The 57,671-nt window shown below is 67.0% G+C and carries 39 protein-coding genes and 1 pseudogene (1 of these 40 running past the window's edge); 16 read left to right on the top strand and 24 right to left on the bottom strand.

What is annotated here, in order from left to right; translation table 11 throughout:
- Window positions 1-356, top strand: the 3' portion of a protein-coding gene (locus WS95_RS22635) for an Lrp/AsnC family transcriptional regulator (RefSeq protein ID WP_059780181.1). Its footprint begins 121 nt before the window's first position; 356 of the gene's 477 nt are visible here — the last part of the coding sequence; the start codon falls outside the window, past its left edge; the stop codon is at window positions 354-356.
- 63 nt (window positions 357-419) lie between these two features.
- Here WS95_RS22635 and WS95_RS22630 read toward each other — a convergent pair whose 3' ends face one another.
- The 15 genes from WS95_RS22630 to WS95_RS22560 form a co-directional block, all read right to left on the bottom strand.
- Window positions 420-2,144, bottom strand: a complete 1,725-nt coding sequence (locus WS95_RS22630) for a tannase/feruloyl esterase family alpha/beta hydrolase (RefSeq protein ID WP_059826149.1) — start codon at window positions 2,142-2,144, stop codon at window positions 420-422.
- A 33-nt stretch (window positions 2,145-2,177) separates the two neighbouring features.
- Window positions 2,178-3,326, bottom strand: coding sequence for a porin (locus WS95_RS22625; RefSeq protein ID WP_034205865.1), 1,149 nt, complete (start codon window positions 3,324-3,326; stop codon window positions 2,178-2,180).
- 65 nt (window positions 3,327-3,391) lie between these two features.
- The gene (mhpT, locus tag WS95_RS22620) at window positions 3,392-4,597 is read right to left on the bottom strand and encodes a 3-(3-hydroxy-phenyl)propionate transporter MhpT (RefSeq protein WP_059826146.1); all 1,206 of its coding nucleotides are present in this window, start codon (window positions 4,595-4,597) and stop codon (window positions 3,392-3,394) included.
- Window positions 4,598-4,829: 232 nt separating this feature from the next.
- A complete protein-coding gene (locus WS95_RS22615) occupies window positions 4,830-6,749 on the bottom strand; it encodes a feruloyl-CoA synthase (protein WP_059826143.1) in 1,920 nt (639 codons plus the stop codon).
- Window positions 6,746-8,194 carry an aldehyde dehydrogenase gene (locus WS95_RS22610; RefSeq protein ID WP_059826140.1) on the bottom strand — a complete coding sequence of 483 codons (1,449 nt, stop codon included), beginning with the start codon at window positions 8,192-8,194 and terminating at the stop codon, window positions 6,746-6,748. Before WS95_RS22610 ends, WS95_RS22615 begins: the two co-directional genes overlap by 4 nt.
- Before the next feature lie 71 nt (window positions 8,195-8,265).
- A complete protein-coding gene (locus tag WS95_RS22605) occupies window positions 8,266-9,096 on the bottom strand; it encodes a p-hydroxycinnamoyl CoA hydratase/lyase (RefSeq protein WP_059826137.1) in 831 nt (276 codons plus the stop codon).
- A 232-nt stretch (window positions 9,097-9,328) separates the two neighbouring features.
- Complete coding sequence (locus WS95_RS22600; protein ID WP_059826134.1) at window positions 9,329-9,853, bottom strand: MarR family winged helix-turn-helix transcriptional regulator; 525 nt, start codon at window positions 9,851-9,853, stop codon at window positions 9,329-9,331.
- 178 nt (window positions 9,854-10,031) lie between these two features.
- A complete protein-coding gene (locus WS95_RS22595; protein ID WP_059826131.1) occupies window positions 10,032-10,934 on the bottom strand; it encodes an SMP-30/gluconolactonase/LRE family protein in 903 nt (300 codons plus the stop codon).
- Window positions 10,935-10,985: 51 nt separating this feature from the next.
- Entirely contained in the window at window positions 10,986-12,014 is a 1,029-nt protein-coding gene (gene araH / locus WS95_RS22590) for an L-arabinose ABC transporter permease AraH (RefSeq protein WP_034205857.1), read from the bottom strand.
- A gap of 30 nt (window positions 12,015-12,044) precedes the next feature.
- Window positions 12,045-13,592, bottom strand: a complete 1,548-nt coding sequence (gene araG / locus WS95_RS22585; protein WP_059826128.1) for an L-arabinose ABC transporter ATP-binding protein AraG — start codon at window positions 13,590-13,592, stop codon at window positions 12,045-12,047.
- 21 nt (window positions 13,593-13,613) lie between these two features.
- The gene (locus tag WS95_RS22580; protein WP_059826125.1) at window positions 13,614-14,618 is read right to left on the bottom strand and encodes an arabinose ABC transporter substrate-binding protein; all 1,005 of its coding nucleotides are present in this window, start codon (window positions 14,616-14,618) and stop codon (window positions 13,614-13,616) included.
- Window positions 14,619-14,707: 89 nt separating this feature from the next.
- Entirely contained in the window at window positions 14,708-15,637 is a 930-nt protein-coding gene (locus WS95_RS22575) for a Gfo/Idh/MocA family protein (RefSeq protein WP_059826372.1), read from the bottom strand.
- Window positions 15,638-15,662: 25 nt separating this feature from the next.
- Window positions 15,663-16,592: a dihydrodipicolinate synthase family protein gene (locus WS95_RS22570; RefSeq protein WP_059826122.1), complete on the bottom strand. Its 930-nt coding sequence runs from the start codon at window positions 16,590-16,592 to the stop codon at window positions 15,663-15,665.
- 49 nt (window positions 16,593-16,641) lie between these two features.
- Complete coding sequence (locus WS95_RS22565) at window positions 16,642-18,000, bottom strand: MFS transporter (protein ID WP_059826119.1); 1,359 nt, start codon at window positions 17,998-18,000, stop codon at window positions 16,642-16,644.
- Between the two features lie 180 nt (window positions 18,001-18,180).
- Window positions 18,181-19,932 carry an IlvD/Edd family dehydratase gene (locus tag WS95_RS22560; protein WP_059826116.1) on the bottom strand — a complete coding sequence of 584 codons (1,752 nt, stop codon included), beginning with the start codon at window positions 19,930-19,932 and terminating at the stop codon, window positions 18,181-18,183.
- Window positions 19,933-20,046: 114 nt separating this feature from the next.
- Between WS95_RS22560 and WS95_RS22555 the strand changes: the two genes are divergently transcribed.
- Entirely contained in the window at window positions 20,047-20,997 is a 951-nt protein-coding gene (locus WS95_RS22555) for a LysR family transcriptional regulator (RefSeq protein WP_059826114.1), read from the top strand.
- 50 nt (window positions 20,998-21,047) lie between these two features.
- Here WS95_RS22555 and WS95_RS22550 read toward each other — a convergent pair whose 3' ends face one another.
- The 4 genes from WS95_RS22550 to WS95_RS22540 all read right to left on the bottom strand — a co-directional run bounded on the left by WS95_RS22550 (window position 21,048) and on the right by WS95_RS22540 (window position 33,721).
- Window positions 21,048-22,787, bottom strand: a complete 1,740-nt coding sequence (locus WS95_RS22550) for a ShlB/FhaC/HecB family hemolysin secretion/activation protein (RefSeq protein ID WP_059826112.1) — start codon at window positions 22,785-22,787, stop codon at window positions 21,048-21,050.
- A 416-nt stretch (window positions 22,788-23,203) separates the two neighbouring features.
- Window positions 23,204-23,488, bottom strand: coding sequence for a hypothetical protein (locus WS95_RS35110; RefSeq protein WP_156441776.1), 285 nt, complete (start codon window positions 23,486-23,488; stop codon window positions 23,204-23,206).
- 9 nt (window positions 23,489-23,497) lie between these two features.
- Window positions 23,498-32,719 carry a hemagglutinin repeat-containing protein gene (locus tag WS95_RS22545; RefSeq protein ID WP_156444567.1) on the bottom strand — a complete coding sequence of 3,074 codons (9,222 nt, stop codon included), beginning with the start codon at window positions 32,717-32,719 and terminating at the stop codon, window positions 23,498-23,500.
- 525 nt (window positions 32,720-33,244) lie between these two features.
- Window positions 33,245-33,721 (bottom strand): OsmC family protein, encoded by a 477-nt coding sequence (locus tag WS95_RS22540; protein ID WP_059826109.1) that lies wholly within the window; start codon window positions 33,719-33,721, stop codon window positions 33,245-33,247.
- 131 nt (window positions 33,722-33,852) lie between these two features.
- Here WS95_RS22540 and WS95_RS22535 point away from each other — a divergent pair, with 131 nt between their 5' ends.
- Window positions 33,853-34,494 carry a GntR family transcriptional regulator gene (locus WS95_RS22535; protein ID WP_059826107.1) on the top strand — a complete coding sequence of 214 codons (642 nt, stop codon included), beginning with the start codon at window positions 33,853-33,855 and terminating at the stop codon, window positions 34,492-34,494.
- 35 nt (window positions 34,495-34,529) lie between these two features.
- On the opposite strand, the gene WS95_RS22530 is transcribed toward WS95_RS22535, so the two are convergent.
- A complete protein-coding gene (locus tag WS95_RS22530; protein ID WP_059826105.1) occupies window positions 34,530-35,555 on the bottom strand; it encodes a LacI family DNA-binding transcriptional regulator in 1,026 nt (341 codons plus the stop codon).
- A gap of 189 nt (window positions 35,556-35,744) precedes the next feature.
- Between WS95_RS22530 and WS95_RS22525 the strand changes: the two genes are divergently transcribed.
- The 5 genes from WS95_RS22525 (at window position 35,745) to WS95_RS22505 (ending at window position 42,102) form a co-directional block, all read left to right on the top strand.
- Complete coding sequence (locus WS95_RS22525) at window positions 35,745-36,902, top strand: ABC transporter ATP-binding protein (protein ID WP_059826104.1); 1,158 nt, start codon at window positions 35,745-35,747, stop codon at window positions 36,900-36,902.
- 8 nt (window positions 36,903-36,910) lie between these two features.
- Window positions 36,911-38,905 carry a beta-galactosidase gene (locus WS95_RS22520; protein ID WP_059826103.1) on the top strand — a complete coding sequence of 665 codons (1,995 nt, stop codon included), beginning with the start codon at window positions 36,911-36,913 and terminating at the stop codon, window positions 38,903-38,905.
- Between the two features lie 66 nt (window positions 38,906-38,971).
- Window positions 38,972-40,231, top strand: a complete 1,260-nt coding sequence (locus tag WS95_RS22515) for an ABC transporter substrate-binding protein (protein ID WP_059826101.1) — start codon at window positions 38,972-38,974, stop codon at window positions 40,229-40,231.
- A gap of 54 nt (window positions 40,232-40,285) precedes the next feature.
- Window positions 40,286-41,230 (top strand): carbohydrate ABC transporter permease, encoded by a 945-nt coding sequence (locus WS95_RS22510; RefSeq protein WP_059826099.1) that lies wholly within the window; start codon window positions 40,286-40,288, stop codon window positions 41,228-41,230.
- Window positions 41,231-41,250: 20 nt separating this feature from the next.
- Window positions 41,251-42,102: a carbohydrate ABC transporter permease gene (locus WS95_RS22505; RefSeq protein ID WP_059780222.1), complete on the top strand. Its 852-nt coding sequence runs from the start codon at window positions 41,251-41,253 to the stop codon at window positions 42,100-42,102.
- A gap of 217 nt (window positions 42,103-42,319) precedes the next feature.
- Here WS95_RS22505 and WS95_RS22500 read toward each other — a convergent pair whose 3' ends face one another.
- Window positions 42,320-42,718, bottom strand: a complete 399-nt coding sequence (locus tag WS95_RS22500) for a nuclear transport factor 2 family protein (RefSeq protein ID WP_179950224.1) — start codon at window positions 42,716-42,718, stop codon at window positions 42,320-42,322.
- A gap of 82 nt (window positions 42,719-42,800) precedes the next feature.
- Between WS95_RS22500 and WS95_RS22495 the strand changes: the two genes are divergently transcribed.
- Window positions 42,801-43,742, top strand: coding sequence for a LysR substrate-binding domain-containing protein (locus tag WS95_RS22495; RefSeq protein WP_034205837.1), 942 nt, complete (start codon window positions 42,801-42,803; stop codon window positions 43,740-43,742).
- Window positions 43,743-43,824: 82 nt separating this feature from the next.
- Here the strand turns inward: WS95_RS22495 and WS95_RS22490 are convergent, their stop codons facing one another.
- Window positions 43,825-44,208: a hypothetical protein gene (locus WS95_RS22490; RefSeq protein ID WP_034205836.1), complete on the bottom strand. Its 384-nt coding sequence runs from the start codon at window positions 44,206-44,208 to the stop codon at window positions 43,825-43,827.
- 160 nt (window positions 44,209-44,368) lie between these two features.
- The gene (locus WS95_RS22485; protein ID WP_059826093.1) at window positions 44,369-45,817 is read right to left on the bottom strand and encodes a DEAD/DEAH box helicase; all 1,449 of its coding nucleotides are present in this window, start codon (window positions 45,815-45,817) and stop codon (window positions 44,369-44,371) included.
- A 106-nt stretch (window positions 45,818-45,923) separates the two neighbouring features.
- Between WS95_RS22485 and WS95_RS22480 the strand changes: the two are divergent.
- The 5 genes and pseudogenes from WS95_RS22480 to WS95_RS22460 all read left to right on the top strand — a co-directional run.
- A pseudogene (locus WS95_RS22480) lies at window positions 45,924-46,166 on the top strand (heme-binding protein); the annotation flags it as partial.
- A gap of 44 nt (window positions 46,167-46,210) precedes the next feature.
- The gene (locus WS95_RS22475; RefSeq protein WP_034205834.1) at window positions 46,211-48,385 is read left to right on the top strand and encodes a malate synthase G; all 2,175 of its coding nucleotides are present in this window, start codon (window positions 46,211-46,213) and stop codon (window positions 48,383-48,385) included.
- A gap of 566 nt (window positions 48,386-48,951) precedes the next feature.
- Window positions 48,952-50,517, top strand: coding sequence for a sensor domain-containing diguanylate cyclase (locus WS95_RS22470; protein ID WP_059826090.1), 1,566 nt, complete (start codon window positions 48,952-48,954; stop codon window positions 50,515-50,517).
- Window positions 50,518-50,678: 161 nt separating this feature from the next.
- Entirely contained in the window at window positions 50,679-52,064 is a 1,386-nt protein-coding gene (locus tag WS95_RS22465) for a cache domain-containing protein (protein ID WP_034205832.1), read from the top strand.
- Between the two features lie 31 nt (window positions 52,065-52,095).
- On the top strand, window positions 52,096-52,740 hold the full coding sequence (locus tag WS95_RS22460; RefSeq protein WP_059826087.1) for a response regulator: 645 nt from the start codon (window positions 52,096-52,098) through the stop codon (window positions 52,738-52,740).
- 213 nt (window positions 52,741-52,953) lie between these two features.
- Here WS95_RS22460 and WS95_RS22455 read toward each other — a convergent pair whose 3' ends face one another.
- Complete coding sequence (locus WS95_RS22455) at window positions 52,954-53,550, bottom strand: MlaC/ttg2D family ABC transporter substrate-binding protein (protein ID WP_059826084.1); 597 nt, start codon at window positions 53,548-53,550, stop codon at window positions 52,954-52,956.
- Window positions 53,551-53,874: 324 nt separating this feature from the next.
- On the opposite strand from WS95_RS22455, the gene WS95_RS22450 reads away from it, so the two are divergent.
- Window positions 53,875-56,508 (top strand): MMPL family transporter, encoded by a 2,634-nt coding sequence (locus WS95_RS22450; protein WP_059826082.1) that lies wholly within the window; start codon window positions 53,875-53,877, stop codon window positions 56,506-56,508.
- Window positions 56,501-57,529: an MlaA family lipoprotein gene (locus WS95_RS22445; protein WP_059826078.1), complete on the top strand. Its 1,029-nt coding sequence runs from the start codon at window positions 56,501-56,503 to the stop codon at window positions 57,527-57,529. The genes WS95_RS22450 and WS95_RS22445 overlap by 8 nt, the downstream gene beginning before the upstream one ends.
- Window positions 57,530-57,671: the final 142 nt, after the last annotated feature.

Genomic DNA, 57,671 nt, shown 5'->3' with positions numbered 1-57,671 from the left:
GGCTGCGGCGCCTCGCGGAAGACGGCGTGATCGTGCGCTATACGGCCGTCGTCGCGCCGGACAAGGTCGATCATCCGCTGACGATCGTCGTGAACGTCGAGGTCGAAAGCGAGCAGATCGACCAGCTCGACGCGATGAAGCGCACGTTCGAGCGCTGCCCGCAGATCCAGCAGTGCTACTACGTGACGGGGGAATGGGATTTCGTGCTGATCCTCGCGGTGCGCAACATGGATCAGTACAACGCGCTCACGCGCGAGCTGTTCTTCGCGAACAACAACGTGAAGCGGTTCAAGACGCTGGTGAGCATGAGCCGCGTGAAGGTCGGGCTCGACGTGCCGGTCGACGCCGGCGAGTAAACGCTGCGATGAAACGGCCGGCGCACGACTGCCTGCGCCGGCCGCTTCCCATCGACGGCTACGTCAGCGACAACTGAAGCTCGCCGCCGAATTCAGGTCGCCCGAGCCGTTGTAGCGCGCGATCTGCGGATACGGGCACAGCGGCCGCGTGCGCCCCGCGCCCCACGATGCGGGCACGTCCGCGTTCGGCACCGCGTTCGTCGTGTCGCGCGCGGCGGCAACGATCGCCGTCGGCGCCTGCCCCTGTTCAACCCACGCGACGAGCGGCGTCAGCATGTCGAACTGGTCTGCGGCCGGCCCGCCCGAGCAGTGATTCATCCCCGGCACCGGATAGAAGCGTGCAAAGCTCGACGCATCGCCGCCGTTCGCCTGCGCGACCTGCGCGTACCAGTCGCGCGTGTCGTTGAACGAGAACACCGGGTCGCCCGTGCCGTGATAGACGAGCAGCTTCGCGCCGCGCGCCTTCAGCGCGGACAGGTTCGTCTCGTCGGGCGGCGTCATGAACGACCACGCCGATTGCGTGTACACGCCATTCGTCGCGAAGATCGCCGGCGCGTCGTTGTCCATGTCGAAGCCGAGCGCGAAACCGGGCAGGTTCGCGAGCGCCGCGGCGGTTTTCGGCGGCGTCATGAACGTGAATGCCATCGCGGCCGGATCGAGCGTGATCGACGCCGATTGCTTCCACGACGCCCAGCCGCCGGCAGCCACGCCCGGATCGTATGGAAAGCTCGCGTACAGCGCCGTGCCCGCGCCGTTGCGCGCCCCGGCGAACACGTTCTCCAGCGCGGTTTTCTGCGCGGGCGTCAGGCAGGCGCCGGTGCGCGTGCCGTTCGCGCAGGTCGGGATATCGGCATCGACGCTGAAATGCGCCTGGCACGCGGCGACGTCCTGCACCATCCCGTCGGCCGCGCCGTCGAGCGCATCGCATTTGTCGAGGATCTTCGCGCCGACGAACTGGCGCTCTGCATCGTTGAAACCGCTGCGGATATCCGGCAACCCGTTCGATCCGGTGGCCGACGCGATCTTCGCGAACTGCTGCGCGCCGTACATCTCGCCGATCGCCGCCTTCGGCAGATGGAAGCCCGGATCGCCCGCGATGATGCCGTCGTAGTCGGCCGGGTTGCGCACCGCCGTGACCATCGCGTGACGGCCGCCGTTCGAGCAGCCGCCGAAATAGCTGCGATCGGGCGCCTTGCCGTACGCGAGCCGGATCACCTGCTTCGCCATCGGCGTCAGCGCATCGACGGCGCCGTAGCCGTAGTCGATCCGCGCCTGCGGATCGAGGCCGAACAGCGGATTCTGCGCGGCGCTGTGCCCGGAATCCGAGCTGATCACCGCGAAACCCTGGTTCAGCGCGTTGGTCAGCGGCCCGCCGCCGCCGATCTCGCCGGTCGCGGTCACGACGTTGCCGTCGAGTCCGCCGTTCGCCTGGTAGAAGAAGCGGCCGTTCCACGTTTTCGGCAAGCGCATCTCGAAGCCGATCGCATAGGTCTTGCCGTCCACCGCGCTCACGCGCTCGTTCATCTTCCCTGCGATCACGCAGTGCTCGGCGACCGGCTTGCCGGCCACCGTCAGCGCGCCGGCCGCCGCGGTCGTCACCGACGTGAACGACGTGTTCGCATACGCGAGCTTCGCGGCGAGCGCGTCGCAGGTCTGCGCCATCGCGGCCGGCGTCGCGGCGCTCAGGTGCGTGGGCGCGGCACCGATCGAATCGTCGCCGCCGCAACCGGCGAGCATGGCGGCGGCCGACAGCGGCGCAATGCAGAGGATTGCAGATTTTCTGTTCAAGATAACTCCCGTTCGGTTCGTCACGCCGGTGAATCAGAACATGTGCCGCACGCCGACCATCGCGCCGAGCTGCCCCATCCCGGCGCCCGGCGTCGTGCCCGGCCCGCCGCCGCTAACCGAGTAGCGGGCATGCGCGCTGTTCCACAGATACGACGACTGCGCGTAGACGGCCGTGCGCTTGCTCAGCAGATAGGTCGCACGCAGCGTGGCCATCGTCGCGCGCGTGTCGTGCGCGCTGTTGACGATCCGGTAGCCTTCGCCATCGACGATGAAAGCGGGCCTCACCGCATACGACGCACCGACGAAGAACAGGTCCGAATGCGCGCCGGCCGCGGCCGGCGAACCGGTCGACACGCGCCGTCCGATCCAGCCCGCGCCGATCTTCGCGCCGCCCGCCTGCGCATACGCGCTCACGTGCGTGCGCGCGTCCTTGCCGCCGCTGCTCGTGAAGGGGACGGGCGCGACGCCGTCGAAGAAGTTGGCGGCCGCGCCGGTGCCGCCGCGCTGCTCCTCGTACGACGCCGCCGCGCCGAAATACGCGCTGTCGTACTTGAGCATCACCGACCAGTTGCGGCACTGCACCGCGTCGCCCGGCACCTGCCCCGCGCACGTGCCTTGCCCCGGCGAGTTGCCGGTGCCCGCGCCGTCGCGGCCGAACGAATACGCGGCGCCGAGCGTCACGCCGCGATACGTGCCGAGGTACGTCACCGCGTTGTCGGCGCGGCCGTTCGGCACGTAAGCGTCGAACGAGCCGAGCCCGTAGATGTCGGGGCCGATGATGTCCGCGCCCTGCAGCGCGAGATAGGTCATCGTGTACTGACGGCCGAACGCGAGCGTGCCGAAACCGCTCTTCAGCCCGACGAACGCCTGCCGCCCGAACAGCCGTCCGCCCTGCCCGAGATCGCCGCCGCGCACATTGAAGCCGCTTTCGAGCGTGAACACCGCCTGGTAGCCGCCGCCGAGATCCTCGGTGCCGCGCAGCCCCCAGCGCGACGGCAACTCGCCCGTCACGCCCGGCATCCGCACCACGTGGTCGCCGGCCGCGTTCGCGTGCGACACGAATTCGACGCCCGTATCGATGATCCCGTACAGCGTCACGCTCGACTGCGCGTGTGCAGCCGGTGCGACGAGCGCGCAGCACGCGCCCGCGGCCAGCAGGCCGTTCCTTGTCTTCGTTTTCATTTCGTTGCGTCTCCAGACCTTGTTGAATCGCGCGCTCTGACGGCGCGCATTGAAAAAACGAAACCTCAGTCGCCGGCTTGCGGCCGGCGAATCAGCACGAAGGCAGCGAAGGCCGCGACGAGCGTGACGGGAATGCTCGCGCCGATCACGACGGGCGCGCTGCGGCCGGCGGCCAGCAGCGTCGCGGCCGCGAGCGGCCCGACGACGGAGCCGAGCCGGCCGACGGCCACCGCCGCGCCGACGCCGGTGCCGCGCATCGCGGTCGGGTAGTAGATCGCCGCGAGCGCATACAGCACCGACTGCCCGCCGACCACGAACATCCCCGCCGCGAACGCGGCCGCCGCGAGCGACGCGAAACCGGGCGCGGCCGCGAGCGCGGCGAGCGACAGCACGATCCCGACATACATGCCGCCGACCACGCGGGACGCGCGCATCCGATCGAGCGCCGCGCCGATGCCGAGCGCGCCGAGCCCCGCGCCGACGTTGAACGCGATCTGCACGAGGCCGACGTGCGCGCGATCGAGCCCGCGCGAGGCCATCAACGACGGCAGCCAGTTCAGCAGGAAGTACAGGACGATCAGCGTGCAGAAGTAGCTGACCCACAACGCGACCGTCGATGTCGTGCGGCCGTCGCCGAACAGCGTGCGGGCGACGCTCGTGCGCGCGGCCGGCGTGCCCGCGACGTCGAGATACGCGCGCGATTCCGGCAGGAACCACACGAGCAGCGGCACGAGCAGCAGCGGCCCCACGCCGCCGACGTAGAAGATGTGCCGCCATTCGGTGTCGCCGGCGAGCAGCACGCCGATCAGCGACGCGATCACGCCGCCGAACGGGATCCCGCAGTACATCGTCGCGACCGCGCTGCTGCGCGAGCGTGGCTCGACCGCTTCGGACGACAGCGCGATCAGGTTCGGCATCGCGCCGCCGAGGCCGATGCCGGTCAGCACGCGCACGACGACGAGCATCGCGAAGCTCGAGACCTGCGCGGTCGCGATCGACAGCAGCCCGAACAGCACGGTCGACGCGATCAGCACGCGCTTGCGGCCGATCCGGTCGGCGAGCCGCCCGCCGAGCATCGCGCCCGGCAACAGCCCGAAGGTGCCCGCGCTGAACGCGATGCCCATCTGCGACACGGACAGCCCGAATTCGCGCGCCATGCGCGGCGCGGCGACGCCGACCGATTGCAGGTCGAGCCCTTCGAGGAGTGCGATCGCGAAACACAGCGCGAGCGTGGTCGCGACCGTGGGTTTTTCGGCAACGTAAGTGTTCATGCTGTCTCCAAATCCGATGTCTTGTAGTCGGTCGGCCTTGCAACGACCTTCGCGCGCCGCCGCCAGCCAATGGCGGTTCGGCGCGCGAGGTGTCGCGTGAACGGCCGCCCTTATCAGGCAACCTGGTTCACTGGCCGCAAAATTGCCTGCCGGTGTCGTGGCCGGCCGGTCGTTGTGCCTGCTTGTCGATGCTCGTTACTGCTTGCTGCTCGTTACCGCGCGTGCGTGCTGCTTACGCGTAAATCACGTCGGGATCGCGCCGCGCCGGATCGTACAGCGCATCGATCGTCGCCGCGCGATGCTTCTGCACGGCCGCCTGGTTCAGCGAACCCTTGTCGGTCACTTCGCCGAGATCGAGCGACGGCGGCGTGTCGATCAGCCGGATCCGCGCGACAAACGTCGAGCCGCCGCTCGCGTGCCGGTTCAGCTCGGCGAGCCACGCCGCGAACGCCGCCCGCACGGGCGGCGCGCGCAGCACGTCGGCCACCGACGCATCGGCGGCGAGCCCCGCGAGCGCACGGCACGCATCGACGCGCGGAAACACCAGCAAGCCGATGTCGTCGCGATCGATCCCGGTCACGACCACGTCCTGCACGTACGGAGCGCCCGTCGACACGGCATTCGCGCGCAACGGCCCGACGCTGACGAACGTGCCGCTGCTCAGCTTGAAGTCCTCGGTGAGCCGCCCGTCGAACAGCAGCCCGAGCTCCGGTCGCGCCGGATCGGCAAAGACCCCCGCGTCGCCGCTGCGGTAATAGCCTTCTTCGTCGAACACGTCGCGCGGATCGACGTCGGCATGCCAGTAGCCGCGCATCACGTTCGGCCCCTTGAAACGCAGTTCGTGCTTGCCGCCGCACGGCACGAGCTTCGCGTCGCAGCCGGGCGCGGGCAGCCCGATATAGCCGGCGCGCATCAGCGGCCCCGTCGTGAACAGGCACGACGGCGACGCCTCCGTCATCCCGAGGCCGGCCATGATCCGGATGCGCTCGCCGCAATGCGCTTCGGTCACGCGGTCGAGCCGATCCCACGCGGCTTGCGACAGCCCCGCGCCGCCGAAGAAATACAGCTTCACGCGCGAGAAGAACGTGTCGCGCAACGCGGCATCGCGTTCGAGCGCGGCGGTCAGCTCCTCCCAGCCCTTCGGCACGTTGAAGTAGATCGTCGGCGCGATCTCGCGCAGGTTGCGCACGGTTTCGTCGAAACGGCCGGGCATCGGGCGGCCGTCGTCGATATACAGCGTGCCGCCGTTGTACAGCGCGATGCCGAGGTTGTGACTGCCGCCGAACGTGTGGTTCCACGGCAACCAGTCCACCAGCACCGGCGGTTCGCGCGTGAGTTCGGGCATCGTCTGGCGCAGCATCTGCTGGTTGCTGCACAGCATCCGGTGCGTGGTCGGCACGGCCTTCGGCAGCTTCGTCGAACCGGACGTGAACAGGATCTTCGCGAGATGGTCGGGGCCGACCGCATCGTGAATCGCGTCGATCGTGCGCGGAGCGGTGGCGAGCAGGCGCGATAGCGGCACCGCGCGGCCCGCGCCGCGGGTGTCGGCATGCTCCTGTGCATCGGCATCGCGGGCGACGATCAGCGCCGCATCGGCCGGCAGCGTCGCGTCGAGCGCGCGCGCGAACGGTGCGCGCTCCGCGACGAACACCGCACCCGGCCGCAGCACGCCGAGCGTGTGACGCAGCTTGCCGTAGTCGGTCGACACCAGCGAATACGCGGGCGAGATCGGCGAGTACGGCACGCCGGCCAGCATCGCCGCGAACATCAGCTGCAGATGCTCGAGATCGTTGCCGGACAGCACCGCGAGCGGACGGTCGGCCGACAGCCCGAGATCGACGAGGCCCTGGCCGAGCGCGCGCGCGCGTTCGAGCATCCGCGCGTACGTGATCTCGATCCAGCGCCCGTCGGCGCCGCGCCGCGCGGCCAGCACGCGGTCGGGGTGCGCTTGCGCGCCGCGCACGAGGCAGTCGGTGATGCGCGTCGGATAGTCGCCGAGCGGCTCGCGCGAGCGCAGGTACCAGGTGCCGTCATCGTCACGGCGAATCTCGGCCGCGCCGACCGCGACGGCGGCCGCGCGATAGCGCACGCCGCCCGTGTCGGCCGCCGGCCCGCCGGCGGGGTGCGAGACGTTCATCGTGACCTCGCTCATATCGGGTAGTGCCGCGGCGCGGTCTGCACGGTGATCCAGCGCAGTTCGGTGAATTCGGCGATCGACGCACGGCTGCCGAAGCGGCCGTAGCCGCTCGCCTTCGTGCCGCCGAACGGCATCTGCGCTTCGTCGTGCACGGTCGGCCCGTTGACGTGGCAAATCCCCGATTCGATCCGCCGTGCGACCGCCATCGCACGTGCGACGTCGCGGCTGAACACGCTCGCCGACAGCCCGAACTCGCTGTCGTTCGCGAGCGCGACCGCGTCGTCGTCGCTATCCGCACGCAGGATGGCGACGACCGGCGCGAACGACTCCTCGCGATAGAGCCGCATGTCGCGCGTGACGCCGTCGACGATCGCGGGCTGCATCGTCGCGCCTTCCACACGGCAGCCGAGCGGCAGTTGCGCGCCGTGCGCACGCGCATCCTCGACCAGCGACGCCGCGCGCGCGGCGGCCCGCGCATCGACCATCGTGCCGAGCGGATGGCCGGCCAGCGGATCGCCCGCGACCAGCGTGTGCGCCTTCGCGGCGAGCCGTTCGACGAGCGCATCGGCGATCGGCCGCGCGGCGATCACGCGCTCGGTCGACATGCAGATCTGCCCCTGGTTGAAGAATGCGCCGAACGCGATCGCGTCGACGGCCGCGTCGAGATCCGCGTCGTCGAGCACCAGCACCGGCGCCTTGCCCCCGAGTTCGAGCAGCACGGGCTTCAGGTGCGCGGCCGCATGGCGCGCGACAATGCGGCCCACGTGCGTCGACCCGGTGAAGTTGATCCGCTTCACATGCGGATGCGCGATCATCCGCTCGACGAGTTCCGGTGCGTCGGCCGCCGCGTGCGTGATCACGTTCACCACGCCCGCACCGAGCCCCGCTTCGTCAAGCACCACGCCGATCAGCGCATGCACGCCCGGGCACGCCTCGGACGCCTTCAGCACGACCGTGTTGCCGCACGCGAGCGGCATCGCCAGCGCGCGCGTGCCGAGGATCACCGGCGCGTTCCACGGCGCGATGCCGAGCACCACGCCGCACGGCACGCGCATCGCGAGCGCGAGATTGCCCGGTACGTCGGACGGGATCACGTCGCCGGCGATCTGCGTCGTCATCGACGCGGCCTCGCGCAGCATGTTCGCCGCGAGCGTCACGTTGAAGCCGAGCCAGCCGGGCGTCGCGCCGGTTTCGGCGACGCCGGTTTCGACGAACGCGTCGATGCGCGCATCCATCAGGTCGGCCGCCTTCAGCAGCCGGCGGCGCCGCTCGGTCGGCGCGAGCGCCGCCCATGCGGGGAACGCGCGGTGCGCGGCGTCGATCGCCGCGTCGGCGTCGGCGATGCCGGCCGCCGGCGCGCGCGACGCGAGCGCGCCCGTCGCGGGGTTGAGGCGGTCGAAGGTCCGCCCGTCGCGGGCGGCGCACCACTCGCCGCCGATCAGCATCCGTCTGTCGGTCATGTCGTCTCCTGCCTTGCCTGTCTCTTGGGATTACACCGGCGGTGACGCCGGCGGCTGCGTCGGCGCTTGTCTCAGCGCTTGTATGCCTGCAGGCCCGGCTTGATCGTCTTGTCGTCGAGGAACTGCTTCAGCCCCTGCTCGCGGCCGCGCTCCGGGTCGCGCAGTTGCGCCTGGTCGAGCTTCGCATACAGGTAATCCTCGCACTGTTCCCACGTGAGCTCGCGCGACCGCTTGAAGCCGTGCTTCGCGGCGCGCAGCACGACCGGGTTCTTGTCCATCAGCCGCGCGGCGAGCGCGATCGTCGCATCGCGCAGCCCGGCGAGCGGCACGCTGCTGTTCACGAGGCCCATTTCAGCCGCTTCCGTGCCGGTGAACGTGTCGCCGGTCATGATGTAGTGCAGCGCGCGGCGATGCCCGACCGTGTCCGCCATCGCCTTGCTGACGAGGTTGCCCGGCGGGATGCCCCAGTTGATCTCCGACAGCCCGAACACCGCTTCGTCCGCCGCGATCGCGAGATCACACGCGACGAGCGGCGAGAACCCGCCGCCGAAGCACCAGCCGTTCACCATCGCGATCGTCGGCTTGTTGTACATCCGCAGGCGGCGCCACTGCCATTCCGATGCGTCGCGGCGCACCTTTTCCTGCAGCGCGTCGGGGCCGCCGTCGATCTCGCGGAAATATTCCTTCAGATCCATGCCGGCCGTCCACGCGGCGCCCGCGCCGGTCAGCACCAGTACCTTCGCCTCGTCGTCGAACTCGATCGCGTCGAGGACGTCCAGCATCTCCCGGTTCAGCGTCGGGCTCATCGCATTGCGCTTTTCGGGGCGGTTCAACGTGACCCACGCGATGCCGGCCTCCACCTTCACTTCAACGGTCTGCCAGCGATTGTCGTACTTGCTCATGTCTGTTCCTGTCGTTCGTTCCTGTGCGATTCGGTGCGCAGCATCCCTGCTGCGGACGACTTCATTTAATATCAGGCTACCTGATATTGCAAGCGGCACGAGCGCCGGTGTAAACCCGGAGCGGAAAGCGGGGAAAGCGTCGGGGAAATCGGGGAGCGGTCGGGCGAGCGCCGCGGGCGCGTACGAAGCGAGCGGGGCCGGCGGGCCCGCGTCGCGGCAATCGAGGAAGCGGTCAGCCGCGCAGGTTGCGCGAGAACAGTTCGAGCGCGCGCTGCACGTGCGCGGCGTCATCGGCCGAGATGTCGCCAAGCATGCGCGCCTCGAGCGGGCGCAGCACGGCTTCGCATTCGCGCAGCATCGCCGCGCCTGCATCAGTCAGCGTAAGCAGGATGATGCGGCCGTGCGACGGGTCGGCTTCGCGCGTGACGAAACCGCGCGCGGCCATCACGCTCATCACCTCGTTCGCCGATTGCGGCGTGATCCACGAGCGCTCGGCCAACTGCGCGTTCGACGATGCGCCGCGCGCCTCGAGCACCGACAGCGCCGTGTATTGCGCGAGCGTGATGCCGAGCGGCGCGAGCGCATCGGTCATGTGACGGCGCAGCAGCCGGTCGAGGCCGCCGATCACGTAGGTCAGGCGTTGTTGCACGCGCGCTTTCGGCTTGTCGCCCGTCGCGCGGGCGTTCTTCGCGGCGTCTGCCGTGGCGCGCGTGGCAGCGTTTTTCGGATTCGCGGGCTTGGTCGGTGCGGAACTCATGGCGCTGGCGGGATGGAATTGCGGGCCATCTTACCAGCAGGCGGGGAGAGGGACGGATGTTCGGAGATGACGGTCGGCCGCCGTGCGCTCGCGCATGTGCGGCGGATCGCGGGCCTGACCGCGAAGTCCGCCGCGTCGGCAGGATCCCACGGACGGGAACCCGTATGCGACGACGCGATCAACCGTGCGGCGTGCCCGCGAACCGTGCGGTCGGCAGCCCCGCATGCCGCGTCTGCGCGACGAACACGCCGCCCGCGTGCGCGTCGCCGGCCAGCGCGTCGTCGCTCAGCCCGACACGCGCACTCGTCACGTACAACCGGCCTTCACCATCGATCGCGACGCAACTCGGCTGCGCGGTCGGCACCTCGACGCGGTCCGTCTCGGTCCCGTCCAGCCCATAACGCACCACCCTTCGGCCGCCCCACTGCGCGTTCCACAGCCCACCGTCGCGATCGACGATCGAGCCGTCCGGATCGCCGTCCGCATCCGTCAGCCGCGCGAACGGCCGCACGTTCGCGACGTCGCCACCGGCACGGTAATCGCACACGAGAATCTCGCGCACCAGCGAATCGCAGAAATACAGCTTCGTGCCGTCCGGCGAGAACCCGATGCTGTTCGCGATCGCGGCCGGCGGCAACGCGAGCCGTTCGAGCGTGAGATCGGGATTGAGCCGGTAGAACCCGCCGATCGCGCGCGGCGGCTCGGCGCCCTCGTCCTTCATCCCGAACACGAATGCGCCGAACGGATCGCAGCGCCCGTCGTTCAGCCGCGTGGGCAGATCGGGCTCGACGTCGACGATCCGCGTGAATGCGCCACGGCGCAGGTCGAAGAACGCGAGATGGGTCGCGAGCCCGACGAGCAGCACGTCCGGGTCGTCGGTCAGCGCGAAGCACGCGAGCCGTTCGGGCATCGGCCATTGCGTGAGGTCCGAACCGTCCGCGCGGCAGCGCCACAGCTGCGCGCCCTCGATGTTCACCCAGTACAGCGCGTGCGTCCTGTCGCACCACGTCGCGCCTTCGCCGAGCGTGTTGCGGCTGTCGACCAGCAGCGCCGCCGCCGTGCCCGGTTGAGTCTGTTGCATGCCGTCTCCCGATATTCGTCGTAAGTACAGGCGGCCGCGCGTGAGTCGAAGTCAGATCTTCATCGCGCGCCGCTGGTTGCGACGATACTGGTCGAACAGCACCGCGAGCAACAGAATTCCGCCGCGTATCAGATATTGGTAAAAGGTCGGCACGTTCAGCAGGCTCATCGCGTCCTGCACGGAGCCCATGATCAGCACGCCCACCAGCACGCCCGAGATCGTCGCGACGCCGCCCGTCAGCGACACGCCGCCGAGCACGCACGCGGAGATCACGCCGAGCTCGAGGCCGACCGACGTCTTCGGATCGCCGAGGCTCATCCGCGACGCGAGCATCACGCCGGCAAAGCCGGTCACGAGCCCCTGCAGCACGAACACCGTGATCTTGATGCGCATCACCGGCAGCCCCGCAAGCAGCGCGGCCTCGCCGTTGCCGCCGACGGCCAGCACGTTCTTGCCGAACACCGTCTTGCGCAGCAGGAAACCGAACACGACGAAGCCGACGATGTTGCTCCAGATCGGGTACGAGATGCCGAGGAACGACCCGCCGCCGAGATCGAAGAAGCGCTCCTCGGAGATCATCACCGCGTCGCCGTTCGACGTGATGAACGCGAGCCCGCGCACGACTTCCATCATCGCGAGCGTGACGATCAGCGAGTTGATCCGGTAGCGCGCGATCAGCACGCCGTTCACGAGCCCGACCGCGCCGCCCGCGAGCACGCCGGCCGCGATGCCGAGCACGACGCTGTGCGTCGCGGTGATCAGCGTCGACGCGACGACGCCCGCGAACGCGACGATCGACGCGACCGATAGGTCGACCTCGCCGAGCGCGAGCACGAACATCATCGTCACCGCGATCGAGCCGATCAGCGTGACCGACAGCAGCAGGCCCTGGATGTTGCGCGGCGTGAGGAAGTCCGGCACCGTCAGCGACAGCGTCGCGAACAGCACGAGAAACACCATCACGATGCCGGAGCGGTTGATCAGCTGCCACACGCCGCCGCGCGGGCGCGCGGGCGTGGCCGCGGCGGCGGCCGCATCCGGGGACGGGGAGGTACGTTGAGGTTGCATTGCCTGGCTCATATCAGTTGCTTTCCGGTTGACTGCGGGCCGCTAGCGCGGCAGCGCGAGCTTGATCAGCGCGTCGGGCGTCGCGTGCGCCTTCGCGACCTCGCCCGCGATCCGCCCTTCCTTCATCACGACGATGCGGTCCGACACGCCGATCACCTCGGCCAGATCGCTCGACACGAGGATCACCGTGCGGCCCGCTTCCGCGAGTTCGTAGAACAGGTTGTAGATTTCCGCGCGCGCGCCGACGTCGATGCCGCGCGTCGGCTCGTCCATCAGGAACACGTCGATGCGCTCGGCCAGCCAGCGCGCGAGCACGACCTTCTGCTGGTTGCCGCCCGACAGCGCGCCGATCGGCGTTTCGCCGTCGCGCGTCTTGATCGCGAGCCGCTCGATGTATTGTTGCGCGAGCTCGCGTTCGCGCCGCCCGTCGAGCAGCACGCGCGCCGGGCTGAAATGACGCCGCGCGCTGATGTTCAGGTTGTCGGCCACCGACGCGATCGCGACGATGCCTTCCTGCTTGCGGTCTTCCGGGCACAGCGCGATGCCGGCGCGCACCGCGTCGCGCGGGCTGCCGAACGCCACTCGCTTGCCGTTCAGCTCGACGTACCCGGCGCTCGGCCGCACCGCGCCGTACAGCAACTTCATCAGTTCCGAGCGGCCCGCGCCGACGAGCCCGAAGAAGCCGACGATCTCGCCGCGCCGCGCGGTGAACGACACGGGCTCGGCCAACCCCGGCCCCGTCAGTCCCTTCGCTTCGATCAGCACGTCGCCGGCCGGGCGCGGCCGATAGCCGTACACGTCCTCGATCGAACGGCCGACCATGCAGCCAATCAGCCGGTCGCGGTCGAGATCGGCGACGGATTCGAACGTGTCGATGCGGCGGCCGTCGCGAAACACCGTGACGCGGTCGCACAGTTCGTAGACTTCCTCCATCCGGTGCGTGACGTAGATGATCGCGCGGCCTTCCGCGCGCAGCGCGCGGATGATCCGGAACAGTTGCGTGGTTTCGCGCGCGGACAGCGAACTCGTCGGTTCGTCGAACGCGATCACGCGCGCGTCGCGCATCAGCGCCTTGCCGATCTCGATCATCTGGCGCTGGCCGATCGACAGATACTTCACCGGGATGCCCGGATCGATGCGCTCGCCGAGCCGCTCCAGCGCATCGAGCGCGCGCGCGGCGAGCGCGCGCTCGTCGACCACGCCGAGCCGGCTCGGCAATTGCCCGAGCATCAGGTTTTCCGCGACCGTCAGCTCGGGCACCAGATGCAGCTCCTGGTAGATGATCGCGATGCCGGCCTCGAGCGCCGCGCGCGTCGACGCGAAGCGCTGCACGGTGCCGTTCAGCGTCAGCGTGCCGGCCTGCGGCTGGTTCACGCCGGACAGCACCTTCAGCAGCGTCGATTTCCCGGCGCCGTTTTCGCCCATCAGCCCGTGCACTTCGCCCGCACGCACCGACAGCGACACCGCGTCGAGCGCACGCACGCCCGGAAACGTCACGGTGATGCCGTCGAGCGCGAGCAGCGGGCCGTCAGGCGGCGTGGCCGCTTCGGCGTCGTGGCCGGACGCGGCCGTCATCGTCTGCATCGTCATCGCGTTCTCGCCTCGCCCCGCTCAGATACCGAGTTCGGCGCGCACGGCCTGCCAGTTCGCGCGCGTCATCAGCTTGCCGCTCGTCTGCGTGTCGGCCGGCGGCGTCTTGCCGGTGCGGATCCAGTCGACGAGGTTCTGCGTGCTGTCCTTGCCGTGGTTCGTCGAGCTAACCGCGATCGTCCCGTAGAAGCCGGTCGGCTCCTTCTTCTGGAACTCGGCGAACGCCTCGCCCGCGCCGTTGATGCCGACGCCGATCACGTCCGCCGCCGGGATGTGCAACTGCTCGGTCGCGCGTACCGCGCCGAGCACCGTTTCCTCGTTGAGCGCGTAGATCACCCATTTCTTCACGTTCGGATGGCGGGCCAGCACCGGCGCTGCCGCGCTGAAGCCGCCTTCGTCGTCGGTCGTCTTCTGCGGCGCGTCGAAGATGTTCTCCTTGCGGAAGCCGTTCGCGAGCAGCGCCTGCGTCGCGCCGTCGGTGCGCAGCTTCGCGGTCGGCAGCTCGTAGTTGGTGACGCGCAGCGCGCCGACTTCCTCGGGCTTCCAGCCGCGCCGCTTCATCTCGTCGGCGATCGCCTGGCCGACCTGGTTGCCGATCTTCGTCGCCGACATCCCGAGATGCGGCACGTTCGGCAGCGGCTTGCCGGTCGAATCGACGAGCTGATCGTCGACCGTCACGAACTTCATGTTGTAGCGCTTCGCGCGCGACGCGATCGCCGGCCCGAGGCGCACGTCCGGCGCGCAGATCACGAAGCCCTGCGCGCCCTGCGAGCCGAGGTTGTCGATCGCGGCCAGCACCTTCTCGCCGTCCGGCGTGCCGATCTTCACGACCGAGAAGTTCTCCTTCTGGCCGAGCGCGGACGCCGCGTTCTGCTCGTTGATGAACCACGCCTGCTCCGGCATCTTCACGAGGAAGCCGATCTTCAGCGGCGCATCGGCGCGCGCGGCGCCCTGCATGCCGAGCGGTGCGATGCAGAGCGCGGCCAGCAGCGCGCGCAGGGTATGTCGACGAATCGTGCGGTTCATGGGTGTCTCCTTTGTATCGGCCAATGCCGTGGATGTGTGTCGTAATCGATCACGCGTCGCGCGCTTCGCGCCGACGCGCGCACGCAGGTTCAGCGGCCGAACGCGTCGGTCTGCACGCGCCGGCCGAACAGGAAGGCATCGGCGACGAGCCGCAGCGGCCTCGCGTCGACGTCGCTTTCGCCACGCGCGATCAGCGCATGGAAGTGCGCATACAGCGCCGGATACTCGCGTTCGGGCCCGACCTCGACCGGCTCGCCCGCGATCGACAGTTGCGCGCCGCCTCGGCTGATCGCGAGCACGCCGTCGGCCGTGTCGACCGCGATCTCCCATTGCTCGACCGGCCCGTGCCGCCAGTCGAATTCCGCGTGCACCGGCACGCCGGCGGTATCCGCGCAATCGAGTTCGGCCGCGATCGGCATCTGTGCGTCGCTCGGCACGAACAGCGTCGCCTCGCGCAGCACGAGCTCGCGCGGCAGGATTCGCGTGACGATCGACAGCGCGTTGATGCCCGGATCGAACACGCCGAGGCCGCCCGGTTCCCAGATCCACTGCTGCCCCGGGTGCCAGCGCCGCACGTCTTCCTTCCAGCGCACCTGCACCGCGCGGATCGTGCGCGTCGCGAGCCACGCGCGCGCCGGCTCGACTGCGCTCGCACAACGCGAATGCCAGGTCGCGAACAGCGTGAGGCCGCGCTCGCGCGCCAGCGCTTCCAGCGCGGCTACTTCGCCCAGCGTCGCGCCCGGCGGCTTCTCGAGCATCACGTGCTTGCCGGCTTCGAGCGCGGCGCGCGCCTGCGCGTAGCGCACTTGCGGCGGCGCGCACAGCGAGACCGCGTCGAGCTCGCGCTCGGCGGCCAGCAGCGCGTTCAGATCCGGATAATTGCGCACGCCGTTGACTTCCGCGTGACGGCTCGCACAGGCGGTCAACGCGAAGCCCGGTTCGGCGGCGATCGCCGGCAAATGCTGGTCGCGCGCGATCTTGCCGATTCCGACGACGCCCAACGAAATCACATCGCTCATCGTGCTTTCCTCCTTCGCCACTCGCTCAGTGCGCCCAGCGCAGCACGAGCGGATCGAGCCGGCGCGCGATCGCGAGCAATTCCGCGCGCGTGTCCGGGTGCAGTTCCGGCATCGGATGCCGCGGCCGCTCGCACGCGATCACGCCGCCTTCGCGCATCAGCGCCTTCGCGGTCAAGATCCCGGACTGGCGGTTCTCGTGATTGATCAGCGGCAGCCACGTCTGGTAATGCGCGAACGCATCGTCGTGCCGCCCTTCGCGGAACGCTTCGAGGATCGGCCGGATGCCGTCCGGAAAACCGCCGCCCGTCATCGCGCCGGTCGCGCCCGCATGGAGATCGGCGAGCAGCGTGATCGCCTCCTCGCCGTCCCACGGCCCCTCGATCGCGTCGCCGCCGAGCCGGATCAGCTCGCGCAGCTTGTTCGCGGCGCCCGGCGTCTCGATCTTGAAGTACGCGACCTGCTCGATCTCGCGCGCCATCCGCGCGAGGAACGGCGCGGACAGCGCGGTGCCGCTCGCGGGCGCATCCTGGATCATGATCGGGATGTCGATCGCATCCGACACGCGCGCGAAGAAATCGAAGATCTGCGCTTCCGGCACGCGAAACGTCGCGCCGTGATACGGCGGCATCGCCATCACCATCGCCGCGCCGAGCTGCTGCGCGCGCAGGCTGCGCGCCGCGCACACCCGCGTGCTGTAGTGCGACGTCGTGACGATCACCGGCACGCGGCCCGCGACGTGCTCGAGGATCGTGCGCGTGAGCACGTCGCGCTCGTCGTCGGTAACCGCGAACTGCTCGGAGAAGTTCGCGAGAATGCACAGCCCGTCCGAGCCGGCGTCGATCATGAAATCGACCGCGCGCTTCTGGCTCGCGAGGTCGAGCTCGCCGGTCTCGGCAAACGTCGTCGGGACGACGGGGAAAATGCCACGATAGCGCGGCGTGCTGCTCGATGTCATGGTTGGTCCTGCATCAGTCGAATCGGCGTTGAGCCGGAAAACAAGGCGTTCACGATTCGCCGGCGAACGCGCCGGCGGCCGGTTCGGGCACGCGCAGCGCGGCCCGGACCACGAACGTCATCAGCACCGCGAACAACAGCGTCGCCGCGAGGAAGTACAGGCCGGCCGCGAGGCTGCCGGTCGCTGCCTTGATCAGGCCGATCCCGTACGGCCCGACGTAACCGCCGAGATTCGCGAGCGAATTGATCGCGGCGATGCCGACCGCCGCACTCGTGCCGGTCAGGAATTCGCCGGGCAGCGCCCACACGACGGCCTGGATCGAATAGAGCGAAAACGCGGTGAGGCAGATGAACAGGAATTGCAGCGCGGGCTGCCGTACCCACGCGCTCGCGGCCATCGTCACGGCGGCGGCGGCCGACACGACGACGATGTGCCAGTAGCGCTCGCGCTTGCGGTCCGAATGGCGCGGCACGACGAGCAGGCCGACCACCGCGAACAGGTACGGCACGGCGGACAGCAGGCCGGTCGTCGCATCGCCGGTGCCGAACGCGTGAATGATCGTCGGCAGCCACAGCGACAATCCGTAGATGCACAGCGGGAACGGCAGGAACAGCGCGGCGAGCAGCAGCACGCGGCGGTCGCGCAACGCGGCGAGCGGATTGCCGTGCGAATCGGGGCGATAGGTGTCGCGGTCGGCGGCGAGTTGCCGGGCGATCCAGCGGCGCTGGCCGTCGTTCAGCCAGCGCGCATGCGCGGGCGACTCGGGCAACAGCCGCAGCGTCGGCCACGCGAGCAGCACGGCCGGCAGGCCGCTGACGACGAACAGCGTCTGCCAGTCCGACAGGCCGAACCACCCGTGCGTCGACAGCAGCCAGCCGGCGAGCGGCCCGGTCACGATGCCGGCGAGCGGTTGCGCGAGCACGAGCAGGCCGATCACCCGCGCGCGATCGCGCATCGGGAACCATTGCGTGAGGAAGTACAGGATGCCGGGATAGAGGCCGGCTTCGGCCGCGCCGAGCAGGAAGCGCAGCACGTAGAAGCTGGTCGGCCCCTGGACGAGCGCCATGGCCATCGTGATCGCGCCCCAGGTCGCGAGGATGCGCGCGAACCATACGCGTGCGCCGAAGCGGCCGAGTGCGAGGTTGCTCGGCACCTCGCACAGGAAGTAGCCGATGAAGAACAGTCCCGCGCCGAGCCCGTATGCGGCGTCGCCGAGGCCGATCGCCGCGTTCATGTGGAGCTTCGCGAAGCCGACGACGGTACGGTCGACGTAGGCGACCACGTAGATCAGCGCGAGGAACGGCACCAGCTTGCGCGTGAGCAGGCGGGTCAGGTGCCGTTCGTCGACGGCTGCCATCGAATCGGACTGTTCCGCCGCGTCCTGCGCGCTCGTGTACTGCGTCGTCATCTTGTCTCCTGTCGACGTACGTTAGCGCTTCAGCGCTTACGTACGTCCCATGCTTCGCGGTCGACGTCCGTTGGCGCTTCAGCGCTTACGTACGTCCCATGCATCGCTGTCGACCCACGTTGGCGCTTCGGCACCGACGCGGGCCGCCTCTCTGCCCGACCGGCTATGACCGCCCGCCGCTCAATGCGAATGGCTCGGCACGTCCGCGCCGCGCGTGCCGACCAGGAAGTCGAGGTCGCACCCCTCGTCGGCCTGCAGCACGTGATCGATGTACAGCCGTGCATAACCGCCCTTGCCGAGCTGGCCGGCCACGCCCGGCGCCGCGGTCGGATCGACGTCCGACAGGCGCCGCTGCAGCTCTTCGTCCGTAATGTCGAGATGCAGCGTGCCGGCCTCGCAGTCGAGCTCGATCCAGTCGCCGTTGCGCACGGCCGCGAGCGGCCCGCCGGCCGCGGCTTCCGGCGCGACGTGCAGCACCACCGTGCCGTACGCGGTGCCGCTCATCCGCGCGTCGGAAATCCGCACCATGTCCTTCACGCCCTGGCGCAGCAGCTTCGGCGGCAGCCCCATGTTGCCGACCTCGGCCATGCCCGGATACCCGCGCGGCCCGCAGTTCTTCAGCACCATCACGGAGCTGGCGTCGACGTCGAGCGATTCGTCGTTGATCGTCGCCTTGTAGTGCTCGAGGTTCTCGAACACCACCGCACGGCCGCGATGCTTGAGCAGTTCGGGGCTCGCCGCCGACGGCTTCAGCACCGCGCCGCGCGGCGCGAGATTGCCGCGCAGGATGCAGATTCCGCCGTCCGCGATCAGCGGCCGGTCGAGCGGGCGGATCACTTCTTCGTCGTAGTTCGGCGCTTCGCGCACGTTGTCCCACAGCGACTTGCCGTTGACCGTCAGCGCATCCGGATGCGGCAGCAGCCCGCCTTCGCCGAGCCGGCGCAGCACGGCCGGCAGCCCGCCCGCGTAATAGAACTCCTCCATCAGGAAGCGCCCCGACGGCATCAGGTCGACGATCGTCGGCGTGTCGCGACCGATGCGCATCCAGTCTTCCAGTTCGAGCGGCACGCCGATGCGGCCGGCGATCGCCTTCAGGTGAATCACGGCATTCGTCGAGCCGCCGATCGCCGCGTTCGCGCGGATCGCGTTCTCGAACGCCGCGCGCGTCAGGATCTTCGACAGCACGAGCCCTTCGAGCGCCATCTCGACGATCCGGATGCCCGACATGTGCGCGAGCACGTAGCGGCGCGAATCGACGGCCGGAATCGCCGCGTTGTGCGGCAGCGCGACGCCGAGCGCCTCGGCCATGCACGCCATCGTCGACGCGGTGCCCATCGTGTTGCAGGTGCCGGCCGAGCGCGACATGCCGGCTTCGGCCGACAGGAAGTGATGCACGTCGATCTCGCCGGCCTTCAGCGCTTCGTGCAACTGCCACACGGCCGTGCCCGAACCGATGTTCTTGCCTTCGAGCTTGCCGTTCAGCATCGGGCCGCCCGACACGACGATCGCCGGCACGTCGCAACTGGCCGCCCCCATCAGCAGCGCGGGCGTCGTCTTGTCGCAGCCGGCGAGCAGCACGACCGCGTCGATCGGGTTACCGCGGATCGCTTCCTCGACGTCCATCGACGCGAGGTTGCGCGTGAGCATCGCCGACGGCCGCAGGTTCGATTCGCCGTTCGAGAACACCGGAAACTCGACCGGGAAGCCGCCCGCCTCCGAGATCCCGCGCTTCACGTGCTCGGCGAGCTTGCGAAAGTGCGCGTTGCACGGCGTCAGTTCCGACCATGTGTTGCAGATGCCGATGATCGGCCGGCCGTCGAATTCGTGATCGGGAATGCCCTGGTTCTTCATCCAGCTCCGGTACATGAAGCCGTTCTTGTCGTTCGTGCCGAACCATTGAGCGGAGCGCAGCCTGGGTTTTGTTGCCGACATCGTCAGTCCTGTGGTGACGGGATACCGGCGCAGTCTAGGCAGAATTTTGATAACTGGCTAATGACGATTTAGGCGATTACGATATCCATTCCGATATCGATATAAACCCGTACGATGCCCGAAGCCAGCCCGTGGGGAAACCGCGCCCGCCTGAAGACGCGCCAGTTGCTGCTGCTCGTCGCGCTCGCCGACGAAGGCAGCATTCACCGCGCGGCGGCGGCGCTGAACATGACGCAGCCGGCTGCGTCGAAGCTGCTGCGCGAACTCGAGGAATCGATCGGCGCGGTGCTGTTCGAGCGCCTGCCGCGCGGGATGCGGCCGACGCTGTACGGCGACGCGCTGATCCGCCACGCGCGCGCGGCGCTCGGCAGCCTCGACCAGGCGCACGAGGAGCTGGCCGCGCTGAAGGCCGGCCATCTCGGCCACGTGGCGGTCGGTGCGATCACGTCGCCGGGCCTGCGCCTCGTGCCACCGGCCGTCGCCGCCGTGAAAGGCACGCATGCCGGCCTGCACGTGTCGGTCGAGATCGACACCAGCAACGTGCTGCTCGAACACCTCGCGCAGGAAAAGATCGACATCGTGCTCGGCCGGCTGTCGGCCGAACACGACAAGCTGCGCCTGCGCTACGAGCCGCTGACCGGCGAGTCGGTGGCGGCCGTGGTGCGTCCCGGCCATCCGCTGCTCGCGCACGCGCCGCTGTCGCTCGCGGACGTGCAGCGCGCCGCCTGGGTCGTGCCGCCGGCCGGCAGCGTGCTGCGCCACCGCTTCGATCTCGTGTTCCAGCGCGCGAGCCTCGCGCCGCCGGCGAACGTCGTCGAAACGGCCGCGCTGCTGTTCATCACGCAATTGATCGAGCAGAGCGACATGATCGCGGTGCTCGCCGAGGACGTCGCGCGGTACTACGCGCGGCACGGCATCGTCACGGTGCTGCCGCTCGAGATGGACTGCCGGATGGACGATTTCGGGATCATCACGCGCACCGACCGGCTGCATTCGCCGGCAGTGACGGTGATGGTCGAGGCGATTCGGGCGGCGGCGCGAGAGGTGTACGACGTCGCGCTGTGACGCGGGCGCCGGCTTCCGGACAGGCCGGGCACGGGCTTACGCTTTCATCATCAGAACTGTGCGGTGACCTGAAAACCAACCGTGACACGCGCCGTCGGGAACCCGGACGGCTTGTAGATCGGCGTGCCGGCGAACAGGTCGTAACCGTAGGCCCCGAATCGGGTCGCGACGCTGCCCTTCACGCCGATCACGGCGCCCGCCAGTTGCGTGCCAACCAAGGCGACCGGCTGCGGGCCCCACACGCGGCCGTAGTCGATGCCGGCATAGACGGCCTGTCCGGTTTGGCCAATCGGCGCCTGAAGCTCGTTGCGCCAGTAGAATCCGCGCGCGGCGGCCAGCATCGTCTCGCCGTCGAATCCACGCACCGTATAGCGGCTGCCGATCGTCAGATCGTCGATATAGTAGAGCGTATTGCCCGTGTACTGGCCGTGGAACGTCGTGACGTAGCGGAACGGCTGCTGCGCAATCGCGAACGGCACCGACAGGTTCGCGTCGAGCACGGCCATTTTGAAGCGATAGGTCTGGTCTCCATTCAGCTCGGGGATATCGTCCTGCGCGCCGAACCCGCCGACGCCTTGACGGTACGCGAGCGTGCCGTCGAATTGAGCACCGCCGAAATAGTGTCGATCATTCAGACCGAGTTCGATGAACGTGTTGTTGCGGCGTTGTTGCGGGATTTCCGTATCTTCGATGAAGCTCTGGCCGAAGCGGCGCGACAGGCGCACGTAGCCGCCGAATACGTCGTTCTGGCTGCGCGCGAGCACGCGGGCGAGTTTGAAATCGATTGTCTTCGAATTACCGCTCGCGACGAAGGTTTGGTTGACCCCGGCGATTTGCTGATAGTACGTGTTCGTGTACGCGGACAGCGTCGCAGTCCAGTAGCCCCACGGAATCGAATAAAAGCCGTTCCAGCCGTGCGAGCCGAGGCGCTTGTCGCCGAACTCGAGATCCTGGCTCACGCCGATGTTGAAGAGGTCGTTCAGGCCCAGCGGGTTGTCGATGCCGAGCGACAGGTTACCCTGCAGTTTGCCGGTCGCGCGTGTGCCGGAGTTGTCGATCGATGCGACGACGGTCCACGGCTTACTGCGTTTCACGTCGAGCACGACGTCGCTTTCGCCGGGCACATCGGCCGGCACGATCTGCATCGACACGTCCTGGCTCGACACGCGCTTCATCTGCTCCAGACCTTGCTCAAGGTCGCGCAGGTTGAGCAGTTCGCCGTCGCCGGTCGGGAAGGCGGTTTTCCAGGTGCCGCGGAGCTTTTCATCGGCGAAGCGTACATGGAGGATGACACCGGGGATCAGCGAGAGCTTCAGCGTGCCGATGGAGAGATCCTGTTCGGGCAGCAGCACGCGCGTCGTCACGTACCCGCGCGCCAGAATGGCTTGCGACAGGCCTTTGACGAGCGCGTCGAGTCCCTGTTTGCCGACACACTGCCCGGTGTAGTGTTCGAGCCATTCGCGCGCGAAGGCGAAACGATCCATCGGCAATGCCGACGCGCCTTGCAACTTCAGGGAAGCGGGCAGCGCATCGGGTACGTCGAGGGAGAAACGATCAATGCGAAAGCAGGGCGTTTCCGACGGCAGCGTGGGATACCCGGCGCGTGCCGTCATGTTCGACCGTACCCCGGGCGCGGTGACGGTTCGCTCGCGCTCACGTGCCTCTTCTTGCTGTCGGGTTTGCTGGTCATTGCCCGGAACGGTCAGGCGCGGCGCTTCCTGCGCGGACACACTGGTCGCGATAAGCAGCAGCGCTGCTACAGCGGAATTCCCCCGGCAAATAGTTCTCATGTATTTTTCATCGCTTGATTGTGAATGTCGACTACGTCGCACACCGATCGGTGCTCAGTATGCGATCGGCAGTTAACCGGACGCACCTAGCATCCGTCAACACCATTAGACTTACCGCATTACAACATCGCAAGAAGCCATGGGCGCCCGAAGATAAAAGCAGCGATTAATTCGACGCTCATTAACGCCATTAATTATCTTTGCCATCCTTCATTTCTGAAAATATGGGAGCGCCTTCTTAAATCTAACCAATAAATTCCCCATCAGAATGGGATTCAAAAAAGACGCACGAGTGCCTTTCCAGAGGCGAAACTTCCCAAGCACCTTACCCACAAGTGTCCTGAACATTTCGTCAATCAACCCGCCTATGATCTAACCCAACATGGCAGTCCCTGACCAATAGGAGTGCAGGTCGGTCAGTTCTCTCGGTTTTTTTGTGCGGTATGCCCTAAAAAAGCAACGAGAGTGACCGTGGCAGACAAACCCACAAATACAAGCAACGCGAAAGGCGTAAGGAATTCACCGAATCTAGATACTGTAGCCTTGAAGCCAACCACCACAATCCCCGCCGCAAATAATCCAAGATATATAAGCAACATTGATGCGAAGAAAACCTTCCAGAGACGAAATTTCCCGAGAATCCTTCCGAAAACTGGGCCGAAGAATCCTCCTATAAGACCACTTATGGATTCAAGCGACATTCCCACTCCTTATTGCTTATGAGGCTCACCAGATTTCACAACTGCCTGCGCTGCTCTACCAGCCGTTTGACTTAGCGCAAGCCCGACTCCACGGATCACAAACCCTGGAATAGTTGCGACATTCATGATCGAATTAGGAATTCCCGCCCAGCCCAACATAGATGTAGTAAATATAGAATTATATGCGCCAAATGTCGTTGCGGTCGCCAATCCGGCTAGTGAAAAATTCTGATTAAAACTCTCGTAGAAGTTGTTCCCTTTCAATGTAGCTACCCCAGCACTGGCCGCAGCTACGCCCGTATAGATGCCACCGGAAACTGCCGCTCCAGTTGCAGCCGCCGTCGTTAGCGAATACCCTGCCTGCGCAGCCTTGTAGGCGGCAAACAGGTCTTGCGCGTACGATACCCCTGCCGATCCACCAGCAATTATTTCCGGTGCGAGGCCCGCGGTAACGAGACCACCAGCGATCAGCAGTCCTGCTGTCGGGTTTGCCGCAGATCCGGGCAAAGCTCGCTGCTCGGGTGTCAGCGTGCCATCCTTGTTTCCAGACAAGAACGGACTGTTGTACTCCGCCGACGTCGCATGGAACAGCCCGCCACCGTTCTGACTGATATAGGCCACCGCGGTTGCGTCCCCTCCCGGCCCCTTGCTTGCCGCCGCATCCACCAAACGATAGCCGTTCGCGAGCAGCATATTCTCCGCCTGCTCCGCAGTGAGTGCCTTTCCGGTCTTTTCTTCATAGAACTTCGCGAAGTCATTCGCCTTGTCCTTCGTCCACTGTCTTTCGTCGGGGTGAAGCTGCCGGTTGAACCGATCGACGTTGTACCCAGAGAACGCCCCCGACTCACCGCCCACCGCCGCACCCGCCCCCGTCGCAAGCGCGTTCGCCACGATGTTGCCCAATGCCTGGTTCATATTGGCGTTCCCAGTCGGATCGCTGCCCGCGATCGCACTGCTCAACTCATTCAGCTTGCCCGACGCAATCGATGCAATCGCCGCACCGGCGGCACCGCCTACTGCATTGCCTCCCGCCAACCCCGTCACCAGCGCCGCGCCGGCACCTTGCATCAATGCGCGATTCGCTCCGCCTTCCTTCCACGCGTCGACGCCCGCCTGATCACCGTTCGCCGCGGCGTCCTTCATCATCTTGTCCGCGTAGTCCCCGATCCGACGCGATACGGCTTCACCCGCCGCACTGGCCGCCGCCATCATGTCCGCCTGATTGCTCAAGAGATTCTGCATGTCGGGGAGTTTGGCGACCGTACCGTTCGTGTTCGTCGTATCGCGGTTCAAGCTGGCGACGTCCTGCTTCTGGTTCGCCGAATCCGTGATCGTGACCGTCCCCGCACTCACGCCGCTCTTCGTCGTCGCGCTATCACTACCGCTGTCGTTCTGGCCAAGCATGGGCGCGGCGCCGCCCGCGTTCTTGCCCGACGTGCTGCCGTGCGTGCTGTAGTTCATCCCCCCATCGCCGGTCGTCGCACCTGCACTGAAGCCGCTCGAGCTCGCATCGTAGTGCGACTGGTTCTGGACGTCCGAGAAGGACAGCGAACCTGTTGTCAGCGAATTCTTCGACGCATCGGCTTGACTTGCGATCAGCCCACCCTTCAGGTCGGTATTACCGGTGACGTTGATATTGAAACCGCCGTCACCTGCTTGAATCCCGGCCTGTTCATTGACGCCCGCATAGGTGCCCGACGCGTTGCCCTTGCTCTGGCTGAAGCTCGCACTGGCGCCACCCTGACTGATGTTGAAGCCCCCGCCTGAACTCGACTGATGCGCCGCGCTCGACAACGTGTCCTGCACGCTGACGATGTTCAGGTTTCCGCCCACGTCGGCGTTCACCTTATTGCCCTTCACGTTCGAGCCGATGATGTTTGTATCGCCGCCAGAGATGATCGTCACATTGTTTGCTGCGTTTACATGGCTATTGTTCTGCGTGGCCAGATCGCTGTTGCCATCGCCGTTCGCCTTCGACATCGCCGCGGAAACACCGAACCCGCCCGTGCCGACGGAAACCCCCACGCTCGCGCTCTTTGACTCATTCGTGCTACGCGTCGAATCCGTATCGGTCGTATTGGTGATATTGACCTGATTCTTCGCTGCCAGGATCACGTCGTTTGCGTTCACGTTCGAACCAACGATCGCCACATTACCGCTACCCGGTTGCCCGTTCCCCGTTGCCGCAAATGCCACCGTTCCGCCCGCATTCACATTCGAACCGCGATTCGTCACGCTGCCTTCGGAGAATGCGCTCTTGCTGTGACTGCTGCCGACGCTGACTTCGACCTTGAACTGAGGCGTTTCGCCCGCCCCCAGCGCCCGGACCACATCGCCCGCAGCCATGTTCGCATCCCACGCGGCGCTCGCCGCAGCCATCCCGTGCAGCGCCGCTGCCCGACCATCCTGGCTATTGCTGGACGCACGCGATTGACCAACGGCATTCGATACCGCGTCGATCACCGGCGCCTTCAGTGCCAGCGTCAGGCCGCTCTTGGAAACTTCCTGCGTTTCACCGCGGTGGTTCTTGTCCTGCGCCGCGTCAATCGTCACGTTCGCGCCTGTCCCGCTGAGATTCTTCGCTGCGATTAGATCGCTGCCGGTTACGTGCAGATCGTTGCCAGCCGTGATGCTCAGGTTGCCCTTCAGCGAACCGATCGTGCTGGCGTTGTTCGACACCTCGGTCGTCTGGCTGGTCGTCTTCAGCGAACTGCTGCCCACCGACACCGACAGGCCCCCGCCCGACATCAGTCCGGATTCCTTCTTGTTGTAGTAGCTCGACGACTGCAAGGTGTCCTGCGACGTCGTCACCGTCACGTTGCGCGCTGCCGTGAGCGTTACGTCGTTCGTTCCGACGATGGTGCTGCCCTGAACATTGACGTCCTTTCCACTGACAATGTTCACGCCGTCCGCCGACACCAGGCTGCCGCGATTGAGCGTCATCGTCTGATCGATCCCGCTCGCAACCTTCACGCCACTCACCACATTGCTGTGGCTATGCGTTTCGTGCGAGTTCAATTCGTGCATCTCGGTTGCCACGCCGATATTCACGTCACCGGCCGCCAGCAGGTTCGCGTTGCCCTTGTCGAGGCTGATTGCGCTGCCGGAGAGCGTGATGTCCTTACCCGACACGATGTTCACCGTGTCGCCGCCCTTGAGCGTCGTGCCTGTGAGCACCTGATCCGACGTGTGCTGCGTATCCGCGGAGCTGCCGTGACTGTCGCTGCCCGAACTGTTGCTGTTCACCGTCGACGTCGTACTCGCCGCGCCGAGCGTCACGTTACCCTTGGCTGCGATCGTACCGCCCTGTCCGAGGTCGATCTGCGCACCCTTCGCCGTCAGATCGCCACCCACGACGACGTTCGACTGTCCACCAACCGTCACCGAGCTACCGGTGACCTTGTTGATGTCGGTATTCGACACACCGTTCGCCCGCTGCACGATCTTGTGCTCGCCCGTCTGCACCGCACCGAGATCCCAGTTGCCGCCGACGTTCATCCCGAGATTGCCACCGACCGACAGGTTGCCCGCGTTCTGCTGAAAATTGTCGCCGGTGACGATCGAGGCATTGCCCGCAACATCCAGTTTGGCGGTCGGCCCGAGCGTCGTCACCACGCTCGTTGCGCCGTCGCGGCTCACGCGCGTATTCGTCTTCGTCGCCGTATCGAGAATCAGGTCCTTGCCGGCATCGAGCTGAAGGCTGCCGGCCTTTACATTCGCCGACGTCAGGTCGATGTTGTTCTCGGTCTTCAGTGCCATCAGCCCGCCGCTTTGCAGCGCGCCGAACGCGTTGTCGATCTGCTTGCCCTGGATCGCCAGCGTGTTGTCCGCCTTGATCGCGCCGCTGTTCGTGAACGACTGTGCATTCTGGAAATCGATGTTCGTCGCACTGATCAACGGGCCGTTGACATTTTGCTGGTTCGCGTGCGCGAGATACACGACCGGCACCAGCACCGACTGCCCGTCGACCACCTGTGTTTCCATCATGATCACGTTGCTGGTCAGCTTCGACACCTGCTCGGCCGACAGGCTCGCACCCATGGGAAGATCGAGCGACTTCGACAGATCCGCGCCAGCCGTCATCAACGATTGGTACATCGTCTGCAAGTCGGCATACGGCCCCAGCACCGCCTTGCCGGTCAGCGCAGTCACCTGATTGCGCACGAGTTGCTGTTCGTAGAAACCGTCACCAAGACGCTTCGGGATATGCGTGAGGTCGACGCCGAGCTGCCCGAAGAAGTAGTCGCTCGAAATGAAGTTCTTCTGGTTCGTGAACGCCGGATTCGTCTCGATCACGTAGTTCGCATTCGGCGCGGTAGTCGGCCGGTACAGCCCGCCTTGCGGAATCGTGAGATTGTTCAGCACGTTCAGCGCCGTCGCGCTGGCGATGATCGGATCGACCGGCGCCGGTTGACCGCCGTGCACCGACGATGCACCCGATTTAGCGCCGCTTGCGTTACCGCTCAGATTGGTGGGCGTAAGCCCTGGCGCCGACTGCCCTGGCAACAAGCCGAGCGACGGAATCGACGCGTTGGCCGCCGTGTTACTGACGCTGACGCCCGTCCCCGAGATCGTGCCGTTCGAACTCAGCGTCGAAAAGTAACCCGGCAGCGTGTAATCCTTGATCGATGCCGGCGCTGCCTGCGTAAAGCCACCCGGACGCCCGGTCACGAACGGTGCATTGCCGAACGGCAACTGCCAGTCGTGTTCGGAATTGTCGTAGTTGTTGTAGTGGTATTGGCCCGAGTACGAGACCGTCACGCCCGGCAGTTTCTGTCCGGACGCCGCCCAGCCGTCGGCGTCGTAGTGCCCCGGCATCTTGAGGTCGCCGACTGCCGCGATGTTGCTCCAGTAGTTTTGCAGCGTGCCGACGGACGACGCATCGATCTTGCCGCCCGACACGATCTGTGCGGCCGGGCTGATGTCGGTCACGGTCGTCGCCGTCGCGCTGTCGGCATAGTAGGTCGTGAACTGATAGCTGCTGTTCCATTGACCGCTATGAGGCGGCGAAATGAATAAGCCGCCCGGTTGTTTGATCAGTTCTGCCGCTTGGTCCGGTGTAGGGTCCTGGATACCGTAACTCGTCTGCCCCGTGCAATTCCCCACGAAATACGCCGCGCATCCGGACATGCTGATGCCGAACTGCGCGAGCAATGTCGGATCGATCTGACTGGTGGTCGTCTTCATCACGCGCCGCGTGCTCGTCACCTTGTCCGCGTGTAGTTCCATGTCGCCTTCGGACTGGATCAGCGCCGATACGTTGTTGACCAGCGCGGCGTTCGTGTAATTGCCGCTGGCGTCCTTGCCACCTGCCAGCACGACCTTGCCCATGCCGAAGATCGCCGTCGTCGCCATCGAATCGGTCGTAGTGGTGTCGTCGCGGTTCTCGATGTCGTGCGCGAGAATTTCGAGCGTGCCGCTGCTGTCCGATGCACCGATCAACGCGGTCGGTCCGAGGTTCGAGATCGTGTTCGTCGCATTCAGCGAAACGCGGGCGCCAACGAGCGCGCCGGTATTGAACAGGTTGGTCGAGTGCGTGCGCAGCAGGCCGCCGGCAGTCAGGGCGCCCACGTTGACGATGTTGCCCGCGTTGACGCTCAGGTCGTTGACCGATTGCAGGTTCGCATTGTTCGTGAAAGTGCCGGGCAACGTGAACGCGAGATCGTGACCGACATTGAATTGCGTGTCGGGCGCCGCCGTGTAGTCGCCTTGCAGATTCACGTTGGCGTCGTGCGTCGCGCTGTACGTGCCGCCGCCTTGCAGCGTGGCCGCCGCGACTGACAGGTCGTGGGTAGAACTGATCTGGCCGTTGGTGTTCGTGATCGCGCCGGTGGTCGTGACGTTCACGTCGCCGTTCGAGTTCGTGACGTTGCCGATGCTGCCGCCGCTGTTGTCGAGCGTATTCGCGTTGACATGCAAGGATCCACCGCTGAGCTGACCACCCTGCGTGTTGTTGATCGACGCCGCGGCCACCGTCACGTCACCGTTGCCGGTAATGGCGCCCATGCCCGACACGCCGCCTGCATGGCTGTTTGCGATCCGACTGCCGCCCTGCACCGTCATCTTGCCGGCGCCGAGGTCGACGATGGCACCGTCTGCGTTGTCGATCGACGCCGATTGAATGTCGAGCGTGCTGGTGTCGCCTGCAGTCGATTGCCCGGCCTGGACATGGCCGCCCTGGTTCGACAGCGCACCGCCGCTCTTCAACGACAGTGACGCGTCCGATCGCAGCAAACCCTGCGCGTTGTTCACGTCGCCGGCGATGGTCGCATTGAGGCCGCGTTGCGCGGCAAGAATACCGCCCGCGTTGTTCCAGGTAGCCGCGTTGACGATGGCTTGCCCCTTCGTCACGATGGTGCCCGACGCGTTGTTCAGCGCGCTGGCGCCCGCAGTGGTCCCGGTACCCGGAGCGATCGTCAGCGTGCCCGTGCCGGCGTGCGTAATGGTACCGCCCGCGTTGTTCAACTCGGCCGGCTTGAGCGTCAGGTCCGTGCTGTTGGTCTGGATCACGCCGGCGGCCGAGTTGTCGAGCGTGCCGCTGACGTTGAGGCCCATTGCCGACGATCCGTACTGCGTGATCGTGCCGCCGTGGTTCGTCAGGTTCGCAGCCGTCAGCGCAAGCTGATTCGCCTCGAGCTTGCCGCCACTGTTGTCCAGCGTCGAGTCGGCCGTGACCGACAGATCCGGTGCAACGATCGACCCTCCCTGGTTCGTCATCGAGCCCGTGTGGACCGTTGCGTTCGTGCCGGCACCGATCTGACCACCGTCGTTCGTCAGCGTGCCGCTGGTGACGCTCAGATCCGTGTTCGACAGCAGCTTGCCGTTCGCGTTGTTCAACGTGCCGCCGACGGTTGCCGTCAGGCCGGTCTGCGCGTTGAACGCGCCCGATGTGTTGTTCAGCGCGCCGGTTTGCGCGACGACGCGCCCGTTGCTCGCGATCGAACCGCCCACGTTCGACACCGAACCTGTGCCGCTGCCTACTGTCAGCGTGCCAGTGCCGGCATGGGTGATCGTGCCGCCGTCGTTCACGAGCGCGGCAGGCGCGAGCGTCAGGTCAGTACTGTTGGTTTGCAGCGTGCCGCCATTCGAGTTGTCGAGCGTGCCCGACACATTGACGGTCATCGGGCCGGTACCGGTCTGCGTGATCGTGCCGCCGTGGTTCGCAAGGTCGGTTGCGGTCAACGACACCTGACCGGCCTGCACGGTGCCGGCACTGTTGTCGAGCGTCGTGGCGCTAACCGTGGCCGTCTTGCCGACGATCGAGCCGCCGTTGTTCGTCAAGTGCGCGCCGGCTTCCACCGCGACGCTCTGCGCGGCCTGCAGGGTTCCGCTGCCGTTGTCGAGCGAGTGGCCCGCGATACGCAGATTCGTGTTGGACGTGATCGCGCCGCGGTTGACAACGTTTGCGCCGCTGACCGAAACATCACCGTTGCCGCCGATGACGCCGCCTTGCGCGCCGTTCGCTGTCGTACCGGCGGCGTTGGTCAATTGGCCGCTCGTCCTCACCGACAAGCCATCGCCGTTGAGCGACGTGATCCGTCCCGCCGTGTTGTCCAGTGACGCACCGGTCACCGTCATGCCGGCCGCGCTTTGAATCGTGCCCTGGTTGTTCGCGATGGCGCCGCCGTGCAGGTCCGCCGTGCTTTCGGAGATCAGTTCGCCGGACTGGTTGGCGATCTGGCCGGCAACATTCACCGACAGCACGCCTTGCGACGAGACCTTGCCGCTTTGGTTCGACAGGTTGCCGCCGGTCAGTACCATGCCGCCGCCGCTCGACAGGCTGCCGTGGTCGTTGATCACCGTACCCGTCGCGTTCGCCTGAATGGCCCCTTGCGCGCTCGTTGTCGCATTCGACAGGTTCACGTCGCCGGCCGTCGCATTCAGCGACAGGTTGCCGTTCGCCGCCGTCTGGCTGCCGGCAAGATTCACGCTGCCGCCCGTCAGCGACGCGTTGCCGCCCGCGACATTCTGGCCGGTTGCGCTCAGTTGGCCCGACGCAGTCACGTTGAGGTCGCCGCTGTGCGCGACGGACCCGTCGCTGTTCACGCCCGCGCCGAGCGTGCCGGTCGAATTGATGGCGCCCGCATTTACCGTCGTGTTCTGCTGTGCCGCCAGCGTCCCGCTGTTCGTGAGATCGGCGGCGGTGTTCGCCGACAGCGATTGCTGCGCATACGTCGTGCCGCTGTTCTGAATACCGCCTGCGGCCGACAGCGCGAGATTGCCGCTCGCGGTCGTCTTGCCCGTGAGCACGAGTCGGCCGTCCGATTGCAACGTCAGGTCGCCTGCCTGCGCCGCGATCGTCCCTGCGTTCGCGACACCGACGCCAGCGGAATTGCCAACCAAAAACACCCTATTGGCATACATACCGCCCAATTGCGCGACGTCGATCGCGACAGCCGGGGCAGGACCGTCACCGGCGATTGGCGTCGCGGCAAGCGTGTCATGATTGACCTGTTGCGCACCGGCGATCACGTTCAGATCTTTTGTGTAGATCGCGGCATTGGCCTGCACGGCGCGGGCAATCAGGTCGACCTGATCGACATTCGACGCATTGAGGCCGGCGCCTTGCACGGTAATGAGCCCGCGCGATACGTTGTAGCCAGTCAACGATCCGTCTGCGCCATAGTACGGCTGGCCGGTCGTCAAGGTCGCGCGACTGGTATTGATGAAGCCGCCGCCGTCTACGACAAGACCGGCTTGATTCGCCAGGACGACCTGTGCGCTCGGCCCCGCGACCTCCACGAATCCGCGGATAAACGAGGGGGCGTTGCTGTTGACCTGATTGACGATGATTCGCGCGGACTGACCCGGACCGTAGTTCGGGTTGCCGTTGATATAGCCCGCTTGCTGCGTATTGACGATCGTCGGCGAGTTGTTCAGGATCGCGCCGGCTTTTTGGACGTCGAACTGGTTGTAGGTGTTGACCGATACGCCCGCGTTCGACGGACGCGCCACGTTGACTTGCGGTAAGCCGTTAGGCGTCTGGATCACTTGCGTGCTGGTGCCCGGCGTGGGGATGATCTGCGCATCGGACAGGGTGGGCAGCATGCCGAGCGCAGCGACGCCCGCCATCACAACGCGAACGCCGGACGTCGACAACCGCCGCTGCGCCCGCCGCCGCGCGCGAGCTTCGCCCGTTGCCGATTTCCCCTCGGCCGCCGCCGTCTCCGCGACGGCCACCACCATACCCCGAAGCCCGGAATACACCAGGCGATGCGTATTCTTGTTCATTCTCGTCGACGCGGCCCGCGTCCATTCGTTTGCTTATTGGACGCGAGCTTACCGAAACCATTACGAATGACTGTCAAAAATTGCCAAACCGTTGAAAGGAAACCACAAATTTCAAGTTTCGGACGCGTCTAATTACGTGTTCCCGCAACGTCTCGGGTCGAGCCACTAAAGCGTACGGACAACAAACCGGATCGATTTCTCGCGCAGCTTTCGCTCACCCATTTGCACGCACGAGTTCCGTTTTCGATTAAAACGTTTCGATATGCGATGAATTGCACAAGTCGTTCGAGATTTATGGAAAGTCGCCAATCCATCCTCTCACAACGAACGGACACATTTCGGGACGCACAATCTGAATCGCTATCGCGAGGCTGCATCCAACCGAGTTGATCTGCTCTGGAAATTCTGGACACAACCGAGTGTTGATTTCTCAGAGCTTGAACCGCTTGGATTTCTCCTCGCACTTCGCCATGAAAAGCGCGTCAACGGAACGAGGACCTTGTGCTGATGTCCATTGCCGGCGCGTCACGCCGCTGCACACTCGATCACCGGTTCACAGCGAATCGGGAAGTTGACCGAATTCGCGATATAGCACTTCGCATGCGCGTCGTGATGCAGATGCGCCGCCCGTTCGCGATCGTCGCCGGCCCGGATCGTCACCTGCGGACGCAGCACGATTTCGGTGAAGCGCCCCGCTTCGGCGCCGTCGAGCATCGTGCCTTCCGCGTGGTCGACGTAGGCCAGCACGCGGATGCCGGCCTCGGAACACAGGTGCAGATACCAGAGCTTGTGGCATGCCGACGCCGACGCGAGCAACAGGTCTTCGGGGTTCCAGCGCGCCGCGTCGCCACGGAACGCCGGATCCGACGAGCCGGGGATATCCGGCTTGGAACCGGCCCGGATCACGTGATCGCGGCCGTACTCGCGATACCCCGATGTGCCGGTGCCCCGATTGCCCGTCCACTCCACCGCGACGCGATACGTGTGTTCGCTCGATGCCATCTCGCTCTCCATTGAAGTCGGTGTCTCGACCGGCCCGAACGCCGTTGCGCGAGGCCCCGCCGGTAGCCGCTATTCTGGCACCGGATCGTCGTTTGGTATACCATTATTCCAAGTCAACGAAACATGCAGGCATGGAAACCAGACTCGACTCCACGGCGGATGCGGTCGCCGCGTCGCTGCGCGACATGATCGTCAACGGCGAGCTGGCGGCCGGCGAGCGGCTCGTCGAGCGCGATCTGGCCGAACGGTTCGGCATCAGCCGGATTCCGATGCGCGAGGCGATCCAGCGGCTGGAACGCGAAGGCCTGCTCGACATCTTCAGGAATCGCGGCGCCGTCGTGCGGATGCTGAGCGCGTCGGACGTGCAGGAAATCTACGACTTGCGCGTGCTGCTCGAAGGCGATGCGATCTACCGCAGCGTGAAGCGGCTCGACGACGAAACACTCGCGCGCGCCGAACTCGTGCATCGGCTGCTCGGCGACGCAACCGTGCCGCGCCGGCAAGGCGAGCTGAACCGCGAATTCCACGCGTTGCTGTATGCGTGCTGCGGCAACGCGCGGCAGTTGAAGTCGATCGCGGAACTGCGCAGCCAGGTCGAACGTTACGAGCGCCTGCAGGCCACGCTGCTCGCGGATACGCCATCGTTCCAGGTCGAGCACGACGCTATCCTCCAGGCGTGCCGCGAACGCAATGCCCGCGGCGCCCGCGCGATGACCGTCGCGCATCTCGAGTCGGCCCGACGCATCGTGCTGCGGCTCGTCGAAGGCGGCTGAGGCCGCCGAGGCGGCGCACGACCGCCCGCGCTTCGCTATGCCGCGTGCGGTACCGGCCCGGTCGTGCCGCGCACCGTCAGCGTCGGCAGCGACGCGACCCGCACGCGCGACGCGTCGTCGCCCTGCCCGCCCGCCTCGCGCAACGTATTGAGCAACTCGACCGCGATTCCGGCCGCCTCGGCGGTCGGAATCGTGACGGTCGTCAGCGTGGGCCGCGTGTCGCGGGCGAGATGGATGTCGGTGATGCCGACGATCGACAGATCCTCCGGCACGCGCCTGCCGCGATCGGCCGCCGCATGCAGCGCGCCGATCGCCGGCAGGTCGTTGGTCGCGACCAGCGCGGTCAACCGCGGGTGCGCATCGAGCAGCCGGCCCGCCGCGCGCACGCCACCTTCGATCGAATCGTGTTCGGCCGCGACGATCGACGCGTCGAGCCCCGCGTCGCGCATCACGTCGACGAAGCCGTCATAGCGCGCCGCCTGCACGCCGCTCGCCGCGCCGCCGACGATCACGCCGATTGTCTCGTGACCGAGCTCGAGCAGATGCCTCGTCGCGATTCGCCCCGCCTCGCGGAAATCGATCGCCACGCACGGCAGCCCGTCGGGCGGCGCCTCGGGCCGCTCCCACAGGCACAGCACGACCGGCACGCCGCGCCGCGCGACGTCGAGCAGATCCGGCAGATGCAGGTTCGCATTGGTCACGAGAATGCCTTCGGAGATCGTGCCGGCGATCTGGTCGAGATACGCGCGCCCCTGCAACGGATCTTCGTTCGTATTGCAGACGATCAGGAACTGCCCGTTGCGGCGCACCGCCCGCTCGACCGCCAGCGCGAACTCCGGATAGAACGGGTTCGCGATGCTCGACACCATCAGCGCGACCGTCGGCGCACGCCCTTCCGCCAGCGCCCGCGCGGCGAGATGCGGCCGATACCCGAGCGCGTCGACCGCTTCGAGCACCCGCGCCCGCGTCGCGTCGCCGACTCGCCCGCGGTCGCGCAGCACGTTCGACACCGTCGCGGCCGTCACGCCGGCACGGCGCGCCACTTCATCCAGAGTTGCCATCGTTTGTCCACTATATGAGACGTCGATCCAATATTTGCTTCGCTCACCGAAGCGGCGCACTATCGCCGCACACCTTGCCGCCCGACCGACGGGCGCGACTCGGCCGCGATCACGTCGCCTCTTTTTTTGATCGCGATGATTAAGCGCTTAATCATGCAGTAAGGCGCATTAAAACATGGAGCGGAGACAATGGCGAGCATCTCGATGCGACGCGTGCAGAAAGCCTATGGCGAGCATGCGCCGGTCATTCGCGACGTCGATCTGGAGATCGGCGCGCACGAGTTCTGCGTGTTTCTCGGGCCGTCCGGATGCGGGAAATCGACGCTGCTGCGCATGATCGCCGGGCTGGAGGATCTGAGCGCGGGCGAGCTGTCGATCGACGGCCGCCGCGTCGACGACGTGCCGGCCGCCGAGCGCGGCGTCGCGATGGTGTTCCAGAGCTACGCGCTGTTTCCGCACATGACGGTGTACGAGAACATGGCCTTCGGGCTGAAGCTCGCGCGCGTGCCGAAGGCCGAGATCGACCGGAAGGTGCGCGACGCCGCGCGGATCCTGCAGCTCGACGCGCTGCTCGAACGCAAGCCGAAGGCGCTGTCGGGCGGCCAGCGGCAGCGCGTCGCGATCGGCCGCGCGATCGTGCGCGAGCCCGGCGTGTTCCTGTTCGACGAGCCGCTGTCGAATCTCGACGCGGCGCTGCGCGGCCAGACCCGCATCGAGATCGCGCGGCTGCACCGGCAGTTCGAACGCGCGAGCGTCGTCTACGTGACGCACGACCAGACCGAGGCGATGACGCTCGCCGACAAGATCGTGCTGCTGCACGCCGGAGCGGATACCGCGCGGCACGGCAGCATCGCGCAGGTCGGCGCGCCGCTCGACCTCTACCACCACCCGGCCAGCCGCTTCGTCGCGGGCTTCATCGGCTCGCCGCGCATGAACTTTCTGCCGGCTGTCGTGACCGCGTGCGACGCGCATCGCACGACCGTCTCGCTCGTGCCGTCCGGCGAAATCTTCGTGCTGCCGCGCGACGGCTCGGCGCTCGGCACCGGCGCCGCCGTGACGCTCGGCATCCGCCCCGAACACCTGACGCTCGGCGCCGCGCCCGATGCGACGACGCTCGCGCGCGACGTCGCGCTCGTCGAACGCCTGGGCGAGCAGACCTACGTGCACCTCGATCCGTGCGGCCAGCCCGGTGCGACGCCGCTGATCGCGAAGGTGCCGGGCGACGCGCAGGTGCGCACCGGCGAACGCGTGCCCGTGCACGCGCCGGCCGCGGCCTGCCATCTGTTCACCGAAGACGGCCGCGCGGTGCCCGCGTGCGCCGACGTCCACGTTCACCACTACGCATAAGGATCGGCATGCGCCTCGGAGTCTGCTACTACCCGGAACACTGGCCGGAATCGATGTGGGCCGACGACGCCCGTCGGATGAAAGCGCTCGGCATCGCGCAGGTACGGATCGCCGAATTCGCATGGAGCCGCATCGAGCCGTCGCCGGGCGAATACGACTGGGGCTGGCTCGACCGTGCGGTCGACGTGCTCGGCGCGGCCGGCCTCGAGATCGTGATGTGCACGCCGACCGCCACGCCGCCGAAATGGCTGGTCGACCGCCATCCCGACATCCTCGCGATCGGCGCCGACGGCCGGCCGCGCACGTTCGGTTCGCGCCGCCACTACGATTTCTCGTCGCCGACCTATCTCGAAGCGTCGCGCCAGATCTGCACGGCGGTCGCCGAACGCTACGGCCGTCATCCGGCCGTGCGCTACTGGCAGACCGACAACGAGCTGGGTTGCCACCAGACCGTCGTCAGCTACTCGCCGGCCGCGCTCGTGCGCTTCCGTGCGTGGCTGCAGGCGCGCTACGGCACGATCGATGCGCTGAACCGTGCGTGGGGCACCGTGTTCTGGAGCATGGAGTATCGCCATTTCGACGAAGTGGACGCGCCCGTGGGCACCGTGACCGAAGCCCATCCGTCGCATCGCCTCGACTACCGGCGCTTCGCGTCCGACGAGCTCGCGCGCTATCACCGGATGCAGGTCGACGTGATCCGTGCACACTCGCCGGGCCGGCCGGTCGCGCACAACTTCATGCAGCTGTTCACCGAGTTCGATCACTACGAAGTCGCGCGCGACCTCGACGTCGCGACGTGGGACAGCTACCCGCTCGGCGCGCTCGAGGAGCTGTGGTTCGCGCCCGACGTGAAGGCGCGCTGGCTGCGCACCGGCCATCCCGATTTCGCGTCGTTCAATCACGACCTGTACCGCGGCATGTCGAAGCTGCCGTTCTGGGTGATGGAACAGCAGCCGGGCCCCGTGAACTGGGCGCACTGGAACCCCGCGCCGCTGCCGGGCATGGTGCGGCTGTGGAGCTGGGAAGCGTTCGCGCACGGCGCCGGCTGCGTGTCGTACTTCCGCTGGCGGCAGGCGCCGTTCGCGCAGGAACAGATGCACGCGGGCCTGAACACCCCCGACAACCGGCTCGACGAAGGCGGCCGCGAAGCGCAGCGCGTCGCGCAGGAGATCGCCGCCGTGCTCGACGCCGGCGCGGATGCCGACGCGAGCGGCCCCGTGCGCGCGCCGGTCGCACTGGTCTTCGACTACGAGGCGAAGTGGCTGTTCGAAGTGCAGCCGCAGGGCGCCGATTTCCACTACCCACGTTTCGCGTTCGAGTACTACTCGGCGCTGCGCTCGCTCGGCCTCGACGTCGACATCGTGTCGGCGCACGCGCCGCTCGACGGCTACCGCCTCGTCGTCGTGCCGCCGCTGCCGATCGTACCGGACGATTTCGCGTCGCGGCTCGCCGCGTCGGGCGCGCATGCGGTGTTCGGGCCGCGCACCGGCTCGAAGACCGCCGACCTGCAGGTTCCGCCGGCGCTGCCGCCCGGCCCGCTCGCGTCGATCCTGCCCGTGCGTGTATGGCGCGTCGAATCGCTGCGGCCGAACGTGACCGAACGGATCGACGGCACGTTGCGCGACGGCGCGCCGTTCGCGGGCGAAGCGCGTCACTGGCGCGACCTCGTCGAATTGAACGACGGCGGCGCACACAGCGTCGTGCACGCGCGCTTCGCCGACGGCCATCCGGCGTGTATCTCGCACGGTACGCTGCACTACTGGGCCGCGCCGTTCGACGATGCGACCACCACGCGACTGTTCGCCGATGTCGCGGCCGAAGCGGGCCTCGCGCCGACGCCGCTCGGCGACGCCGTCCGCGTGAGCCGGCGCGGCGGCCTGACTTACGTGTTCAACTACGCGAACACACCGCACACGATCGACGCGGTGCCGCCGTCCGCGTTCGTGGTCGGCGCGGCCCGGGTCGAGCCGCAAGGCGTGGCCGTTTATCGAAGCCGTTCGTAGCAACCGCCCCGGCGCCGCCGCGCGCCGGTCACGCACAAACAACGACACACAGGACTGGAGACACTCATGACCCATCGCCCTCTTCGCGTCGCTGCCCGCCTGGCGAGCGCCGCCGCCATCGCGTTCGCCTCGTTCGGCGCGACGACGCCCGCCGATGCCGGCACGCTGACGATCAACATCGCGTTCAAGGGCGCAAGCCAGCGCGCCGTGTGGCAGTCGACGATCGAAGCGTTCCACAAGGCGCATCCCGACATCGACGTGAAGCCGACCTTCGTCGACGAGGAAGCGTACAAGGTGCAGCTCCCCGCCTGGCTCACGACCGTCGCGCCGGACGTCGTGAACTGGCACGCGGGCGAGCGGATGGCGTACTACGCGAAGCGCGGGCTGTTCGAGGACCTGAGCGGCGACTGGACGAAGAACGGCTGGGATGCGATGTACGCGTCGACGCGCAGCGCATCGTCGTACAACGGCAAGCAGTACGCGGCGCCGACCGTCTACTACTCGTGGGGGCTGTTCTACCGCAAGGACCTGTTCCGCAAGGTCGGCATCGCCGACGAACCGAAGACGTGGGACCAGTTTCTCGATGCGTGCAAGAAGCTGAAGGCCGCGGGCATCACGCCCATCGCGATCGGCGGCCGCGATGCGTGGACGCTCGCCGGCTGGTTCGACTATCTCGACCTGCGGCTGAACGGCAACGCGTTCCACCAGCAACTGATGGCCGGCGACGTGCCGTACACCGACCCGCGCGTGAAGAAGGTCTACACGACGTGGAAATCGCTGATCGATGCCGGTTACTTCATCGACAACGCGCTGTCCTACGATCTCGACGGCGCGCAGCCGTTCCTGTTCCAGGGCAAGGCCGCGATGATGCTGATGGGCACCTTCATCGCGGCGGGTTTCCCGCCGAACGTCAAGCCGGAAATGGGCTACTACCGCTTCCCGATCATCGACCCGAAGGTGCCGACCGCCGAAGACGGCCCGGTCGAATCGCTGCACATCCCGACCAAGGCGAAGAACAAGGCCGACGCGCACACGTTCCTCGCGTTCGTCGAAACGCCGGAGATCGGCGCGAAGCTCGCCGAAGGGCTCGGCTCGCTGTCGGCCAACAGCAAGTCGCCGGAGCCGGCCGATCCGATCTCGCGCATCGGCTTCCGGATCCTCGCCGACACGAAGGGCGGCGTCGCGCAGTTCTACGATCGCGACATGACCAAGGAAATGGCCGACGAAGGGATGAAGGGCATGCAGCAGTTCCTCGCGAATCCCGCGCAACTCGATACGGTGCTCGCGCAGCTCGAACAGACCCGCAAGCGGATCTACAAGAAGTGACCGCGTGACCCAACCGGCGGCCGCGCGCCGCCGTGTCCGTTCAGGAGGCTTGCCGTGTCCAGTCCGATCGCGCCCCCCCCGCCCGCCGGCACCGCGCCGCCGACGCGCGGCCCATCCGCCGCCACGCTGCCCGCGCGCCGCCCGTCGCCCGCCGTGCGGCGGCAACGGCGCGCCGCGTGGCTCTTTCTCGCGCCGGCCTGCGCGATGGTGGCCGTCTATGTGATCTGGCCGATCCTGTCGACGCTGTGGCTGAGCCTGTACAACTGGGACGGGATGACCGAGCGCACCTTCGTCGGTCTCGCGAACTATGCGGAGCTGCTGCACGCGCCGACGTTCTACACGGCGCTGCGCAACAACGTGATCTGGCTCGTGCTGTTCATGCTCGCGCCGCCGCTCGGCCTCGCGCTCGCGCTGTACCTGAACCAGGCGGTCGGCGGCATCCGGCTCGTGAAGTCGCTGTTCTTCGCACCGTTCGTGCTGTCGGGCGTGGTCGTCGGGCTGATCTTCTCGTGGTTCTACGATCCGACCTTCGGGCTGCTCGCGCTGCTCGCCGGCCATGGCATCCCGGTGCTCGGCGACGCGCGCTATGCGACGTTCGGCATCGTGTTCGCCGCGCTGTGGCCGCAAACGGCGTACTGCATGATCCTGTACCTGACCGGCCTCACGTCGGTCAACCCGGAACAGATCGAGGCCGCGCGAATGGAAGGCGCGCGCGGCTTCGCGCTGCTGTGGCACGTCGTGCTGCCGCAACTGCGGCCGACCACCTTCATGGCGATCGTCGTCACGGTGATCGGCGCGCTGCGCAGCTTCGACCTGATCTCGGTGATGACGGGCGGCGGCCCGTTCGAAAGCTCGACCGTGCTCGCGTATTACATGTACGACCAGGCGATCAAGTACTACCGGCTCGGCTATTCCGCCTCGATCGCGGTCGTGCTGTTCGCGATCATGCTCGTCTACATCGTGTTCCAGTTGCGCCGCATGCTGCGCAACGAGCAGTGATTTTCGGGAGTGCGCTCATCATGTTTCCGACACCCGTCGCCCACTGGAAGCCGGTATCGCGCCGGCTGTACAAGCTGTCGCTGCCCGTCGCGCTGCTCATCTGGCTGCTGCCGATGATCGCGGTGTTCGTCACATCGGTGCGCTCGACCGAGGAGCTCGTCGAAGGTCACTACTGGGGCTGGCCGCGCCGCTTCGCGATGATCGAGAACTATCGCGACGCGCTGACCACGTCGCCGATGCTGCATTACTTCTGGAACAGCGTGCAGATCACCGTGCCGTCGGTCATCGGCTCGATCGCGCTCGCGGCGATGGCCGGCTTCGCGCTCGCGACCTATCGGTTTCGCGGCAATACCGCGCTGTTCGGCACGTTCGTCGCCGGCAATTTCGTGCCGGTGCAGGTGCTGATGATTCCGGTGCGCGACCTGTCGCTGCGGCTCGGCGTGTTCAATACCGTCGAAGCGCTGATCCTGTTTCACGTCGCGTTCCAGACGGGCTTCTGCACGCTGTTCCTGCGCAACTTCATCAAGCAGTTGCCGTTCGAGCTGATCGAGGCGGCGCGCATCGAAGGCGCGGGCGAATGGACGGTGTTCTGGCGAATCGTGCTGCCGCTGATCCGGCCGGCGCTCGCCGCGCTCGCGATTCTCGTGTTCACGTTCGTGTGGAACGATTACTTCTGGGCGCTGTGCCTCACGCAAGGCGACGAGGCGGCTCCGATCACAGCGGGCGTCGCGGCGCTGAAGGGGCAATGGACGACGTCGTGGAATCTCGTATCGGCCGGGTCGATTCTCGCCGCGCTGCCGTCGGTCGCGATGTTCTTCGCGATGCAGAAGCATTTCGTCGCGGGGCTCACGTTCGGTGCGACGAAGGGCTGAACGCGCCGCGTCTTCTCATCTCCCCCTCCGCATCGTGAGGTTGCCCGCTTCGGCGGGCTTTTTTCGTTGCGGATTTTGTTGCGGATCCGGGTAGGGTCGCCTGGCGAACCCGGCCCGCCGTCCAGGCTTCGACGTCATCGACCGATCAAACTCGTCGCTCGGCGGGGCTTCGACGCGCGTGGGCGTCAGGGCACGACTTTGCCCGACATCGATTCAACTAGGCATACTTGTCGCCGACCGTACTGCGAATCGGATGGGTGTCGTACACGATGACCATCCGTTCGATGAGCCCCGCCGTGTCGAACTCGAACACGTCGACGCATTCGAAGCGCGCCACCGAACCGTCTTTCAGGGCCCAGTCGTAGATGAAGTAACCTGTCGCACGTCGAGCCCCGCTCGTGCTGACGCAGATATCGATCGGCGTGATCCTGCTTGCTCCCGATGCGGCAGCGACCTTCGAAAAGAAGGGCCCGGGATGCATCCAGCCGAGAAATGGCGAGAAAATCTGCGCGTCCGGCGTAAACAGCGCGCAAATGGCGCTGACGTCGCCTCGCTCCAGCTCCCGAAGGTAAGCGCGAACCTGTTCCGTGTAGAGTGATTCCGACGTTGAGCCCAAAATTATCCTCCGATCATTCGTCGACGACCCCGTTCATTCGCGAGAACAGGGCATCCGGTAGACGCACGATAGCGACGCACCGATGACCGAACAATCGAAAAATTTGCAACCCGGGTATGCGGCGCATGCATATCCGCTGGCCGATCTGACGCGACCGCTCCCGCCCTTGGCGGCGATTCAGTCGTTCGTCGCCGCGGCGCAGTTGGGCAGCGTCAGCAAGGCCGCGGATCATCTCTGCCGCACGCAGGGCGCAGTGAGCCGCCAGATACAGCAGTTGGAAACGCATTACCGATGCGCACTGTTCGTGCGCCATGTATCGGGGCTGACGTTGACGCCGGAAGGCAATGCACTGCTGACGGTCGCGGTCGACGTGCTCGCGCAATTGGTCGGGCATGCGGATGCCCATGCACGGGCGACCTCGGTGCTCACGTTGAAGTTGCCGTCCACGTTCGCCGTTCGCTGGTTGCTCCCACGGCTGCCGGACATTCATCGCGCGATGAGCGGGACGGAGCTGCGTATTTCGACATCCGCGGACGACACGCCGGATTTCGCCACGTCCGACGTCGACGCCATCATCGTGCGGGGCACGGGACAATGGACCGGCACGGAAGCGATACCGCTGTTTCCCGAGCGGCTCACGCCAATGTGCGCGCCCGCATTGGCGACATCGCTGCGATCCGTTGCCGACCTCGCGCATGTCGATTTGCTCCATCCCGGGCCCAGCCGCGCAGAGTGGCGATGCTGGCTCGATCACGTGGGGGCACGCCAGATCGATGCGGGACGCGGGCTCGTATTCGATACCCTCGAATTGACGCTCGCGGCATCGACGGAAGGACACGGAATTGCAATCGGCGACCCGCGCATGGCGCGAGACCGACTCCGTGCCGGATCGCTCGTGACACCGTTCGAGGATGTGGCTGAAGACGGCCTTTCCTACTTCCTCGTCTATCCGCCGCAACGGGCGGCACAACCGAAAATTCGCGCCCTCGCCGATATCCTGCTACGACTGGCGCGAGAAGATTGATCGACAGGCAAGCGTCCGATACGCGGTGCGGCGCCGACCTTCGAATGGCGCCCCCAAACCTGTCGACGAATGACGGTCCCGGTCAGAGATCTCCGCGCACTTCACCGGTTCCCAGCGCGCTGCGCTGCCGGTTGACTTCCGCCCAAAGCGCATCGCTGTCGTCTTCGCGCAATACGGCAATGCAGTCCAGTTGATCGTCGGTCACGCCGAAGTACGCCAGAATTTCCCGCCGAACGCCGTCGATGAACTCCGCGTATTCCGGCGTGGCCTGCGCCTGCGCGTGCAGGGCGTCGTATTCCGCATCGTCCACGCCGCCGCCATGCTCGTCGATATAGCGCGAGATCCACTGGTCTCGTTCGCGGTCGTAATCGGCCTCGGCGCGCATCGCTTGCGCGGCCGTGTAGAAATCCAGTTGGGCAAAGGCGGCGATCGCCGCCGTTGTCGTCTTGTCGAATGTCGTCGTCATTCCATCTCTCACTTCAGTCATCGCCCATCATGGGTCACGCGGGGAAGCCGCGATCGCGCGCGGTTTCAGGTCGCGAACGAGAAGGCCGGCGGTTCCGAACCGCGGTCACTGCATCGGACGGTTCGATCGTATCGGGCACGTTGAAAGGGAAGGGTTCAGTCTACCTGGACGGTTTGCCAGGTTTGCCACGCCCGCCGGCCGATTTGCCGGCAGCCTTCCCCGCCGGCGGCTTGGCCGCAGGTTTGCTGCGCGGCTTCTGCACGCTGAACGGGCTACCGATGGTGTAGTCCCGATCCTGACCCGCGGCCGTCGCATGCTGCGCGCCGGACTTGCGCTTGGCTTCGCCACCTTGCGTACGCGGCTGCTTGCCCGGCGCCTGCCTGGCGACTGGCGCAGCGTTCGGCACCTTGGGCTTCTTCGGCTTTTTCGGTTTCTTGATGATCTGGCCCGTCGCGCTGGTTTCCGGCACGCGGTGTTCGGCTTCGAAGCCCGGCTCTTCTTCCCGCCGCAGCGTCTGCCGGATCAGTGCTTCGATCGCGGCCAGTTGCGGCGCTTCATCGGCACACACGAGAGACACCGCCACGCCGCTGGCGCCCGCGCGGCCGGTGCGGCCGATACGGTGCACGTAGTCTTGCGCGACGATCGGCAGATCGACGTTGATCACCAGCGGCAGATCGTCGATATCCAGCCCGCGCGCCGCCACGTCGGTGGCGACCAGCATCTGCACCTCACCCGTCTTGAATCGCTCCAGCGCGCGCAAACGCGCGGGTTGCGGCTTGTCGCCGTGGATCGTATCGACCGCGTAGCCCGCTTTCTCCAGCATGAGCGCCAGATAATCGACGCCATTGCGGGTCTTGACGAATACCAGCGCGTGCTCCCACTTGTTTTGCGCCACCAGGTGCATGAAGAGATCGGGCTTGTTCCGCTTGTCGACCGGCACCACCCATTGCTTGATCTTGCTCGCCGTGGCGTTGGGCAGGCTGACGCTGATATCGACCGGGTTGCGCAGAATGCCCGCCGCCATCTTCCGGATTTCGTCGGAGAACGTGGCCGAGAACAGCAGCGTCTGGCGCTTGGCGGGCAATGCGGCAAAGACCGCGTCGAGTTCGCGCGCGAAGCCGAGATCCAGCATGCGGTCGGCTTCGTCCAGCACCAGCGCCTGCACCTGATCGAACTGCACGGCGTTCTGGCGATGGAGGTCGAGCAAGCGGCCCGGCGTGGCAACGAGCACATCCACGCCCTTGCGCAGCTTCATCATCTGGGGATTGATGCTCACGCCGCCGTACGCGGCCAGAAATCGCAGATCGAGCCCTTTGCCGTACGCGACGAAGCTTTGCAGCACCTGTTCGGCCAGTTCCCGCGTGGGCACCAGCACCAGCACGCGCGCACGGTTGCTGGACACCGCCGGGCCGTGTTGCACCAGCCGTTGCAGCAGCGGCAGCGCGAAGCCGGCCGTCTTGCCGGTGCCGGTCTGCGCCGCGGCCATGACGTCCTTGCCGCCGAGCACGGCGGGAATCGCCTTGGCCTGCACCGGCGTGGGTGTCTGGTAATTGAGGCTCTGCACATTACGCAGCAACGGCTCGATCAGGCCAAGCGAGGCAAAAGACATGGACGTATTCCGGGCGAAAACCGCAATTCTAGCGGTTGCCGCCGAGGTTGCGCCCCGTCCGCGCCGCCGCGCAACCGCATAGCCACCGCCCCGATATGCTTCTCGTGCGCAACCGGCATCGGCGACAACGCGCGCGGCGGCGCGCGGCCGTCGCGAGACGAAGGCGTATGAGGATATGATCGACGGTGGCCGCACCGCGCTCCTGAGCGCGCCGTCGGCGGGATGGCTCGAAGGCGGCGTGCCGGTCGCGGTCGGCGGCCGGATAACGGGCGCGATCGGCGTGTCTGGCGTAAAGTCCGAACAGGACGCGCAGATCGCCCGCGCCGGCACACGAAGCGTCGCGGAATAACCAGCCAAGCCGCACGCGTTTTTCATTCCCCGGGAGGATTCACGATGATCGACCAAGCAGGACTGCAAGTCGCGCCAGCGCTGAGCCAGTTCATTGAAAACGAAGCGCTGCCGGGCACCGGCATCGACAAGGCCGCGTTCTGGAGCGGTTTCTCGGCCCTGGTGCACGATCTCGCGCCGCGCAACCGCGAGCTGCTCGCCGAACGCGACCGCCTGCAGCAGGAACTCGACGCGTGGCATCGCGCGCACCCCGGCCCGGTACGCGACCATGCCGCGTATCGCGCATTCCTCGAACAAATCGGCTATCTCGTGCCGGTCCCGTCGAACGTCGCGGCAGCCACCGCGAACGTCGACAGCGAGATCGCCACGCAGGCCGGCCCGCAGCTCGTCGTGCCGCTGTCGAACGCGCGCTATGCGCTGAACGCCGCGAACGCGCGCTGGGGCAGCCTGTACGACGCGCTGTACGGCACCGATGCGCTGCCCGAGGACGGCGGCGCCGAACGCACGTCGGCCTACAACCCGACGCGCGGCCAGCGCGTGATCGACTACGCGCGCGGCGTGCTCGACAACGCCGCGCCGCTCGCGAGCGGCTCGCACCGCGACGCGCTGCGCTACCGCGTGCAGGACGGCCAGCTCGCCGTCGAAACCGGCAAGGGCGTCGTGCATCTCGCGCAGCCCGCGCAATTCGTCGGCTATCAGGGTGCCGCCGACGCGCCGTCCGCGATTCTGCTGAAGCACAACGGCCTGCATCTCGAGATCCAGATCGATGCGTCGACGCCGATCGGCCGCGCCGATCTCGCGAACGTGAAGGACGTCGTGCTCGAAGCCGCGGTCAGCACGATCATCGACTGCGAGGATTCGGTCGCGGCGGTCGACGCCGACGACAAGGTCCAGCTCTACCGCAACTGGCTCGGCCTGATGCAGGGCACGCTCGCCGAGGAAGTCGCGAAGGGCGGCAAGGTCTTCACGCGCCGCCTGAACGCCGATCGCGAGTACACGACGCCGGCCGGCGGCACGCTGTCGCTGCACGGCCGCTCGCTGCTGTTCGTGCGCAACGTCGGCCACCTGATGACCAACGGCGCGGTGCTCGACCGTGACGGCAACGAGATTCCGGAAGGGATCCTCGACGGCGTCGTCACGACGCTGTGCGCGCTGCACGACCTGAAGGCCAAGCGCAATTCGCGCACGGGCTCGATCTACATCGTGAAGCCGAAGATGCACGGCCCGGCCGAAGTCGCGTTCGCCGACACGCTGTTCGCGCGCATCGAGGATCTGTACGGCCTGCCGCGCAACACGCTGAAGATGGGCATCATGGACGAGGAGCGCCGCACCAGCGTGAACCTCGCCGCGTGTATCGCCGCCGCCGCCGCGCGCGTCGCGTTCATCAACACCGGCTTCCTCGATCGCACCGGCGACGAGATGCACACCGCGATGGAAGCGGGCCCGATGATCCGCAAGGGCGACATGAAGTCGTCGGCGTGGATCCAGTCGTACGAGCGCAACAACGTGCTCGCGGGCCTGTCGGCCGGCCTGCGCGGCCGCGCGCAGATCGGCAAGGGCATGTGGGCGATGCCGGACCTGATGCACGCGATGCTCGAGCAGAAGATCGCGCATCCGCGCGCCGGCGCGAACACCGCGTGGGTGCCGTCGCCGACCGCCGCGACGCTGCACGCGCTGCACTACCACCTCGTCGACGTGCAGGCCGTCCAGCAGGAACTCGAGAAGACGCCGTACGCGAGCGAGCGCGACGCGCTGCTCGAAGGGCTGCTGACGGTGCCGGTCGTCGAGCGCGCCGCGTGGAGCGAGGCCGAGATCCTCAGCGAAGTCGAGAACAACGCGCAGGGCATTCTCGGCTACGTCGTGCGCTGGGTCGAACAGGGCGTCGGCTGCTCGAAGGTGCCGGACATCCACGACGTCGGCCTGATGGAAGATCGCGCGACGCTGCGCATTTCGAGCCAGCACATCGCGAACTGGCTGCGCCACGGCGTGATCACCGAGGCATTCGTGCTCGACGTGTTCAAGCGGATGGCCCGCGTCGTCGACCAGCAGAACGCCGGCGACCCGAACTATCGCCCGATGGCGCCCGGCTACGACCAGTCGACCGCGTTCCAGGCCGCGTGCGCGCTCGCGCTGCAAGGCACGTCGCAGCCGAGCGGCTATACCGAGCCACTGCTGCATCGGTTCCGGCTCGCGTTCAAGGCGCAACGGCACGGCGCATGATCCTGCGCATGCGGGCGCGCCCGCATGCCGGGTGCCGGCCGTACGCCGGCCTCGCGAAACGGGCAGCCTCGCGGCTGCCCGTTTTCCTATTCGCGCTCACCCGAGCGTTGAAACCGATAATGGGCGCCTGTCGCGCGCTTTCGCGGACGACGCCCTCCGGCCGTTGTTTCGCCGGTGTCCGCAACCGTTTGCCGCGCGACCTGTGCCGCCGCCCCGCAAAGCCTTGCGCCACAACGCTCCGCCCGATATCGCCAAGCGCCGGATCATGCCGTAATTTGACCCTGATCAATGGCTTGCGACATTTTCCGCGCACGCAAACACGCGCGTTATACTCCGTGGCATTCGCGCCGCGCAATTCGTCGGATCGTCGAATTGCGGCAGATGTTAACCGTGAATACAGGATTTATCGGTTTATCTGGCCGCGATTGCCGATAATCGGCGCCGGTTTTCTCTACTGAACGGCAGGCATGCACGGAAAGGGCCGCGCACCGGGTCGCCACCCGCAGTCATACGAATAATCGCATCGGCCCGCTGCCCGGCGACGATGCCTCTCCGATCCACGGACCATGGCAGAAACCGATTACGCAGTGCCCAGCGAATCCGGCCTGACGAGCCGTGTCGCCGCTCATCTACGCCGGTTCCTGCTGCCGCATCTGATCTTCTACACGGGGCTGCTGATCGCGCTGATCCTGCTGCTCCTGTGCGGGATCGTGCTGTACGAAGGCCGGATCGATGCGCGCGACCGTTCGCGCAGCATGCAGCAAAATCTCGCGCTGATCGCGTCGTGGGACATCGAACGCAACATCGAGATCTATTCGCTGTCGCTGCAGGCCGTCGTCGAAGGCATGAACGACCCCGCGGTCGTCGCCTTGCCGATGCCGCTGCGCCGCCAGGTGCTGTTCGACCGCGCGACGACGGCCAAGTACCTCGGCGGCATTTACGTGCTCGACGCGAAAGGCGACATCGCGGTCGACGGCAAGAGCGACGTGCCGCGCCAGGCCAACTTCGGCAACGAGCCGTACTTCACCGTGCACCGCGACCGGCCCGACGTCGGCCTGTACGTCAGCGATCCGTATGATTCGCGGCTGCGCGGCGGCTCGCCGAGCATCGCGCTCAGCCGACGCATCACGCGGCCCGACGGCTCGTTCGGCGGCGTCGCGGTGATGTCGATCCGACTCGAATATTTCCAGAACCTGTTCTCGCGCCTGTCGCTCGGCGATCGCGGCTCGGTCGCGCTGATCAATACGGACGGCAGGATGGTTGCGCGCGAGCCGTACGACCCCAAAATCGTCGGCCGCGACATCAGCCGCGCGAGCACGTTCCGGCACTTCATGACCGCCAGCGAAGGCAGCTTCGCCGATACCGCGTCGATCGACGGCGTGCGGCGCCTGTACGTATTCCGCCACCTCGAACACCTGCCGCTGATCGTCATGGTCGCGCGCTCGGAAGCGGACACCTACGCCGCGTGGTACGACCGTGCGATCCCGATCGGCTCCGCGATGGTCGTGCTCGCGATCGGCTTCGTCGGCCTGTCGCTGCTGCTCGACGTGCAATTGCGCAAGCGCCATCGCGCGGAAACCGAGCTGCAGGCACTCGCGCGCACCGACGGCCTGACGGGGCTCGACAACCGCCGAATGCTCGACGTCACGCTCGCGCGCGAATGGCGGCGCGCCGCGCGCTCGCAACATGCGCTGTCGCTGCTGTTCATCGACGTCGATTACTTCAAGCGCTACAACGACACGCAGGGCCACCAGGCCGGCGACGACGCCCTCGCCGCGGTCGGCCACTGCATCGCCGGCTGCCTGCGCCGCCCGGCCGACTATGCGGCGCGCTACGGCGGCGAGGAATTCGTCGTGGTGCTGCCGGACATCGACACGGACGGCGCGGTGACGATCGCCGAAACGATCCGCACGGGCATCCTCGATCTCGGCATCCGGCACGACGCCGGCACGGCCGGCCGGCTGACGGTGAGCATCGGCGTGACGACCAGCTATCCCGAACGCGACGACAACATCCAGGCCGCGCTGAAGCTGGCCGACGATGCGCTGTACCGCGCGAAGGAAGGCGGGCGCAACCGCATCGTCGTGCAGGCGGCCACGCCGCCGGACGAACTCGCATCGCGGCGCGCCTGAGCAGTCGGGCAGCAGGGGGGCGACCGCCGTCCGCAGGCAAAATCGCCGACAATATCGGCTCGATACGCCACCGCGCCACCGCGGGCCCAGCCCGCGGTCGGCCCGCGCCAAGCCGGCCGCCCCTCGCCGGCCGCGCGGGCTCGCGGCCGCTTCGCACCACCATGAGACTCAAGGCAAAGATCTTCCTTCTGGCCATCGTGCCGTTCCTGCTCGCGATCGCCGGCATCGGCTTCGGCGTGCGCCAACAGGCGACGTCGCTCGCGCGCACGCAGCACGCGACGATCCAGGCCGCGTACCTGTCGAGCAAGGAAGTCGAGCTGAAACACTACGTCGAGCTCGCGACCAGCGCGATCATGCCGCTCTACGACGCGAGCGGCCGCAACGCGCGCGACGACGCGCTGCTGCGCACGCAGGCGCTCGCGATGCTGCAGAAGATGGATTTCGGCCCCGACGGCTATTTCTTCGTCTACGACCTGCACGGCAATTCGCTGATGCATCCGCGCGAGCCCGAGCGCGTCGGCCACAACTTCTGGTCGATGCGCGATCCGCAAGGCGCGCTGACCATCCAGAAGCTGATCGGCGCGGCTTCGCAGGGCGGCGGCTACGTGCGGTACGCATGGCAGCGGCCGTCGACGGGCCGCGTCGCGCCGAAACTCGGCTACGTCGTCGCGCTCGAGCGCTGGGGCTGGATGGTCGGCACCGGCATCTATCTCGACGACGTCGACACCGCACTGCAGCGCATCGACGCGCGCGCGTCCGCGAACATCGAGCGCACGATGAGCTGGCTCACCGCGATCGCGCTCACCGGCGCGGCGGCGATCGCCGTGTGCGCGCTGGTGCTGAACGTCAGCGAGTCGCGCAGCGCCGATGCGAAACTCAAGCTGCTCGCGCAGCGCGTCGTCGAATCGCAGGAGCAGGAGCGCGCGCGGCTGTCGCGCGAACTGCACGACGGGATCAGCCAGATGATGGTGTCCGCGAAGCTGATGCTCGAATCCGCGCTCGCGCGCTTCGAGCGCGGCACGTCGCGCGTGCCCGAAGCCGAGCAGGCGCTCGCGTCGGGCGTCGGGCGGCTCGGCGACACGCTGCGCGAAGTCCGGCGCATCTCGCATGCGCTGCGGCCGTCGATGCTCGACGATCTCGGCCTCGCGGCCGCGCTCGAGCAACTCGTGCGCGAGCTGGGCGCCGAAAGCGGCATCGACATCGGCTATACGCAGGTCGCGCACAGCGGCACGCGGCCGCTGCCCGAAGCCGTCAACACCGCGCTGTTCCGGATCGCGCAGGAAGCGCTGAGCAACATCGTGCATCATGCACGGGCGTCGCGCGCGGCCGTCACGCTCGACGTCGGCGCGCAAACCGTCACGCTGACGATCGCCGACAACGGCTGCGGCTTCGACGCCGAACGCTCGCAGGCCGACGCGCGCCGCGGCATCGGCCTGCGCAACATGCGCGAGCGCCTCGACGCGCTCGGCGGCACGCTGTCGGTCACGTCGCAGGTCGGCCATACCGTCGTGGCCGCACGCGTGCCGCTGCAGCGCGCCGCCGCTTGAACACGCGCCCCCTGACCGGAGACCTTTGCCCATGAGCGCCCCCGATACCGTCCGTCCCGCCGCCCGGCTGCTGCTCGTCGACGATCACCCGCTCGTGCGCGACGGCTTGCGGATGCGGCTCGAAGCGGCCGATCTGTCGGTGGTCGGCGAGGCCGGCAACGCGGACGAGGCGCTCGCGCTGGCCGCGTCGCTCGAACCCGATCTCGCGCTGATGGACGTCGGCATGAACGGCATGAACGGCATCACGCTCGCCGGCGTGTTCCACGAGCGTTTTCCGGGCATTCGCGTGCTGATGCTGTCGATGCACGACAACATCGAGTACGTGACGCAGGCGGTGCGCGCCGGCGCGAGCGGCTATCTGCTGAAGGATTCGCCCGCGAGCGAGATCGTCCGCGCGATCGGCGCGGTGCTGGCCGGGCAAACGTTCTTCAGCGAAGGGCTGGCCGCGCGGATGATCCAGGCCAGCGCGACCGCGTCGCCGCTGGATCGATTGACGCCGCGCGAACGCGACATCCTCGACGCGCTGGCCGAAGGGCTGTCGAGCAAGCAGATCGCGCAACAGACGGGGCTGTCGGTGCGCACGGTCGAGACGCACCGGCTCAACCTGAAGCGCAAGCTGGAGATCGAGGGGCAGGCCGAGCTGATCAAGTTCGCGGTCGAGCATCGGCGGCTGTAGGCGCGCCTGCCGGGCCTATCCGCCGCGAAAGGCGCGACCGATCATATCATCGCGGCGCCGGAAACGGATCGCGCGGCGTTCGTCGATTCGGTGGTCGACGATTGCGTGCGGATGCTCGGCGTCGGCGCATGACGCGCACTCGACGCGCCGCACATGAAAAAGGGCGCCCGAGGGCGCCCTTCGTCCGTCCGGACCGCGGTGTTGCAGCGGCCGTCAGTTCGTCCGCGAATTGTGCTTCTGCAGGTACGCGATCAGCCCGTCGATCCCGCCCGTCGCGATCTGGCTCTTGAACTGGCCCTGATAGACCTGGATCAGCCACGCGCCCGACATGTCGATGTCGTAGATCTTCCAGTCGTTGCCGACCTTGCCGAGACGATAGCCGACCGACTGGCTGTCGCCCGGCGTCGTGACCGTCGACTGCACGAGCGCGTCGGCGCCCGACGCGCCGCCGGCCTTGAACGAGAACTTCGCGTCCTGGTTGCCGAGCTGCGCGAGCGACGCGGCATAGGTGCGCGTCATCAGCAACCGGAACTGCTTGTACAGCTCCTGCTGCTGTTGCGGCGTGGCCTGCTTCCACGCGTCGCCGATCGCGATGCGCGTCGTGCGCTCGAAGTTCGTCACGGGCAGGAAACGCTGCTCGACGACTTGCGTGATTTTCGCCATGTCGCCGCCGCGCGCGGCCGGATCGGCCTTCATCGCATTGACGGTGCCCTCGACCGCGGTGCGGACGACGTCGACCGGCGCGCTCTGCGCGAAAGCGGAAACCGACACGGCGGCCGCCGCGACGAAAGCAAACAAATGACGTTTCATACGAATTTCGCACTCGATGGGAAAAAACGGCCGGCGCTTTGCATCGGCCGGTGGAGCAAAGTATACCGGGCCTGACGCCGCGTTGCCGCCCGGTGACCGACTGTTACCTTTCAGCGCCGTTTGTCACAGGCCCGCGAACGGGGGCGACGCACCGCCGCGGCGATTATGTCAATATCCTCATACAAATGAACCGGCCGCGCGATCCGTTTGCCGCGCCGGGAGCAAATATCCTTCCCGCCCCGAATCTCCCAACGTCACGACCCTCGCGTCGTCGCGCCGGTATACTTGGCTACTTTGCCCTTGCCAGCCGCTCCCCACCGCCACATGGTGACATCTCTCATCGTCCGACTCGTTGCGTGGTCGGTGCGCCGCCCCGTCTGGGTCGTCGTCCTGTCGCTCGTCATCGCCGCCTTCAGCGGCGTCTACGTCGCGCAGCATTTCAAGATCAACACCGACATCAGCAAGCTCGTCGATGCGGAACCGCAATGGGCCGCGCTCGGCAAGGCCGTCGATAAGGCGTTCCCGCAACGCAACGGCACGATCCTCGCGGTCGTCGAGGCGCCCGCGCCCGAATTCGCGACGGCCGCCGCGCATGCGCTGACCGAAGCGCTGCGCAAGGATGCCGACGCCGGCCGCATCGGCCCGGTCGCCGAACCGGGCGGCGGGCCGTTCTTCGAGCACAACGGGCTGCTGTTCCTGTCGCCGCAGGATGTTTCCGATACGACCGAGCAACTCGCGAGCGCGCGTCCGCTCGTCAATGAACTCGCGAAGAACCCGAGCCTCACCGGGCTCGCCACCACGCTGTCCACCACGCTCGGCCAGCCGCTCCTGACCGGCCAGGTGAAGCTGCCCGCGATGGCGAAGCTGCTCGCGCGCAGCGCGGCGACGGTCGACGACGTGCTGGCCGGCAAGCCGGCCGCGTTCTCGTGGCGCGCGCTGGTCGACAACGATGCCGCGCGGCAGCCCGCGCGCGCGTTCGTCACCGTGCAGCCGGTGGTCAACTACGGCGCGCTGAAGGCCGGCGCGGCAACGAGCCAGGTGATCCGCGACGCGGCCCGTTCGCTCGACCTCGAAAAACGCTACGGCGCGATCGTGCGCCTGACCGGCGAACAACCGCTCGCCGACGACGAATTCGCGTCGGTCGAAGACGGCGCCGCACTCAACGGCGCGCTCACGCTGCTCGCCGTGCTCGTCATCCTGTGGCTCGCGCTGCGCTCGAAGCGGATGATCGGTTCGGTGCTCGTCACGCTGTTCGTCGGCCTCGTCGTGACGGCCGCGCTCGGCCTCGCGATGGTCGGCTCGCTGAACATGATCTCGGTCGCGTTCATGGTGCTGTTCGTCGGCCTCGGCGTCGACTTCTCGATCCAGTACGGCGTGAAGTACCGCGAGGAACGCTTCCGCGACGCGCGCATCGATCACGCACTGATCGGCGCCGCGCACTCGATGGGCATGCCGCTCGCGCTGGCCACCGCGGCCGTCGCGGCGAGCTTCTTCTCGTTCATCCCCACCGCCTATCGCGGCGTATCCGAGCTCGGCATGATCGCGGGCGTCGGGATGTTCGTCGCGCTGCTGACCACGCTCACGCTGCTGCCCGCGTTGCTGCGTCTGTTCGCGCCGCCGGGCGAATCGAAGACGCCGGGCTTTCCGTGGCTCGCGCCGGTCGACGATTACCTCGATCGCCATCGCAAGCCGATCCTGATCGGCACGCTCGCGGTCGTGATCGGCGCGCTGCCGCTGCTCGCGTTCCTGCATTTCGACTTCAACCCGCTGCACCTGAAGGATCCGAACAGCGAATCGATGGCGACGCTGCTCGCGCTGAAGGATTCGCCGCAAGCCGCCGTCAACGACGTCACGCTGCTCGCGCCGTCGCTCGCGCAAGCCGATGCGGCCGCGAAGCGCCTCGACGCGCTGCCCGAAGTCGGCCGCACGACCACGCTGTCGACCTTCATCCCCGCCGACCAGCCGGCCAAGCGCGCGGCGATCGCCGGAGCCGCGAGCGAGCTGCTGCCCGCGCTGACGCAGCCGGCCGCGCCGCCCGCGACCGACGCGCAACGCGTGGCCGCGCTCAAGCGCGTGTCCGACCTGCTGAGCTATGCGGCCGAAGATCACCCGGGCCCGGGCGCCGCGGCCACGCAGCACCTGTCCGCGTCGCTCGCGAAGCTCGCCGCCGCCGACAGCGCGACGCGCGACCGTGCCGAACGTGCGTTCTCCGATACGCTGCGCATCGCGCTCGACCAGCTCGCGTCGCTGCTGCAGCCGCAGGACATCACGCGCGAATCGCTGCCGCCGGCGCTCGTGCGCGACTGGGTCGCGCCGGACGGCCACGCGCTCGTGCAGATCTCGCCGAAGGTGCCGAAGGGCGTCGACCCGAACGACGACACGATGCTGCGCCGTTTCGCGAAGGCCGTGAAGGCCGCGGAGCCGGGCGCGACCGGCGGGCCGATCTCGATCCTGCATTCGGCCGACACGATCATCAACGCGTTCCTGCACGCGGCGCTGTGGTCGATCATCTCGATCACGATCCTGCTGTGGGTCACGCTGCGCCGCTTCGGCGACGTGCTGCGCACGCTGGTGCCGCTGCTCGTGTCGGGCATCGTGACGCTCGAGATGTGCGTCGTGCTCGGCATGTCGCTGAACTTCGCGAACATCATCGCGCTGCCGCTGATGCTCGGCGTCGGCGTCGCGTTCAAGGTGTATTTCGTGATGGCGTGGCGCGCGGGGCAGACGGGGCTGCTGCATTCGAGCCTCACGCACGCCGTGCTGTTCAGCGCCGCGACGACGGCGACCGCATTCGGCAGTCTGTGGCTGTCGCACCATCCGGGCACGTCGAGCATGGGCAAGCTGCTCGCGCTGGCCCTGACCTGTACGCTGATCGGCGCCGTGGTGTTCCAGCCCGTCCTGATGGGCAAACCGCGTGTCAAACGCGCCAAGAACCAATCGCAAGGAATCAATGAATAAGGTGCGAATCATTGCGGCGACCGTCGCCGCCAGCGCGATGCTGACCGGCTGCGCGACGGGACCGAACCGCAACCCCAACGACCCGCTCGAGCCGATGAACCGCGCGATGTACAAGTTCAACGACACGGTCGATTCGAACATCGCGGTGCCGATCGCGAAGGGTTACCAGAAGATCACGCCGACGCCGGTGCGCACCGCGATCAGCAACTTCTTCTCGAACCTCGGCGATCTCGGCAACATGGCGAACAACCTGCTGCAGTTGCGCATCACCGATGCGACGCAGGATCTGATGCGCGTGGCGATGAACTCGGTGTTCGGCGTCGCCGGCCTGATCGACATCGCGACGCCGGCCGGGCTGCCGAAGCATCATCAGGATTTCGGGCTGACGATGGCGCGCTGGGGCGTGCCGTCCGGCCCGTACCTCGTGCTGCCCGTGTTCGGGCCGAGCACGATCCGCGACGGCGTTGGCCGCGCGGTGGACGTGCGCTTCAACCTGCTGAACTACATCGAACCGGCCGCGCGCAATCCGATGTACATCGCGCAGTTCATCAGCGCGCGCTCGGACCTGCTCGGCGCGACCGACCTGCTGAAGCAGGCCGCGCTCGACCCGTATTCGTTCGTGCGCGACGCGTACCTGCAGCAGCGCAAGTCGTTGACGTACCGGAGCCAGTCGGCGTCGGCCGCGCCGCCGAGCTACAACGAACCGGGCGAATCGGGTGCCGTGCCGGCGGCCGCGCCGGGCGTGCCGGGGCTGCCGAACTACGAGGATCCGGGCGACGCGGGCGGTGCATCGGGCGCCACGCCGAACAACGCACCGGCCGCGCCAGGATTGCCGCAGTACGACGATCCGGGTGCCGACAACGCGATGCCCGCAAGCGCATCGGCGGCCGCGCCGGTCGCTGCGTCGGCGGCTGCACCGGCGGCCGCTTCGGCCGGTGCGACGACGGCGCCGGCCGCCAACGGCGCGCCGATCGCGCCGGCGATGCCGACGCTGCCAGCGAGCAGCCCGGCCGCGCGGTAACGCCGCAACCGCGGTCGCGCAATCGGGATAGGGGCGGTCAGGCAGCCTGACCGATCCCCTCCCACACCACCCGGCATGCGGGTCCGCACCGGGCGGTTCGAGCAGTTGAGGTCATGAGAGTCGAGGCACGCCCAGACGGTCG

Source organism: Burkholderia sp. MSMB1826 (assembly GCF_001526325.1).
Classification (GTDB): domain Bacteria; phylum Pseudomonadota; class Gammaproteobacteria; order Burkholderiales; family Burkholderiaceae; genus Burkholderia.
This window is presented reverse-complemented; position numbering and strand designations above follow the sequence as displayed.

Excerpts from the sequence above, each read along its gene's own strand:
- WS95_RS22625 (WP_034205865.1), bottom strand. The coding sequence starts at position 3,326 with ATGAAAACGAAGACAAGGAACGGCCTGCTGGCCGCGGGCGCGTGCTGC.
- mhpT (WP_059826146.1), bottom strand. The coding sequence starts at position 4,597 with ATGAACACTTACGTTGCCGAAAAACCCACGGTCGCGACCACGCTCGCG.
- WS95_RS22615 (WP_059826143.1), bottom strand. The coding sequence starts at position 6,749 with ATGAGCGAGGTCACGATGAACGTCTCGCACCCCGCCGGCGGGCCGGCG.
- WS95_RS22610 (WP_059826140.1), bottom strand. The coding sequence starts at position 8,194 with ATGACCGACAGACGGATGCTGATCGGCGGCGAGTGGTGCGCCGCCCGC.
- WS95_RS22605 (WP_059826137.1), bottom strand. The coding sequence starts at position 9,096 with ATGAGCAAGTACGACAATCGCTGGCAGACCGTTGAAGTGAAGGTGGAG.
- WS95_RS22600 (WP_059826134.1), bottom strand. The coding sequence starts at position 9,853 with ATGAGTTCCGCACCGACCAAGCCCGCGAATCCGAAAAACGCTGCCACG.
- WS95_RS22595 (WP_059826131.1), bottom strand. The coding sequence starts at position 10,934 with ATGCAACAGACTCAACCGGGCACGGCGGCGGCGCTGCTGGTCGACAGC.
- araH (WP_034205857.1), bottom strand. The coding sequence starts at position 12,014 with ATGAGCCAGGCAATGCAACCTCAACGTACCTCCCCGTCCCCGGATGCG.
- araG (WP_059826128.1), bottom strand. The coding sequence starts at position 13,592 with ATGACGATGCAGACGATGACGGCCGCGTCCGGCCACGACGCCGAAGCG.
- WS95_RS22580 (WP_059826125.1), bottom strand. The coding sequence starts at position 14,618 with ATGAACCGCACGATTCGTCGACATACCCTGCGCGCGCTGCTGGCCGCG.
- WS95_RS22575 (WP_059826372.1), bottom strand. The coding sequence starts at position 15,637 with ATGAGCGATGTGATTTCGTTGGGCGTCGTCGGAATCGGCAAGATCGCG.
- WS95_RS22570 (WP_059826122.1), bottom strand. The coding sequence starts at position 16,592 with ATGACATCGAGCAGCACGCCGCGCTATCGTGGCATTTTCCCCGTCGTC.
- WS95_RS22565 (WP_059826119.1), bottom strand. The coding sequence starts at position 18,000 with ATGACGACGCAGTACACGAGCGCGCAGGACGCGGCGGAACAGTCCGAT.
- WS95_RS22560 (WP_059826116.1), bottom strand. The coding sequence starts at position 19,932 with ATGTCGGCAACAAAACCCAGGCTGCGCTCCGCTCAATGGTTCGGCACG.
- WS95_RS22555 (WP_059826114.1), top strand. The coding sequence starts at position 20,047 with ATGCCCGAAGCCAGCCCGTGGGGAAACCGCGCCCGCCTGAAGACGCGC.
- WS95_RS22550 (WP_059826112.1), bottom strand. The coding sequence starts at position 22,787 with ATGAGAACTATTTGCCGGGGGAATTCCGCTGTAGCAGCGCTGCTGCTT.
- WS95_RS35110 (WP_156441776.1), bottom strand. The coding sequence starts at position 23,488 with ATGTCGCTTGAATCCATAAGTGGTCTTATAGGAGGATTCTTCGGCCCA.
- WS95_RS22545 (WP_156444567.1), bottom strand. The coding sequence starts at position 32,719 with ATGAACAAGAATACGCATCGCCTGGTGTATTCCGGGCTTCGGGGTATG.
- WS95_RS22540 (WP_059826109.1), bottom strand. The coding sequence starts at position 33,721 with ATGGCATCGAGCGAACACACGTATCGCGTCGCGGTGGAGTGGACGGGC.
- WS95_RS22535 (WP_059826107.1), top strand. The coding sequence starts at position 33,853 with ATGGAAACCAGACTCGACTCCACGGCGGATGCGGTCGCCGCGTCGCTG.
- WS95_RS22530 (WP_059826105.1), bottom strand. The coding sequence starts at position 35,555 with ATGGCAACTCTGGATGAAGTGGCGCGCCGTGCCGGCGTGACGGCCGCG.
- WS95_RS22525 (WP_059826104.1), top strand. The coding sequence starts at position 35,745 with ATGGCGAGCATCTCGATGCGACGCGTGCAGAAAGCCTATGGCGAGCAT.
- WS95_RS22520 (WP_059826103.1), top strand. The coding sequence starts at position 36,911 with ATGCGCCTCGGAGTCTGCTACTACCCGGAACACTGGCCGGAATCGATG.
- WS95_RS22515 (WP_059826101.1), top strand. The coding sequence starts at position 38,972 with ATGACCCATCGCCCTCTTCGCGTCGCTGCCCGCCTGGCGAGCGCCGCC.
- WS95_RS22505 (WP_059780222.1), top strand. The coding sequence starts at position 41,251 with ATGTTTCCGACACCCGTCGCCCACTGGAAGCCGGTATCGCGCCGGCTG.
- WS95_RS22495 (WP_034205837.1), top strand. The coding sequence starts at position 42,801 with ATGACCGAACAATCGAAAAATTTGCAACCCGGGTATGCGGCGCATGCA.
- WS95_RS22490 (WP_034205836.1), bottom strand. The coding sequence starts at position 44,208 with ATGACGACGACATTCGACAAGACGACAACGGCGGCGATCGCCGCCTTT.
- WS95_RS22485 (WP_059826093.1), bottom strand. The coding sequence starts at position 45,817 with ATGTCTTTTGCCTCGCTTGGCCTGATCGAGCCGTTGCTGCGTAATGTG.
- WS95_RS22475 (WP_034205834.1), top strand. The coding sequence starts at position 46,211 with ATGATCGACCAAGCAGGACTGCAAGTCGCGCCAGCGCTGAGCCAGTTC.
- WS95_RS22470 (WP_059826090.1), top strand. The coding sequence starts at position 48,952 with ATGGCAGAAACCGATTACGCAGTGCCCAGCGAATCCGGCCTGACGAGC.
- WS95_RS22465 (WP_034205832.1), top strand. The coding sequence starts at position 50,679 with ATGAGACTCAAGGCAAAGATCTTCCTTCTGGCCATCGTGCCGTTCCTG.
- WS95_RS22460 (WP_059826087.1), top strand. The coding sequence starts at position 52,096 with ATGAGCGCCCCCGATACCGTCCGTCCCGCCGCCCGGCTGCTGCTCGTC.
- WS95_RS22455 (WP_059826084.1), bottom strand. The coding sequence starts at position 53,550 with ATGAAACGTCATTTGTTTGCTTTCGTCGCGGCGGCCGCCGTGTCGGTT.
- WS95_RS22450 (WP_059826082.1), top strand. The coding sequence starts at position 53,875 with ATGGTGACATCTCTCATCGTCCGACTCGTTGCGTGGTCGGTGCGCCGC.
- WS95_RS22445 (WP_059826078.1), top strand. The coding sequence starts at position 56,501 with ATGAATAAGGTGCGAATCATTGCGGCGACCGTCGCCGCCAGCGCGATG.